Below are 57,671 nucleotides of genomic sequence, written 5' to 3'. Positions count from 1 at the left end.
GTGCTGCACATAAATCTTATGGGCTTGATCGCGTGAGAACGCCACGTCGATACGGCTGAGATCGCCATTTTTCAAATACTGTTGCCACTCTGTTTGATACAAGAAATCCTGCTCAAAGTGAGGATTACCGAAGAATAACCAGCTATCACCTTGGATCCCTTGTGCTACGCGCTCCTGCATAAAGGCACGGAAGGGCGCAACACCGGTACCAGGACCCACCATGATCACCGGTGTTTCTGGATTTTCGGGTAAACGGAAATGCTTGTTCGACTCAACATAAACCTTAACTTGCGTGCCTTCCTGCGCAGACGCTAAGAAGTGTGACGCGCCGCCAAAACGTGCTGAGCCGTGGCGCTCATCTTCCACTAAGGCCACAGTTAAGTGGACTTCTGTTTCAACTTCGCTTTGACTTGAGGCGATAGAGTAAAGTCTTGGCGTTAATGGCCGCAGTAGCTCAAGCAGTTTTGCTGCATTTAAGGTTACTGAGTTATTTGATAATGGATACTGAGTGACTAAATCGGCAAATTGATGCTTAAGGATAAAGTGGCGCACTTGTTCTTTATCTTCGCTCAATGCCAGCAGTTCAGCGCTGCCGCTCAATTCGGCCCATGCTTTGACTAATCCAGGGTATAACTGAGTCAGTTCTTTCTTATCAACCAAAGCTTGCTTAAGGGACAAGGATTCTGTGCCTAGGGTTACTAACTCATCGGCGACCAATGACAGGCCTGCTAAGACTTCATCGACTAACACTTCGTTATTACTAAACCACACACCAAGGGCATCACCCGCTTGATAGGTTAACCCTGAGTCGCCTAAGTCGATTTCAACATGGCGCACATCTCGGTCTGATCCACGGCCGGTAATTTTCTGGCTCACAAGCACTTCGGCGCTATAGGGGTTTTGCTTAGTAAATTCACTTTCGCCAATCGCTTTAGCAGTGCCGATGGATACCACACTGGCGGACGAGGTTTCAATTAGCGGCTTAACGGTCTCTAATACATCGGCGTGCCACTGGCCCGCGGCAGCTTCATAATCCACATCACATTCAATTAAAGGTAACAGTGATTTAGCACCGAGTGCAGCTAGGCGGGCATCGAAGTCTTTACCAGTTTGGCAGAAAAATTCATAGCTAGAATCCCCCAGCGCAAGCACAGAGTAATGTAGATTGTCTAACTTAGGGGCACGTTTCGATGCTAAAAACTTGTGTAATTCAATCGCATCATCCGGCGCTTCACCTTCACCATGGGTGCTGACCACCAATAAAAGCACAGCTTCTTGCTTTAATTGGCGAACATTGTATTCGCCCATTGAAGCCAGATTAACCGCATAACCTTGCGCTTGCGCCTTATCGGCGAGCGCTTTGGCGACACCACGGCCATTACCCGTTTGGCTGCCATAGAGGATAGTCACAGTTTGAGCCGTTTGCGCCTGCGCGACGGGCGCTAATTGGCCCGCATTAGCTGTAGCAGCAAGATAGCCACTCACCCAGGCCAATTGCACAGCACTTAACTCAGAAGTGAGTTGTTTTAGCTTCTCGACTTGTCCTTGAGACAATGGCGAAGCCAGCGATGAAAGTTCTTTTAACAACATGAGACGGCCCTATGACAGTGTAATGTCCACAAGCTTATCGCGGTTTAAGAAAAGCAAAAAAGAATAAAATAGGATTTTTAATTCCATTTTGGAATATACAAAGTGCAAAATTTAAGCTACAAAAGTGTGCACTGGTTAAAAGTTTTTGATCCGACCAGTGCAGAAACGGCCTGCTTGAGAAATATGCACTTGTGCCAAGCTAAAGTATTGCCACAATGGTCATGAGCCTGTCGAACAATAATTTCTGTTGCCCACAGAATAGTTTGTTTTAAAAACAAAAAGTGTCCATCCTAGATTGAATGCCCTAACTGACTCGAATCACCCGCCGAATAAACGCTGGTGACGACAGATTTTGCAGTTGAGTACGATGAAGGAAGAACAGCAGGCGGAACGATTATATAAACCATCAGGGAGTAGTCATGCAGATTGGAATACCGAGAGAAAGTCTCGCCGGTGAAACTAGGGTCGCCGCGACCCCAGCCACCGTTGAGCAGCTTAAAAAACTCGGCTTTGAAGTTGTTATTGAGGCCAATGCGGGTCAACTGTCAAGTTTCGATGATGCAGCCTTTGAAGCTGCGGGCGCGAAGGTGACAACAAACGTTTGGCAAGCCGATCTGATCTTTAAGGTCAATGCGCCAAGCGACGCCGAAATTGAACAAATCAAAGACGGGGCGACTATCGTCAGCTTTATTTGGCCCGCACAAAACCCTGAGCTGGTTGCGAAGTTATCTAAACGTAAGATCAACGTGATGGCAATGGACATGGTGCCACGCATCTCCCGTGCCCAGTCACTTGATGCCCTCTCCTCTATGGCAAACATTGGTGGATATCGCGCCGTTGTTGAAGCCGCACATCAATTTGGCCGTTTCTTTACTGGCCAAATTACCGCTGCCGGTAAAGTGCCGCCCGCCAAAGTGTTAGTCATTGGTGCTGGTGTAGCTGGCCTTGCCGCCATTGGTACAGCTGGATCGCTTGGCGCCATAGTGCGCGCCTTCGATACCCGCTTAGAAGTGGCCGAGCAAATCGAATCTATGGGCGGCCAATTCCTTAAACTGGATTTTGGTAACGAGGAAGGTGGTTCATCGGACGGTTATGCTAAAACCATGTCGGATGAATTTATTGCCGCCGAAATGGCGCTGTTTGCCGAACAAGCCAAAGAAGTCGATATCATCATCACCACAGCGCTAATCCCTGGTCGTCCAGCGCCTAAGCTAATCACCAAAGCAATGGTCGATAGCATGAAGAGCGGCTCAGTGATCGTCGATTTAGCCGCTGCGACGGGTGGTAACTGCGAATATACGCAATCGGGTGAGCTGTTTGTTACTCCTAACGGCGTAAAAGTGATTGGTTATACCGACCTTCCCGGTCGTCTACCGGCGCAATCCTCACAGCTTTACGGCACTAACTTAGTCAACCTGATGAAGTTAATGTGTAAAGAAAAAGACGGCACAGCCAGCATCAACTTTGATGATGTAGTCATGCGCAATATGACAGTGATTAAAGAAGGTGAAGTGACCTTCCCGCCGCCACCGATTTCGGTTTCTGCGGCGCCAGCAAAACCAGCGGCGAAAATCGAGCCTAAAAATACCCCCCCAAAGGCGCCATCTAAGCTCAAATACGTGCTCGCCGCCTTAGGCGTTGCAGGATTTGCTGCCGTGGCATCGGTAGCACCACCAGAGTTCCTGTCGCATTTCACAGTATTCTTGCTGTCCTGCGTTGTTGGCTATTACGTGGTATGGAACGTATCTCACTCACTGCATACGCCTTTAATGTCAGTCACTAACGCGATTTCGGGCATTATCGTGGTCGGCGCCCTACTGCAAATCGGTCAGGGTTCAACTTTGGTCACTGTACTGGCGTTTATCGCCGTGCTGATCGCCAGTATTAACATCTTCGGTGGCTTTACCGTCACTCAGCGCATGCTGAAGATGTTCCGTAAGGATTAAGGGGGTTTAACGTGTCTCAAGGACTGGTAACAGCAGCTTACATTATTGCCGCCATTCTCTTCATCTTCAGTCTCGCGGGACTGTCGAAGCAAGAGACGGCAAAACACGGCAATTTATTCGGTATCTTAGGTATGGCAATCGCCCTACTGGCTACCATTTTCAACCCCGATACTAACGGAATTGCGTGGATCTTAATCGCTATGGTGATTGGCGGCGCGATTGGTATCCGTTTAGCACTAAAAGTCGAAATGACTGAAATGCCAGAACTGGTTGCTATATTGCACAGCTTTGTGGGTATGGCCGCAGTATTAGTGGGTTTCAACAGCTTTATCGACTTACATCCACAGGAAGTATCACAAGTCGTGGTGGCTGTCGGTGGTGATATCAATACGACCCTCGCCGCAGTACAGGATGCGCTAAGTGAAGCGGTGAAGACCGCCAGCAAAGAGCATCTCACTGGCGCTATGCTTAACATTCACTTGGTCGAAGTCTTCCTCGGGATCTTCATCGGTGCGGTGACCTTTACGGGTTCTATCGTTGCCTTTTGTAAGTTACGCGGACTGATTTCATCTAAACCTCTGATGCTGCCACATCGCCACAAGCTAAACCTAGTCGCAGTGCTAGTGTCTTTCGCCCTGTTGGTATACTTCGTACAGACAGGCGGCACTATGCCAGCACTGCTGTTGATGACCTTGATTGCCTTCGCCTTTGGCTGGCATTTAGTGGCATCCATTGGCGGCGCGGATATGCCAGTGGTTGTGTCTATGCTGAACTCCTACTCAGGTTGGGCAGCGGCAGCGGCAGGCTTTATGTTGTCGAACGACCTCTTGATTGTGGTCGGCGCGTTAGTGGGTTCATCGGGTGCTATTCTGTCTTACATCATGTGTAAGGCCATGAATCGCTCATTTATTTCAGTTATCGCTGGCGGCTTTGGCACAGATGGTGTGGCCTCAACTGCCGATGAAGAAATGGGTGAATACCGTGAAACCAACGCCGAAGATGTGGCGGATATGCTGAAAAATGCCACTTCAGTCATCATCACTCCGGGTTACGGTATGGCAGTGGCGCAGGCGCAATATCCTGTTGCGGAAATCACTCAAAAACTACGTGATCGCGGCGTGAAAGTGCGTTTTGGTATCCATCCAGTTGCTGGTCGATTACCAGGCCATATGAACGTACTGCTCGCTGAAGCGAAAGTCCCCTACGATATCGTGCTCGAAATGGACGAAATCAACGAAGACTTTAAAGACACAGATGTCGTGCTCGTTATCGGCGCCAACGACACGGTTAACCCCGCGGCAATGGAAGATCCAGGCAGTCCAATCGCAGGTATGCCAGTGCTGGAAGTGTGGAAAGCACAAAACGTGATTGGCTTTAAACGTTCGATGAACACAGGTTATGCCGGCGTGCAAAACCCACTGTTCTTCAAAGAAAATACCCAAATGCTGTTTGGGGATGCTAAGGCCAGTGTTGAAGCCATTTTAAAGGCACTTTGAGTTTGATTTAATATCAACAGAGTAGAAATCGTTTAGGCGATAAACACTATTCTAAAGAAATGAAGGGAGCCAATGGCTCCCTTTCTTTTCACATTTTTTTAAGCCTATTAAGCTAGTCTCTGCGCCAATATGATGCGAGGCTTATCTGCCCACAATGCTGATATGCTTAATGTAAACTAAAACACTAAGTTAAATCTAAAGCTGGTTTAAGGAAATAATAAATGTTGCTTGGGCTGTTTATCCTGTCTGCCGTATTAATCAAAACCTCATTACTCGGGCTTGGCTGGATATCGATTACCATCGGCCTGAGTGGGTACCTATTTTGTCGATGGTGTAATATCAAGTTAGATATCAAACTGATTAATAAATTTAGACGACTTTTTATTACTGGCGCGGCCCTGCATCTTCTCGTCTATATCGGCTTAATCACTAAGCTTTTCCTTATCGATAGCTTTGAAGACTTGCCCACATTCCTGATAAGTCACTTAGTCTTCCACCACGCAATCAGTGCCGTGATTGCTGCCGCATTAACCTTCTTGGCGATTCGCATCTATCTACAACAGCAAAAATTAACTCAAGCCTATCGACAGGAATTAAGCTAACTCAACAAGGTTGTGATGACAAATGCAGACGAATAAAAGCTGGCTAGATTCATCATTAGCCAAGATACGTTAGTCGACGGCAATATCGTTATCTTTAAGCTCTTTTGACAGGGTTTCATAATTCGTTTTGAGTTTTGGCAAAGTATCTTCTTTGATTTTACTCAATACATTTTGCAACTGATCCTTACCGTAAGAAACGCTATAGTGACGGGTTTCAATATTGCTAATGATCTTCTCAGACTCTAAATACAAACGACGAATATCAGACAAAATATCACTCGGTGTTTCTAGCGCATTGGCAGAATAGCGCATGTTATCCCAGACAAATAATCCCATCTGCGGATGCATTTTCACTAAACTATTACTACTCACAGTCTCAACTGTGTCAGCGTAATGGCTCAAGATTTCAACATTGTCACTCACTTCGTCATATAGGGCATGACGCAGATGATAGTTATTCTGCATATTGCTCAGGGCATCAAATTTAATTGCCTGTGACAACCCTTCTTGCGCGGCTAAATACACGCCAACAACAGTCGCAATGATTATAAAAATCTGACTCACCCAAAAACTGGTTTTGATAAGCTCAGTGTTATCAAGCTTAATGGTGCGTTTAGGCATATCTGCCTCATTAGAGATGGGTGTCATGTCCATATGTTTTATCCTGTCAAATCAAGAGTACAAGGCAATATCACTAACTTAAATCATTATTGAGTGGTCATCCTACACTATTGGGGTATGACTTACCTCAGTACAAATCACGATTTTTACCCACAAAAAAGGAGCCATCTGGCTCCATTTTTATATTCATTGGTCAGTCTATTATGCTGCTTTTGCCACATCAAAATTGGATAGCAACATCACAGCTGTACGGCCTAATAGGTGGTTGATCGTGCGATCGCCCGCTAAGCCTAACTCAGCAATCGCTTGCTGACGCGCTGTACTCACCGCTCTAAAGAGGGTGATTTCATTGTTGGCACCACCACAAAGACTAAAGAACAGTCTCAATACTGCGCGGTAATGCTCTTCCTGCATAGCCTGCATCCATGATGTTTCTAATGCCTCTTGGCTAGAAAAATCCAGAGCCGCAACAAATAGATTGCCGATACGGCTATCTAAACGAACGAGAAAATCGCTCTTGCGTGGAAAATGGTGACTAATACCTGTGCGGCTAATACCCGTTGCTTCAGATAACGTGGTATAAGACATAGTCTCAAAGCCGATAGTCAAAATTTGTCTTAACGCTTCATCCATAATCTGATTTATGGTTTGCTCAGTTTGTACTCGCGAGCGCTTAGCCATAGTAATGTCTCCCCTCTTATTTTTAGGGGGAAAGCTTACCAAAGCCGCTCAGGGATTACTGCTGTTCACTGGGCCGTAACCAGCGTATTTCACTTTTGTTCAGCTAGGGTTCAGTTTAAAACAGGCTTCACCACTGATTCAATTAACACATTCATAACATTGAATTTTGTACCAACCAGTTATGTGCTTTTTCTTCGCCCATGAGTAAAACGAACGTCGGTTGGAGATAGTGTCCAAGGTCAGCTTTTCGCCAAAATAGATATTCAGGAAGGGGTTGCAATACACTCGCGCCAAAAGTGCGTTGCATTAAGCTCGAATACTCACCTAATAATCTCGGCTCTAATTGCTCGGCTTTAGGGTAAAAATTCGTTAAAAAGTCCCGATACTCGGCAAATTTAGCCACTTGAGCAACATCGTATCGATGTAACACTTGCATCAACATTGGCGAACTCCAATGCGACAAATATTGCGGGCTTGTTAATGCATCAAGATTGCGTCTGTGGTATTGCTGCCACGCCAAGGCAAAATCATTTTTCTCCCGTGCGATACGCCAAACCAAATAAATGTCAGCTAGCCATTCATGTTGATATGCACTCAAGTGAGTCGGTAACACAGAGCCTTGCAGAGCAAGGTTCTCCAAATGACCAAGCTCATGCCATAGGGTTAATTGCGGCTGTTCAAGCAAAGGTAATTGGTAGGTCACCATATCGACACTGGCTAACTGTACTTGTGGTGTCAGCTGCTCATTCACTAAGACTAGGCCCGCAATCTTATTGTCATCAACGGGCATGACCATGGCACTTCTGCGGCCTAAATCGCGCTTAAATTGATCTAGCGTGGCGGGCAGCTGCGCCAACACTTGCTTAGGCAATAATTCCAAGCAAGTGCCAAGCTCTGGTAAAGGGCAAATCAAAGCCTGCTTATCGGCAATGGGCGTCCAGGTCAGGCTAGATGCGAATACCAGAGCGACTAAGCTCACTGATTCGCCATGATATTTTGTATAATCGCTGTCGTTGAAATGCCATCCTCAAAGCCCAGCACTTGCACTTTGCCACCTGCTGCAATCACTTCAGCGCCACCAGCAATATCCTCAAGCTTATAATCACCACCTTTGACCAGCAGATTTGGCAGCAATCGAGTAATGATGCGCTGCGGCGTATCTTCACTAAAAGGCACCACCCAATCGACAGAAGCTAAGCCAGCGAGCACAGCCATACGACGATCAACCTGATTAACTGGACGGCCTTCACCCTTGAGGCGTTTAACCGAGGCATCATCGTTTACCGCGACGATCAAACGATCGCCCAAAGCTTTCGCCTGTTTAAGATAGCTCACGTGGCCCGCATGTAAAATATCAAAGCAACCATTAGTCATCACCACACGTTCACCGCGCAATTTGGCTTGCTCTAAGGCGTAGGCCAGTTGATCTTCACTCACCACCCCAAAACCCGATTCTCCATGGTGCAAAGCTAAAGCTTCGATAAGCTCAATGCGGCTCACGGTAGAAGTGCCAAGTTTACCGACCACAACGCCTGCGGCGGTGTTCGCAATCGCACAAGCTTGCGGTAAATCGGCGCCCGCGGCTAATGAGGTTGCTAAGGCTGAAATCACAGTATCGCCAGCACCCGTCACATCATAGACTTCACGGGCAACGGTAGGAATGTGCAACTCAGGCGCATTAGCGGTCACTAAGGTCATGCCCTTTTCAGAGCGGGTCACTAAAATGGCATCAAAATGATGTTGCTTGAGTAAGCCACGGGCTTTTTCTAGCAGATCGGCTTCAGAGGTCACAGTGCCAACAACTGCTTCAAACTCGCTCATATTTGGGGTAATGAGTGACGCGCCATGATAACGACCAAAGTCACTGCCCTTAGGATCGACTAATACCATCACACCTTTCGAACGCGCTAATGCAATAAAATCTCGCGGCTGATCGATAGCGCCCTTTGCATAGTCGGACAACACCACGACATCGACAGAATCGAGTAAGGCCTCGGATTGTTTCAATAAACGCACGCTATCGGCCTTGTCGAAGGCTTCTTCGAAATCGAGGCGGATAAGCTGCTGATTACGTGATAACACCCGCAGCTTAGTGATGGTTGGTTTATCAGTAATACTTAACCATTGGGGTTCAACCCCTAAAGTTTGCACACCGAGCGTTAGGGCATGGGCAGTATCATCTTGGCCGACGAGCCCGGCAAGTTGAACTTGCCCCCCTAATGTCGCGATATTGAGCGCCACGTTGGCCGCGCCGCCGGGTCTGTCTTCGACTTGATTAATCTTCACCACAGGTACGGGGGCTTCAGGGGAGATACGTCCCGTAGGGCCAACCCAATAGCGGTCTAACATCACATCGCCGACGACTAACACTCTGGCTTTTTCAAATGCTGGCAGAGAAACCTTCATAGTGCTCTTATCTTTATGCAGAAATTAAACCGTGATTGTACCTAATTTTCAGCAAAAATTGAGTTAGAATGAGCAGTAATTTTCAAAAGTAGTGAGTATTTTTGTGGTCGAGAAAGCCGAGTTTTCATCTTCTTTATATCATCCTAAGCATTGGCCCATGTGGTTTGGCGTATTTTTGATGCGTTTAACTCAGCTTCTACCGCTTCCTTGGCAGATGACGCTGGGGAAGGGATTCGGTCGCTTAGTAATGAAATTCGCAGCTGGCCGCACCCACACAGCGCGCCGTAACTTGACCCTCTGTTTCCCTGAAATGACGGAAGCACAGCGAGAAGATTTACTCACGCGTAACTTTGAAGAAACGGGCAAAGCCATTTTCGACACCATCAATGCATGGTGGTGGTCCGATGAAAAAGTGCAGCAGCACATGAGCATTACAGGCAAAGAACACGTGCAAAACACACTCGATGCTGGCCACGGCGTCATCCTCTTTGCCGTGCATTGTTTACCGCTGGAAATGGGCGCACGTATCTTCGGCCAATTTCAACCCGGCGTGGGAGTGTATCGCCCACACAACAATCCTGTGATGGAATACCTCCAAGTTAAAGGCCGTTTACGCTCGAATAAAGGTCTCGTTTCTAAACGCGACTTGCGCCAAATGATACGCTGCCTACGCAATCCCGATGTGATTTGGTACACGGCCGATCAAGACTTTGGCCGATCAAGCGCGGTATTTATCCCATTTTATGCCATGCCAGATGCGGCAACGATTACCGGTGCCACCACGTTAGCTAAACTCGGCAAAGCTAAAGTCCTGCCTTTTTTTGTGGAACGTACCACAGATGATAAAGGCTATCGAATTGAAGTGATGCCACCGCTGGATAATTTCCCCGGCGAAGATGAATTAGCCGACGCGATTCGCGGTAACAAGATTATCGAATCCATCATAGATAAAAACCGCGCCCAATATATGTGGTTACATCGCCGCTTTAAGACCCGTCCCGACCCAACGGACAAATCTTTATATCAGTAACTCATTCAGTTTTTGAATACAAAAATGCCAGCAAATAAGCTGGCATTTTTTATGGTAACTTCCGATAGTAAGGACCATCTAGCACATAGGATTAGAGCGCATTCTCAGTCGGTAAACGAATACCTACGTTAGTGACTTTACCTTCATACAACCCCGCCACCACCCAATGCAACGACTGCCAGTGGAACTGATCCCCAAGTACAGGATTAGCACCAAGCTGAGATACCACAAGGTCTGCGACTGTCATATCATCAGCGAGATTATCTAAACTCAAACCATAAATAGGCGCGAGATCCGCAAGCTTAACGTCTGTTTCAATAAAGAAATCACCGAAGAATCGTTGTACTTCTTTATTTTCTGGCGCTTGGCTAAAGAGGTTACTCAAGGCTTCTAAACTTTTCTCCTGACCCAGCACACAGAGTATATCGCCCGCTTCGAGGCGAGTGCTACCCGATGGATGAAGCAAAGTGTCATCCCTAAATACCGCCGCAATCCGCGTCCCATCTGGCATAGCCAAGCGCTTTAGCGGCTCACCAATACACCACTTACTTTCACTCAAACGATAGACAAACACTTCCCATTCGCTGCTCGGGTAAATTTCAACTCCCGAGCGCGAAACGGGTAACGGCTTTGGGGGCAGTTCCACCTTAGCTAAACGCGCTGCTGTGGTCAAAGATGCACCTTGAACCAGCAACGACACTAATACAACGAAGAAGGCTAAGTTGAAGTACAACTGAGCACCCGGTAAGCCAGCCATCATAGGGAATACTGCTAAGATGATAGGCACAGCGCCGCGTAACCCCACCCAAGAAATAAACCAGCGGTCGCGACTGCTAAAGCTCTTAAATGGCAATAGACTGATCCATACGGCGACAGGGCGAGCAAATAAAATCATTCCGAATGCCAGAGCAAAACCTGGGATCATGATATCGACTAAATCTGAAGGGGTAAGCAATAACCCTAATACGAGGAACATGCCGATTTGACTGACCCAAGTCATACCATCCAGTACGTTCAAAATCGCATGACGGCCACGGGTTGGCTTATTGCCGAGGAACAGACCCACTAAGTAAATCGACAGAATACCACTACCACCCAGTTTGTTGGACGCAGCATAAATAATCAGACCACCGCTTAAAACTAAAATAGAGTACAGACCATCAGCTAACTTGCTTAAATTGACGAGCTTCCACAGCATCCAGCCGCCGCCTAAACCTAAACAGATCCCCAGACCAAATTGCTTAATAAAGCTAATAAGCATAAAGCTGAAGGACAACTCACTGTCGACATTGGCAAGAATGGCAATCAAGGTTACGGTTAAGAATACCGCCATGGGATCGTTACTGCCGGACTCAATTTCTAAGGTCGCACCAACCCGCTCGTTAAGGCTACGCCCTTTAAGCAGGGAAAATACCGCAGCGGCATCGGTCGAGCCCACAATCGCGCCCACCAGCAAACCTTGCAACCAATGCAAGTCGAACAACCATGCGGCCATCATGCCGGTGATACTGGTCGTAATGGCAACGCCAAAGGTCGCCAACGATAATGCAGGCCATAGCGCCACCCTAAAACTGGCAACGCGGGTGCGCATACCGCCATCGAGTAAAATAATCGCTAAGGCTAAGTTACTGACTAAATAGGAAGTTGAATAATCATCAAACTGGATTCCACCAAGGCCATCTTCGCCAGCCAAAATACCCACAGCGAGGAAAATCAATAAAATAGGGATGCCCAAACGGGAAGACATAGGACTAAGTAAAACACTCACTGCTGTAAGCAAGGCGCCAATCAGAAAAAAACTATTGATGGAATCTGCATCCACAAACGCCTCCTTAATACAGGTTGTTTAGTTAAACGATAGACAAATCACCGAGGTTAAAAATGACTCAACTCACAATTTTATGATTTTATATTAGCACAAAAATATCGAATTATTGGAGCGTTAAATATTAAATTTCAATCATCTACATAAAAAATGTCATAAAACCAACTTTCTATTAACCTTTAGATAAAGGCTAACGTAAAACCTAAAGGATAGCAGAACATCACCACACGACTTAATAAGAATTAAAATAAATGAATATCAAATAGTTAAAAATAGCAAACTGAACGTAAACTCAAATCATTCAAGCAAAACTCAGCTCACAAACCTGTATAAACTAACGGTATCATAGCCAATTTAGTGCCAGATAAAATAATGTCGTGTAAAGGGTGAATATTTGAACATTATCCTTAAGCTAATTGTTTTAACTCCATTTATTTGCCAATGAGATGATTTAAACTCACTTTATCCGATGAGCAATAGCCTTGTCAGAAAAGGACCGCACTCTGTTTTCCCAAAACAAATCAATTCCAGTAACGCCATACATGCTCGCCATTCAAACAGACGCGTTTTAGATTGGTTAATTTTTTCATCAAGCAGGAAGGCATGCACAAGACAATTGAGTACAGCAGGTTTTAACGACAAGACTAAATACTGACAATTGACGCCGCCAAGGAAAACCGTTAAAACAAAAAATTAAGCGATAAATACGCCGTACTGATCATATTTCAGTTGAAATAATGTCCAAAATAAGGAAGGATGCGAGCTTCGCGCGCCAGTGCATTTTGCTCGTCAAATTGCCGCTCTCGTTTTAAGAGAGAAAGCTGCGTTAAACACGCTTTTTTATTAACAGGAATCGTAGTATCCGCTTATGAGTATGCTTCGCACCACAGCTTTATTATTGACTTTGGTTTTCCCTAGTCTGTCCGCTTTAGCAACGGAATATCCTTTACCAGCCGCCCAAAGCAGGCTAATTGGCGAGAACCAGTATTATACGGTTCCAGAGGGTAAACACACTCTCGAAGATATCGCAGCCAAATACCAGCTTGGTCTCAGTAACCTACTCGAAGCTAACCCAGGTGTGGATCCATTTCTGCCAAAACCAGGTAGCCAACTGATCATTCCATTGCAATTGATCCTGCCAAACGCTCCCCGTGAAGGCATAGTGATCAACGTGGCTGAAATGCGGTTGTATTACTATCCAAAAGGCAAAAAGACTGTTGAAGTATTGCCTATTGGTATTGGCCAAATTGGTAAAGACACACCAGAAAACTGGGTGACCACTGTACAACGCAAGCGTGCGAATCCAACTTGGACACCCACACCGCGCATTCGTAAAGAATATGCTGCTAAAGGTGAAATCCTGCCTGCGGTATGGCCAGCGGGTCCAGATAACCCTATGGGACTGTATGCGCTGTATATCGGCAACTTGTATGCGATTCACGGTACTAACGCGAGTTTCGGTATCGGTTTGCGTGTCAGTCAAGGTTGTGTGCGTTTACGCCATGAAGATATCGAGCATCTATTCAAGACTGTACCAGTGGGAACCCGGGTACAATTTGTGAACCAGCCGATTAAAGCAACCGAAGAGCCAGACGGAAAACGCTACTTAGCCGTGCATCAACCATTGTCTCGCACTGTGGCGGAGTTTGAATCAAATGAGCCCGTTGCGATATCACTGCCAAAAGAGATCGCTAAGTTTATCGCTAAAGCTGACACTGATTCTTCTGTGATCAAGAAGCTACTCGATGAGCGTACTGGTGTGCCAATGCGAATTAATCAATAATTCACTGGCGAATACCACCTAAAAAAATACCCGCAATCTGCGGGTATTTTTTTGTCATGTCAGGCTACTCACTAACGTAATAGACTAACATATCAATCACATAAAGGTGCACACAGGGCCAAGAAGTGAGTCATAGCAGCACTGTTTGCTAATACGCGTTGATCGAAGTTTTGCAACGCAGGCGTTTCAGTACAAGCACCGACACGAGCACCACTTCGTACTAAACAAGCTTCAAAAGACGTATCAAAATGATTGAAGATCAAACCATCCTTAACAGGACACCCATCAATCTCACCGTCTACCGCAATCGGGAAATAACCACCTAAAGTATCGCGCAGATCGAGACTAAAACGTCCAGGCACTTGGCTTGGCTCAAAAGAATACACATAGGCTTCACGACTCAAGACATCTTCATGGCAAGTTAAAATACCATCTCGACTCGCAGCAAGCAGTAACTGTGCGTGCTCTAACAATAGCTTACCTTCAACCGATGTATGTTCATTCGCTTTAGGTTTACCGTTCTCAAATACAAAACCACGATTTGGGTTTTCGCCGTATTTATTAAATCTATGACCACGACTGAATCCAGTAGGATTGACGAGAGGCAATAAACTCAAGTTCACCCGTTCAAATAGGTCTGCTGAAGCTTCACTCAAAAAATGCAACAAACCCCATGGGCCTGCAGATTCTTCGCCATGAAATCCTGTGCTGATCAATAAAGAAGGTAAGCCTGACTTAGCGGCTGGTGACTGATACAAGCTAACATCGTATTTACCCACTTCACCCAATGTTTTCTCAACCATGCCCAAACGGGTCATTTCCTGCTCAAGCAGCAGATAGAAATTATCAATATCAGTGCTTTCACAGTTAAAAATATCGCTTTTCCACTGAAAGGATTCGAACGGAGATCTGCTTACCATATCTTGTACTTATGCCAGAAAAAGAACTGTGCCATCATAGCAGTTCTTTTCAAAAACTGAATGCTATTCAACTGATTTCGATGAAATCCGAGCAGTCGTCGACAGTGGTGCAATCTGTATCGATATCTGCGAATGTATCAATTGCCTGTCGTTAATGGTATCCAGCTTGAGTAAGAAATTTGACAAATTAAAAAATAAGCTCGGCAGGACGCACTTATGAAAACTCAAATCACCTTTTTTATCGCCCTTTCGGCCAGTGTTTTCAGTCATACGCTACAGGCCCAATGCCGCACGGAGCAAGATGCGCAAGCCTTATATACGCTCGAAGCGAATATAGAGACCTATACGCTACAAAATGGCCTGACAGTGCGATTACTGCCCATGGTAGATAAACAAACAGTCACAGTCGCCAGCCAATTTAATTTAGGCGCCCGCAACGAAGTCCAAGGTCAGAGCGGTTACGCCCATCTGTTTGAGCACATGTTGTTTAAAGGGAGTGAAAATGCCCCCGGCGATACCTATGCTCAGCAGTTCAGTGCTTTAGGTGCACGTTTTAATGCCAGCACACATTTTGACTACACCAACTACTATGTGACGCTGCCAAACCAAGCATTAGAACTGGGCTTATATCTCGAAGCCGATCGCTTTATCCGCCCTAGCCTTAATGCCACTACGGTTAAAAATCAGCAGGAAACCGTACTGCAGGAAATGGCACAAACCATAGATAATCAGCCCTATATCCGCAGCGCGATGACGTTTTTACTCGAGCAAGTAAAAGGTACTCCTTACGGTCACGGTATTATTGGCAATCGCGAAGATATCTTGCAAGCCACACCAGAAAACCTAACGGCCTTTCACCGTGCTTATTATCGTCCCGATGCGATGCAGCTTTCCCTTGTCGGCAAACTAAGCCCACAAACCCGGCAATGGATTGAGCAAAATTTTGCGGCTTGGTCTAGGCCAACGATTGCTGAACCTGAATTTTCTGAGTTAACAATCCAGCCTAAACAAGTACATGCTGAGTTAGTGGATGAACGCGGACCTTGGCCTGGATTACTGCTCGCTTGGCATACAGTTGGTAAAGATCACCCAGATGCTGCGGCAATTCGGCTGCTAGAAGGCTATTTATTTCAAAACACCGCCAGTGCACTCGCTAAACTCAGTCTGCATAATCCCGAACAAATGCTCAGCTACTCCCTGCCCTTTGAGTTAGAAAATCACGGCATAGCGAATATCGTCTTGGTTCCACGGGCACGGACCTCACTCGATGCCTTAGTGCAAAAAGTATTGGGACTTGTGGCACAAACGCAGCAAGATGCTCTGGATGAAGCAAGTCTTTGCACACTTAAACAAGTGTGGTTAAACAATCAATTACAACAACTGGATGACACGCAGGCCTTAGCCATCAAGCTTTCCGCAACGTCGGCTCAAGATAAAGACCATCCCTTTACCGCACAGTGGCAACGGATCAACGCAGTCACGGCCGACGATATCCAAAGCGTCGCAAAACGGTATTTCAACCAAGATTATGTCCGAGTCGACCTACTGCCACCTTGGTATATTCGCTGGGGTAAAACGCTACTGGAATGGCTGCCTAACGATATGAGTGACAGTTTAGAGGATGCGGTATTATGACGACTCAGACAATGTCAAAGCAGCTACAAGGCTTAATGTTCTGCGCTGTGGCTTTATCACTAAACGCCTGCCAGCAGACGCAAATCGTCTTCACGCCGAGCGAACCGCCGAGTTTAGCCCATTTTGAAACGCCAAACTCTTTAGCCCATTCTTTACCTAACTCTTTAAACAATCCTTTGGGCAGCTCTTTGAACAATCATTTACCCAAAAGCGGCGTCATTATCCCCGTAACGGATGAAATTTTTACCGATGAAGTCCATACCGAATTGGATTTACCCTATCAGTTACATCGCCTTGCCTCAGTTCAAATGAATAACAGTGTGAGCAACAGGGTCAGTTTAGCGGCTGTGAGCCCGCAAGTTCCCTTCAATAATCCTGATATTTTACAGATTGCCTTTCAAGAAAAGGCCCACGCACTTGCCATTAGCCGCGCAGATCCCTGTCTTGAGACTTTCAATATGCGTGTCAGCTTGCACAGCATTAATTTAAGCCTCACTTGCCCCGACGATGTTAACCATATCTACGGCTTACTACTGCAATTTTGGCAACCAGATGCCTTTGTTGATGCGACAACCGCCCCCGTCGATGTCGACAATATTCGCCGTCAACTCAAGCTCAATAAACACTTAAACGCCTTTAGTGGCGCCGAGATAGATAAAGTGTGGCGCGATAAACTGCTCGGCCCTGAACATCCCTACAATAGAGTGATCAATAATAATGCATTGTTCGATTCGCTCAGCCTAAGGCAACTGCAACAAATCCAACAGCAGGCGGTAACACGAGCACAGTGGCATCTTTTTCTACCCAACTCTTTGGCAAATAACGCTAAATTTGACCTTCAAGCTAGCCTTAAACTGTGGCCATTATTGCCTAATTCAGTGCCGAAAGCGGATAAACCAGAGACAGTAAAGCCTCAGCAAATCAAGAGGATTTACCTTATTGATGCGCCGGGCAGCGTGCAAACCCAAGTCCGCCTAGGCTATGCCATAGATCATGTCCTAAGTGATGCATCAACTCAGCAGCAACTGAACCCACAGGAAGTCGCCTTAAGCTGTCGCAGTTTATCCGCACTCATGGGCCGCAGTTTTTCGGGCAGACTCTACTATGATTTACGGGAAAAACGCGGCCTCACCTATGGCATCTACGGCCAGTGTGCCAATGCACCGCTGTCCAGCAGCATCAAATTTTACGGCAGTACAGCCATAGAACATACGGGCGCGTTTGTGGTGGGCATACTCGATCACCTCGCGCTAGTTAAGACGCAAGGTGCTAGCCAAGGTGAAATCGATGCACTTAAAACCTATTTGATCGGTGAAGATTTGCTCAGCCAAGACAACAGCATTCAACGTGAAAACCAATATATCCACCAAGTCGCGACAGGATTAACTCGAATTGATGTGCAAAAGCTGAAGGCAGAGTTGCAAGCTCTAACGCCCGAAAGGCTGCAGCAGTTAGCCAACGGGGCGTTTAGCGGTGAGCCATTGATTATCTTGCGGGGCGATGTTGCTCGAATTCTTCCTGACTTAAAAACTAAGCTACCAGAGTGGCAGTTTGAAAGGGTCAAGGTTGGCCGAACTGACAACTAAAGCCAAATTATCCTTCTAAAAGATTCAAATGCGCGATCGACAGATTAAAGCTTATTGGTCGCATTGTCGCTGGCAGGCGGTGCGCCATTATCACCCTGCGTCATCTGTTCATGGCCTTGTTCCATTTGTTGTAAATCTTCCATCGCCGAATCCTGCTGCATGGCCTGCGGATCAGGATCCGCTGCCGGTAATACCGCCATATTGTCGGCATTCGCGCTATTTGGCGTAGCAGGTTGATCAGGAGACATACCATTTACTGCCTTAAGCCCCTCGATTGCCGGAGACACCTCAGTTTTCAACGTGCTGTCACTAAGATTCGGTAACCACTCACGCAATTGCTCGGGTCCAAAACTAAAACCTAACGCTATGACGACAGTTGCCACAGCAACATACAGCCAAGGGCGAATCGCCAGATGATCACCTCTTAGTAAAGTGCTTTCACTGGCATATAAATGCGCATCCGAGCGTTGAGCTATTGGCGCGAGTGCTTGTAGCATCTCCGGCAAGGCATCAAGTTCAGGACCTTTAATACGCTGACCAATAAACTGCCCGCCTTCGTAAATCTCCATCTGATGACTGGCGACTTCACCGTCAACCACACCAGAACTGGTAATAATCAACTTATTACAACAGACTCTTCCGCGAAATACGCCGCACACCCGCAGCTCATGACAACTGACTTCACCAGAGATTTCGCCGCCAAGTTCGATCTTAATTTGTCCTGCTGATCTAATCTTGCCCTGCAATTTACCCGCAATGAATGCCGCGCTCTCTAACTGAATGTCGCCCTCAATCAAGGTTTGCGCACTGATAACCGTAATGCCATTGCCCTTACTCGCCATAGGATTCATTCCATATCATTATTTTTGTGACAAAGATGTTATGGTAAAAGTCCTCGAGAATAAAGCACTGGTTTCGCTTAGTATTTAACCTAAGCCTCAGAGCGGGACTTAAGTCACGTCAGCGACTATGTTACCCTGCGCATCTTGCCATATGGCTCACGAGTACCTGAATATGAGTAACAGGATGCCTCAAAAAGGTGAGTGCTGATATCGCACTAAAACAAAGCTAAAAGCAAACACCGAAAACAAACCGCCAACGAGACCCCGACATGGCACATTCAAACTCCGCTAGCTCGCAATCGATAGCCCCAATCGTGACACCACTTGAAGCGTATCGCGCCAAGGTGAGCATAGATCTCATTGACGATCTCGCGCAGCAACAGGCTGTGTTGGCGCTCGATGTGCTATTTAAGCAGTTGATGCTACAGCCACATTCAGCACAGTTTCCCCTTATCAACAAACAAGCAATCGAAGGTCTGTATCTGTGGGGCGATGTGGGTCGGGGCAAAACGTTTCTGATGGATTTGTTTTTCGATTGTTTGCCGAGTGAAGGCAAGTTAAGACTGCATTTTCACCGATTTATGGCACGGATTCACCAAGCATTACGCGAACATTCGGGTAAACGAGATCCGTTAACTCTCATAGCTAAAAATCTCGCAAAAGAGTGCAAGGTGCTGTGTTTCGATGAGTTTTTTGTCTCGGACATTGGCGATGCCATGATACTCGCAGGGCTCTTTGAATGCCTATTCAAACAAGGTGTGGTGCTGGTCGCCACCTCAAATATTCCTATTGAGCGCTTATATGAGAACGGCCTAGCTAGACACAGATTTTTACCTTGCATCCAACTGCTGCAAACACACACTCAAATGCTGCATCTCAATGGCAACCAAGACCATAGAATGCACGCCATCAATGCTTCATTAAACAACGAGATTGGCATTGATAGCGCTGAAGTTAACGCCTCGATTTCCCGCAATATCGGCATTACCGGAACACTCGATTTTGAGCGGATTTTTGACAAGCTAGTGAATGGGTTAACGCCAAATACACTCAGTATGAGCACTATTGGCATTAGTGATAGCAGAATGAGTAATGCTAGCCTCACCATCTGCAACCGTGAAATTCCAGTGATCCGCGCCGCTATAGCGCCAACAGGCAACTCAGTCGCTTGGTTCGACTTTTATGCCCTATGTGACGGCCCGAGATCCCAGCTCGATTATATCGAAATAGCCAGTCGATTTAAGATCTTAATGGTAAGCGGCGTTCCCAAATTAGGCGGCGAAATAAAAGGCTGGATCCGTGCCCGCGGCACAGAAGACGGTACAGGTGATAACCAAGCCGCAGCCACGGGCGAGCGCAAACTCTCCTATGCGGCCAAAGACGACCCAGCACGGCGCTTTATTAGCTTGATTGATGAGTTATACGATCAAAATGTCAGCTTATATCTCAGCTGCGACGTGCCACTGAGTGAACTCTATCAAGGTGGCGCACTCAGTTTTGAATTCCGCCGCACCTACAGTCGATTAATAGCAATGAGTCGAAGTGAATGACCGTAAAACATTAGCGATTTATCGCTCTGTTGAGTTAGACCAAAAGCCTAATATTGATAAGCGAGAAGTTAGTCATCACGATAAAAATTCGAGGAACAATTAGTGACAAGATAATTCATGCATTCAGAATATAACAAGTCAAATACGCTATTTGCAGATACAAGCCTAGAAAGATGAATAAGTACCTAAATTGAAAATCTGCAATCATAGACAAACTAGTACAGAAAAAACATTATAATAGTTAAAAATCAAATACATAAAATAGGAAATCCATCTACCATAATCGATTCAATCCACACAACCAAATGACTCATTACGTTCAATTTGCTTCTAGCTGTTGCTAACCTTGAGTTTTAAGGTACGGTGTAACTTAGTTTCAATTATTCTAATTTACAGCCTATAGGTTTAAATCGATCAAATTTATAACCTGCAACATAAAAGCTCAAAAATATAATCTATAGTTTATGCAATCAACTAAAGACTCATGATTCTGACTAAGAGCCATGACACTTAGTTCGAAATATTCGCTAGAAAATATTAAGAACAGCCTTAAACGGAACTCTTTTAAATACAGGGACGATTAACTTATGTGGTTACGACAATTTAAGATTGGCTCACGATTAATTGCTGCGTTTGGATTACTTGCTCTTGTGTTGCTACTTCAAGGAATCATGTCATTACAGACAATGTCATCCATGCGATCCACTGCAGAAGAAATTGAAGATAATACCCTACCTACGCTAGTCAGTCTGTCGAGCATCAACCTCAATGTGATGCGCGCTAGGGTGTTTACATTTCGCCTATTATTAGCAAATTCGACTGCTGAACTTAACAAAGGACTCGATACATTAAGGCAAATCCGCCAGAGTATTAAAACGGATCAAAAAAACTATGAGCCTTTAATTAGCCTGCCAGGTGAGCAGGAGCTCTATCAAGAATTTAGTGGCAGCCTTGATCTGTATTTAAAACATCAAGATGAGATGATCAGCAAGCTACAGGCGAATGATGCAGCCGAAGCTAAACGGATCATGGATGATGTCATGATAGTGCAAGCCGAAAAAATGACAAAGACGCTCATTAGCATTGGCAGCTTGAATACTGAATATGCAAAGGAACAAGGTCAAATAACTGCACAAGCCTACGACGAGAGTAAATGGCTAAACAGCATTATGATAGTGGGCTCCTTAATCGCTGCATTTGTAGTGGCAATATTTTTAACTCGCAGTATCGTGCAGCCAATGAAGGAAGCTGTAGGCATTTCAGTGGCTGTCGCAAGGGGGGATTTAACGCAGAAAATCAGCACAGAGGGTAAAGATGAAACCAGTCAACTGATGCAATCATTAGCTGAAATGCAGCAAAACCTGCGCGACACTTTATCCCATATAGCAAACTCCTCTAGCCAGCTCGCCTCCGCCGCCGAAGAACTCAATTCCGTCACTGAAGATGCTTCCCGCGGCATACAGCAACAAAATGATGAAATACAGCAAGCGGCAACTGCGATTACCGAAATGAGTTCGGCAGTAGATGAAGTTGCCAATACGGCGGTGCTCGCTTCAGAAGCCTCTGAAGAAACCGCCCGCAGTACCGAATTAGGTAAAAAACAGGTAGATCAGACAGTCGCAGCCATTATCGACATGAATCAGGATGTAACGCAAAGTTCACAGGTTGTTCAAACCTTAGCGATTCAAGCGAGGGATATAGGTAAAGTTCTCGATGTGATCCGCGCCATTGCTGAGCAAACAAATTTACTGGCCTTAAACGCAGCCATTGAAGCGGCGCGAGCGGGCGATACAGGCCGTGGTTTTGCGGTTGTTGCTGATGAAGGTCGCGCCCTAGCCCATCGCACTCAGTCCTCGACCCGTGAAATTGAAGACATGATTAACAAAATCCAGCACGGCACCGAAACGGCAGTGCAATCGATGCAGCACAGCGGCCAAAAGGCTGAACAGGCACTCTCAGTCGCAAGATTGGCAGGGGATGCATTAAACACGATTAATCGCCAAATCAGTACGATGAATAACAGCAACATGGTCATCGCAAGCGCCGCCGAAGAGCAAGCGAAAGTCGCACGCGAGGTCGATAAAAACATTGTGAATATTAGTGATCTTGCCAGCCAAAGTGCTGCGGGGGCACAGCAAACCAGTGCCTCGGCACATGAACTCTCAAGACTCGCCGTTGAACTGAACAATCTACTGACGCGATTTAAAGTCTAGAGTATCACTTTATAATAGAATCAGAGGGTAATGGCACAAGATGTGTTAAACCGTTACCCTCAATGCATAACGCTATGATCTAGTTTAATAAAGCATTCCATAATACAAGCAAGACTCAAGAGTGCTAGGATCGAGTTTGCGGTGCATGATTAAAGTGCATAGCCAGTTCACTGATATCAGTGGCAACCCATTCTGGCTCGATACACTCGACCAAATGCGCCGCCATAAAGTCCACCAGTTGCATGGCGGCATAGGGCAAACGGCGATCTTTACGGCCAACTAGATACCAGTTACTTTCGAGCGGAAAACCCGTAACAGTTAGAATTGCAGGTTTTTCGCGCCCTTCTTGCAAGGTATGCGCCGAAATCACCGACAAACCTAAGCCCGACGCGACGCTCAAGCGTATCGCCTCATTACTCTCGATTTGCATAGTGTCACCGAGCGTGATGCCTTGTCCGCTGCACCAAGACTCGAACATTAAGCGGGTGGCTGATCCCGGTTCGCGCACGATAAAACGCTCATTTTTAAGCTCGTTAAAATTCACTTGTTCACGACCCACTGCCCAATGCTCCTTTGGTGCAATCAGTTGCAGCGGATTTTTAATGATGCGTGCAGATAACACGTTATCGCCACTTGGAGGATGACTAAACAGGTATAAATCATCTTCTTGGCGTTCAAATCGGCCTAATACATGGGCACGGTTACCAATGTTTAAGGTCACTTTAACCTGTGGAAACTGCCGATAAAATGCCCCTAAAATCCGTGGTAACACGTATTTGGCGGTAGTGACAATACCGATATTAATGTGACCGACACTGCCACCTTTAGCCTGCTGCATAAAAGCATCGAAATCCTCAAAACGACTCAAGGTATCGCAGGCTGCGCGGTACAACTCATTACCAATCAAGGTCGGTAACATGCGGCCATCACGACTCTCGAGTAATGGCTCGCCCAACACATCGGCCAATTTTTTAAGCTGTAATGACACTGTGGGTTGAGTTAAATGCAATGCCCTCGCCGCAGCGGAAATATTACCTAACCGCACCACTTGCACATACACCTGCAGTAACCGAAAACTCAAATGCCGCAATTTAAGCTGAGTCGATGACGAACGCTTATCCATAGACAATTATCTATACCTAGGTGGTAAACAATTTATTTTTCAATATAACTAATTAGGTCCAAAATCACCAGCCATCAGGATCACTCGACAAGCAAGCGCGTTTTGCACCGCTTAAAAGTCAAACTTAATGAAATACTTATGCCCGATATTGTCATTGCATTTTTCGCCTTAGGCCTGTTAGCTGGCCTAGTGAAATCAGATCTTAAAGTCCCACCCGCGATCTACGAAACCCTATCCATACTGTTAATGCTTACCTTAGGTTTAAAAGGCGGAATGGCGCTCCACGGTCACACTCAAAACTTAGTGTTCACTGAGCTGTTAGCGGTTGTTGCCTTAGGTTTGATTATCCCCTTGGCCTTATACCCTGTACTAACCCGGCTGGTTCGCATTGGCCATACCGATGCCATTAGTATTGCCGCCCATTACGGCTCCGTCAGTGCGGGAACCTTTGCGGTGGTGATGGCTATGGTTGAAAAATCTGGGTTGATCTTAAGGCCAGAAACGACCCTATATCTCGTGCTGCTGGAACTACCTGCTATTGTCGTAATGCTCTGGTTACACAGATACTTAAGTGCCAAAAAAGCAATTGAAACATCACCCAAAAATGAAAATCAATCAAGCGTGTTGCACGAAGCCTTAACCAGCCGCGGCGTTGTCTTACTCCTTGGCGGTGTAGTGATAGGTTGGCTTTATGGCCCAACGGGACTTGCGCCGCTTACACCTGTGCTACTAGGCGGGTTCAAAACTTTACTGGCATTATTTTTACTGGAAATGGGCTTAGTAACGGCCAAAGTGTGTTTGCCGCTACCACTTAAACAATGGCGGTTATTAATGTTTGCCGCCGTAGCGCCCTTTGTATTGGCTTGGTGTGGTATTGGTGTAGGTGTTTGGCTGGACTTACCTTCAGGCAGCATTTTAGTGTTAGCGGCATTAAGTGCCAGCGCATCTTATATCGCAGCGCCAGCGGCCATTCGTGCCGCAATCCCCGAAGCCAATATAGGGCTGGCTATGCTAGCCTCACTCGGCATTACGTTTCCGGTTAACGTGTTAATTGGCTTACCCTTATATCAACATTGGGTAACGCTCATTACAGCTTAGTACTTCTTCGCCGAATAAAGTCCAATGAAAAGGGAAGCATTATTGTCTCCCTTTTCATTGGCATAAGCGTAAACAATTTAAGATGCATCACTGTGATGTGTGGCTTTATCCTGATACATGGCTTTATCGGCGGAATCTAACAGATCCTCTAAGCTCATATCTGAATCCGGTGTCCAATGGGCGATACCTATGCTGGTCGCCAATCTATGTTGCTTAGGATGCTGTTGATTATATTGATCAAGTAACTGCTTAAAACGCTCGATGACCCGATTGACTGTATCTCTATGCACAAAACTTAGCAGCACCACAAACTCATCGCCGCCAAGCCTTGCGATCACATCCGACTCCCTAAAAGCGGTCATTAAGATATGGGCAAAATCATATAACACCTGATCGCCCTTTAGGTGACCAAAGCTGTCATTCACTTCCTTAAAAAAGTCGAGATCGAAGAAAACTAAGGCCGCCTCAGATTCGGTACGTCGACAACTCGCCATTGACTGATGGGCCAGTAACTCAAATCCACGCCGATTCGAAATCGTAGTCAAGGGATCTAAGGTGTTTTGCGCAATAGAGAGTAATTCAGCCTCTACCATTTGCCCTAAATCCGTTAAGGTTTCAATGTCTTCAGCCGTAAAATCCCGCGGTTCAGTACCGATTAAACACAAAGTACCCACCCGATATTGCCTGTGAATGGTGAGGGGATAGCCAGCGTAAAAGCGAATATGCGGCTGCTCAGTCACCAGAGGATTGTCACTAAAACGTGGATCTTTGAGGGTGTCGTTCACGATGAAAATGCCGTCATGATTGATCGCATGTCCACAAAATGAAATTTCCCGAGGTGTTTCAGTCACCTCCAATCCTTGACGTGATTTAAACCATTGCCGATCGGCATCCACTAAGGTCACAACACAGATGGGCAAGGAGAAAATTCTGCGCGTAAGCCGAGTAATACGATCGAAACGTTCCTCGGCATCGGTATCGAGCACATTAAGTGCGCGTAACGTGGCCAAGCGTTGCAGCTCGTTTTCAGGAATTGTAGGTAATTGCATGGCACTCTCAGCTAACTTCTCTCATTAAACTCTAGCTTAAATGGTGTATTCTTGCGGTGTTAAGGCTGAAATTCGTATCAGCCTTAATCCCCTTAAAGACTGCACTATTCGAGCACAGCACGATAAATGTTTAACACCCGCTCAGCATGGTCTTCTACCTCTGACACTGGTAACTGCCCCGCCTTTTGTTGCAGAGTCAGTCGATGATTTTCATCCCGTAGTAAGCAATATGTCTGAGTTAAATGCTGGGCACTCATCATTGGTAAAAGTTCAAGCTCAGCTAAGACACCAAAAATCCGCACATTGTCAGACCAAATCGTTAGCTCTGGATACTCGTGAGCATTAGCCAGCACTAAGTACTGGGCAATAAACTCAATATCGGCAATCCCGCCTAGACTCTGCTTTAAATCAAACATGCCATCACTGACTTTAAGCAAGTGATCACGCATCTTCTGACGCATCTCACGCACCGCTTTTTGCAGCTCAGCTTTATCACGGGGCTTTTCCAATACTGAAGCGCGAATATGACTGAATTTAACCGCTAAGCTATTGTCACCAAAAACAAAACGCGAGCGAACTAAAGCTTGGTGTTCCCAAGTCCACGCCTCATTAGCTTGGTATTCGCCAAAACGCTCAATCTCACTGACCATCAAACCCGAGGCGCCAGAAGGACGCAGGCGCATATCCACTTCATACAACTCCCCCGAAGTGGTGCGAGTCGAGAATAAATGCAGAATGCGCTGGGCAAGTTTGAGGTAAAAATGACCAACTTCAATCGGGCGATCACCATTGGTCAGGCCGTTCTCTGTTTTATTTTCACACAAGAAAACTAAATCGAGATCGGAGCCGTAACCCAATTCAATCCCGCCGAGCTTGCCATAACCGACAACGGCAAAGCCTGTGTCACTACCCTCAAGGTGAGCGGGCACCCCATGGCGCACTGAAACCTGTTGCCACGCCTGCATCACCACTTGTTCGATAATAGCTTCGGCTAAAAAAGTTAAGTGATCGCTCACTTGCATCACGGGTAAAACACCCGTGACATCGGCGGCGGCGATTTTAAGTTGTTGTGACAGCTTAAATTGTCGCAGCGCTTCCATCTGCTGCTCCATATCATCCTCGGGCACGCGCATCATGTACTGACGCAGCTCGCTCGGATAATCGTCGATGGAGGTCGTGTCATAGAGCTGCGACGGATCGATAAGCTCATCGAGCAACATGGGAAATTTAGCCAACTGCGCGGCAATCCAAGGACTGGCGCAACACAAGCTCACTAACTGCTGCCGCGCACCAGGGTTTTCACACAAAAGCTCAAGGTAAGTGGTGCGAGTTAAAATCTGCTCCAGCACCTTAGACACGGGCTCAAAAGCTGACGATGGACTCTGTTGATGAATCAATTCTTCCAATAATCTTGGCATTAATTTATCTAAGGTTTCTCGCCCGCGTGGACCAATCGAACGCTTAGTCACTGTTTCGCGCCAACTGCTGAGCATAGGGCACAGCTTGTCATCATCAATTTGCTGTTCGGCCAACAACGCGATCCCATCATCAAGGTCTTGCATGTTCCACAGCTGCGTCGTCCAATGTTCAGCTTTTTCTTCGCCTTCTTCGCCGCCTACTGTGGCTTTAAAATGACGATGGATTTTGCTCATTGCCGCTTCAATATGAGTGCGTAAATCAACCTCATTAGCCATATCGAGTACATGGCACAATCGCGCCCAATCCAGCGGATTATTCGGTAAGGTTTGGGTTTGTTTATCGTCAATGGCTTGCAGCAGATTCTCAACCCGGCGCAGCAATAAATAGCTGTGTTTAAGCTCATCCACCGCCAAATATTCAAACTGCCCTAAGCTGTAAAGCGTATCGATAGCACCGAATAAACTCTGCTGACGCAACGCAGGCTCACGGCCGCCACGGATCAATTGAAAACTTTGCACCACGAACTCGACCTCACGAATACCGCCTGCACCGAGTTTAATATTGTCGGTCAAATGACGGCGCCGCACTTCTTGCGCTATGAGTTGCTTCATTTTTCGCAGGGATTCAATTGCCGAAAAGTCGATATAACGGCGATACACAAAGGGTCTGAGCAGGCTGTGTAATTCATCGGAGAAATGGTTCCAAGGCCCGAGCGCACGCGCCTTGACCATGGCATAACGCTCCCAGTCTCGTCCTTGTTCTTGGTAATAATCCTCAAGACCACTAAAACTCACCACCAAGGGGCCACTTTCACCGTAGGGGCGCAAACGCATATCCACACGGAACACGAAACCATCGACTGTGACTTGATCGAGCAAGTTCACTAGCCTTTGCCCCATGCGGATAAAGAATTGTTGATTGTCTAAACTGCGACGACCGCCGACGGTTTCGCCATGCTCAGGAAACGTGAAAATCAAATCGATATCGGAGGAGAAATTAAGCTCGCGGCCGCCTAACTTGCCCATGCCTAAAATCAGTAGCGGTTGCGGATTCCCTTCTTTGTCCATCGGCGTGCCATATTGAGCGCACATATCTTTATAGAGCCAATCGCGGGCGCAGATCACTAACGCTTCGGCGAGCGCCGACAGATCAAGCAAGGATTCCTCTAAACTGGCATAGTCTAAAAAGTCACGCCAAGCTAAACGCACCATTTGATAGTTACGAAACCGTCGCAGGGTGGTTTTAGCCATCTCCTCAGTGGTCGTGCTAGCAAGTTCTTCATGTAAATCAACATCAAAGTTTTTACGATCAATCAGGCTTAAATCGCCCGCAAACAGCATAGCGATCCACTCGGGATGTCGGCATAGTTGAGCCGCCACATAATCACTGAGTCCCAAAACCGTTTTGAGTTCTTGCTGCTGAGCAGGCGTTAATTGCGCAAGTCCTTCGGACCATGCTTCCTCTAATCGCAGCCAATTGCGTTCAGCGGTTTGATTAATAAGAATAGACAATGACTTATTACTGTCTTTTTGCATGGTCATAATAATCCCTAACAAATTTAGCTATCGACATATTATGTCGTAAATGATATAGATTGACGCCACATCATGTTATGTTCGACGAGACTTGCAGCGACCTGATGTAACACACAAATAAAGGTTTACACTTTTATCTGTGGCATTTAAGGGTACTATAACCTGCGCGGCAGGCATATTGGGCAAGCGGATTATTATTGCCTGCAAGTATTTGAGTTTTATTTCATTACCTTTTGGAGAAAACATGGCAGGAATGCTAACCCGTGTTCTCACATCGATACTTTTTTTAGCCGTTTCGCTATCGCTGACGGGTTGTGGCGATGACAGACCGGATAAAATCGCGAAGTATCAACAACTCACACAGCAACGTCTCGCTACGCTCACGACGATGATCGATGACGGCCAGTTGCGTAACGCTAATCTCTTAAAACAATACACGACACTGCTAAAGCAACAGAAACCCGATTTAGCCCCCTTACTCGATGAATTAGCAAAGGATTCTGGTACCCAAGGTCCCATGTATACCTCGCTAAAACGTCGTTTAGATGAATCGAAAGTGGCGAGTAACTTTGCTGATCTCGATCAACAGCTGGCCGAAGCAGAAAATCTTTATCAAGCCGCAGATCCCAGTCTGTTTAACGATATGTTGTCTGATCCCGTCAACGTGGTCGCCGATATGTCCGACGGCAAACTGGCTCGCGTAAATGCGATTAGCCGTGAGGCCGCAACATTAGCCAATGGCGGTGAAGATTTCGGCCCTGGTAGTCAACTGGTCGGCAATCCCTCTTACGGTAACTGGCAAACCGACTCGAGCGGCACTTCGTTTTGGGCTTGGTATGGCATGTATTCGATGTTTTCGAATGTCTTCAATCGCCCAGTTTCCTACGATCGTTGGTCGGGTAACCGAGGTTATAGCTATTACAATGACGTAGGTCGTTATCGCTATACCTCACCCAAACAAGCAGATGCGCAAAATAAGACCTTCGAACAAACGAAAAAACGTTTCGACTCACAAGGCAAGCGCTTTGACAGCCCTTATGCTAAACCGCGAACTGGTGGCACGGCGTTATCCCGTGAAAGTACCAGCGCACCTAAGGCCAGCACGACAAGTGCGAGCAAGAGTTCGAACAGTAAGTTTCGATCTAACTATGCTAAAGACAGCAGTTTCCGCAATTCCAGCAATCGCACGACCCGCAGTGTGCGCCGGGGCAAGTAACTAAGGATTTCCAATGACATTATTTCAGGATTTCGGTATCACACCAGAGCTAGCCATCATTCTGGCTATCGATCTCACCATAGCCGTGATTTTGCTAACGCTAATGCGTTATTTGCAAGGTTGGAGTGTAAAGGTCAATAGCAGTAAGGAGCTGGCAGAGCGGGATAACTTTGCCTTTGGCATAAGTACCGCTGGCGCAGTTGCCGCCCTAGGCATAGTGCTTACAGGCGCTATCACAGGCGCTGCGGCACACTCTTATCTTACCGAAGCGATTGGCATGAGCTGCTATGGTTTATTCGGTTTAGTACTGATTAAACTCGGCCGTTTTCTCCACGATAAAATAGCGCTAAATGAGTTTGATAAGAACGAGCAAATCATCAAAGGTAATGTGTCCGTCGCTATCGTCGATGCTAGCGTTGCTATTGCTACCGCCATTATCATTCGCTCCGTCTTACTGTGGGCAGAAGATTTAACGGTCGATACCTTCATTGCCATCTTCAGCGCCTTTGCGATTTCGCAGTTGATGTTAGTGCTACTCACGCGCTGGCGTGAAAACCGTTTCGCAAGCCGCAACCAAGACTCGTCTATGCAGCAAGCCTTAGCCCAAGGTCATACAGCGTTAGCGCTACGCCATGCGGGTTACATGATTGCTATGGCACTGAGCTTTAATGCCGCCAGTCACTTTATTATTTATAATCCAACGGCTTATGTGACTAACGTGATCGGTTGGTTAGTGTTCTCAGTCATTATGCTGATCGCACTCTCCTTACTGCTGTTCGTCGTGAAGAAACTGGTATTAGCCCGTATCGATTTAGCCGATGAAGTGGAAAGACAACACAATATCGGTATCGCCGCAGTAGAAATGGCGATCAGTATCGCTATCGCACTTATTCTTACGGCACTGATGGCTTAATCGAATGCAAGAAATTAGCTTAACTCCCTCGGCGGCTAAACCTAGCCGCCTAGGTTGGTTCGACGATGTTCTCTTATTGGGCATTATGGCCGTATTAGCAGGTTGCGGCCTGATCTACGAATATCTTTTATCCCACTATGCGGGCCGCATTTTAGGCGCATTAGAAGCCGCCATTTACACCATGATAGGCTTAATGATTGTCTCCATGGGACTAGGTGCCTTCGCCGCGCGTAAGATCCGTGATGCCTTTACCGGTTTTGTGATCTTAGAACTCACAGTTGCACTCTGTGGCTCACTCGCCATTTTAATCACAGCAGCGGTGATTGGTTTTGGTCAACAACTACCATTGATCATTGCTAACACCTTAGGTTTACCGCCAGATCAACAGCCCGAAGGTGGCATGATAGGCTCGCTGCAAAAACTCAGCGAATACTTACCCTATGTGTGGGGTGTGTTATTGGGCCTGATGATTGGTATGGAAATCCCGCTGATTGCTAGGGTTCGCCAATCCCTTTCCGACGAGCATTTACTGCATAACGCGGGCACCATTTACGGAGCTGATTACATAGGCGCAGGCATAGGTGCCGCCATTTGGGTTGGCTTTATGCTCGCCATCGATATCCAACTCGCCGCCGCCTTAACCGCCAGTTTCAATCTATTGGCAGGTTTTGTGTTTATTTGGCGATTCTGGCCTAAAATCCGCCGCCCTAAACTGCTTTTGAGTGGGCATTTTATCGTGACTGGTGTCTTACTCGTATTAGCAATCCACGGCCCACGCTGGGAGCAAGAATTCAATAATTTGCTCTATAAAGACAAAGTGGTTTACGCCAAGGCGACACGTTTCCAACAGCTGACCTTCACCGAGCGGTTGCGCGGTAACGGTCTGCCCCCCGTTTATGCTTTATACATCAATGGTCGCTTACAATTTTCTAGCATAGACGAGCACATCTACCATACGTTTCTCGTTCATCCTACGCTCGCGGCCAGTGCCCGTCACAACAAGGTGCTGATCATTGGCGGCGGTGATGGACTCGGTCTCAAACAAGTACTGCGCTGGGAGCCTGAACAAGTCACGCTGCTCGATCTCGATGTGGGCCTAGTGCAATTATTTAAATCGCCCGATACAGATATGCCCGATAGTCTCAGTCGCGCTATGTTGGCGCTCAATGGCAATGCACTGAACGATCCCCGTGTCACAGTGATCAACGACGATGCATTTAATGGTGTCGATAAACTGATTGCCACAGGCGTGAAATACGATGCGATTATCGTAGACTTGCCCGATCCGAGCCATCCCGATCTTAATAAGCTCTATTCGGACTATTTCTACCGTAAATTAAAGGAACTTATGAGCAGTGATGGCGCTCTGACTGTACAGTCAACATCGCCTTACCATGCCCCTAAGGCCTTTATTTCGGTAGCAAAAACCTTGGCATTGGCGGGATTTGACGTCAAGCAGTACCATCATAATGTGCCCAGTTTTGGCGAATGGGGCTGGAGTATTGCAACCTTAGGCGGGCTCGATGCACAACACAGATTAGCGAAGTTAACTGAGTTGCCCATCAAAGATGACTGGCTCACTTTAGGTTTAGTGGATGGCGCCTTTGAGTTTCCAGCCAATTTTTATCAAGATGCCGCCAACATAAAACCCAATGAATTGGGTTCATTGCAGCTGTATCACTACCATTTGCAAGATTGGTCCGAGAATCAAGGACTGGATCTTTTTTAATAGGATGAGATAGTACTTGACATATTATGTCTCGGTGCTATCTTTGAACACAGACATAATATGTCAATAAGGACAAATATGAATATCCATACCATTGCCAATCACCTCAACAGTCTTGGCAACAACAGCCAAACTGGCTTTCAATTTGATTGTTATCCAATCGATGGTGAAGTCGAAGTGTTGCAAGTGAATGTGGTCGGCCGTGAAGAAATCCCGGTATTTGTATCGGTAACGGACAACCAAGTGCTTTGCATCAGCTACCTGTGGGGCGAGAACGAAGTAAATCAAGAACGTCGCAGTGAAATGTTTGAAACCATGCTAGAGCTCAACATTCCAATGCCATTGTCAGCTTTTGCAAAAATTGATGACAAATACGTGGTTTACGGTGCGCTATCACTACAATCTAGCATGCTCGAAATCGAGCAAGAATTAGCAGTTTTATCTGATAACTGTTTAGAAGTTATTGATGAATTGGTCGACTATCTGAAATAAGGAGCCACAAAATGGGCATTCTGAATAAAATTTTAACAGCGTTTCGCGGTGGTGCCACCGAAGTTGGCCAAAGCATCGTTGACGCAAACTCAACCCGCATTTTCGAACAGGAAATCCGTGATGCAGAAAAGCATTTAACCAATGCTAAACGTGAACTGACCGATGTCATGGCAAAAGAAATGCAAGCCAGCCGTGAAATCGACCGTCTGAAACGTTCGATTGCAGAACACGAAGGTTATGCGACTCAAGCATTAGACAAAGGCAATGAAGCATTAGCGATTGAAATTGCTGAAAAGATTGCTCAGTTAGACCAAGAGTTGTCTGAACAACAAAGCGCCAACGACAGCTTTAGCGCCCATGCTGCACGCTTGAAAGACTTAGTGAAGAAAACCGAACGCCAACTGTCTGATTATCAACGTCAGTTGAGCATGGTTAAAACCACTGAAAGCGTACAAAAAGCGACGGCAACCATTACTGACTCGTTCGCGTCTAGCAACTCTAAGCTGCTGAACGCTAAAGATTCACTAGAACGTATCAAGGCACGTCAGCAACAATTTGACGACCGTTTAAAAGCGGCTGAAACCTTAGCCGATGAAAACAGTGATAAGTCGTTGCAAGCCAAACTAGCCGAAGCGGGTATTGGTGAGCAAAAGTCAAACGCAAATGCAGTGCTAGATCGAATCAAAGCACGTAAAAGCTAAGCAATGATTGACCGAATGCCGAGTCTCAGTGGGATCATCACCCCCTACTGACCTCGGCATTTTTTTGTTTCATCCTCATTAAATAAAAATGACCACTATTGCCCGTGAATATCCGCAGCCAATCAATATGAGGCCGCACGCGAGCATAGTCAGCAGGAGTCACTATGGGATTTTTCAATAGTATTTTTGGTAAGAAAGCCCCGCCACAGCGCGAGCTCAATCACCCGTCCCAGCTCAATGTCGGCGACATGATCTCAATCGATGATAGTTTTGCCCTGCCACCACAACTCCGTGGTCAACAATTAAGAGTCGAAGCCGTACATACTTACGAGTCTGAACGTAAACAACACTCCGAGTGGTTACTCAAGGGACATGGTAGCGATACTCTCTTTTTGAGCATTGAAGAAGACGACGAAACCTATCTCGCCTTTTCGATTAAGGTTTCCCGCGCCCAAGTGGAGCAATTATTCGATCTCGAGCAATTCAGCGCCCTGTTCGAGGAACCGGGTCATGCCGAGTTAACTACGCAAGTATTATCGGCCGACTTAGCTGAACAACTTGAACAATGGCTTGGAAAACAATACCACCAAGTGACTTTTGCCGCTTTTGGCTATTTCCATCGTCAGGATTATCGTGGCCAAAAGCCGCCACAGGATGCCAATGGCGCCACAGGTGAGCCCTTTGAGTACTATTTATTACTTGATGACAATGAAAGCTGCGCCGTCGAAGTGGAAGTCTACGAAGGGGGTGATACCGATGTTGTCTTGACCCTATATCGCCCGCTAACGGATATTCGGGAATACTGGCCGGCGAAATAACACGAAAATAAGATAAAGTGCGTGCTCGCACTTTATCAATAATCCCAATACAATCTCACAGATAAGTGCTAGAAACGGTTGATAGCAATAGGTAATACGCCATGAGTAAAACCAAACACCCTCTGCCCGAGCAATGGTTAAAGAACCAACAAGCCGCTAAGGCGACACAGGTTGCCTTCGATCTCGATGAAAAATTTCAATACTCTATTCGTAAAGCCGCGTTAGATGCAGGCGTTAGCCCTTCTGATCAAATTCGCACTATTTTAGGTCTTAGCGTATCGAAACGGCCAACGCGTCCGCGCCTTACCGTGTCACTCAATGCAGATGACTATGTGCAACTGGCAGAGAAATATGGTTTAAGTGCCGATTCACAGCTAGAAATTAAACGCCGTGTACTCGACGATTTAGTCCACTTTGTTGATGAAACCTAAAGCAACGCAGATCTCAAGCGCCAACCCTTCTTACCATTGGCTGGCGCGATTAATCGATATATAACCCTTTTATTAACTCAGTCAATTTACTCACAGCCTAAAGTCTTTTACTTTAGTAGTGATATTCGCCGCACTTAACAGGGATCATGTTTGGCATGACAGATAAAACCCCATGGTCGCTTCGCACCCTTGGCACTCCTTCTCCATTCGAAATGGCGATGATGCTATTGTCCTTGCTGTCGGTGATCATAGTACTTGTCATGACCTTCGGCCGCCTAGATAGCGAAACCTACCGCTTGCTCTTCTTTGTCGATACCAGTATTTGCATGATTTTTATGATCAACTTCTTTGTTGGGTTGATCCGTGCTCGCGATAAACGCTTTTTCATTAAACACCATTGGATTGATTTTATTGCCAGTATTCCGGCGATTGAAGCCCTACGTATGGCACGGCTTTTTCAAATCCTACGGGTAATACGCCTGATCCGCATGAGTCGCTCACTGCTGCTCCCACTGGTAAAACAACGTAAACAAGCCACCTTAGCCAGTTTACTGGTTGCTATGGTGACGATTCTAACATTAGCTTCCGTCATTATGCTCATCGTCGAAAGCGGCACCGAAGGCGCCAATATCCAGACCGCTGAGCAAGCGATTTGGTGGGCATTAGTCACTATCTCTACCGTCGGCTACGGCGATTATTATCCTGTAAGCACAGCAGGCCACATCATAGGTGGCGTGGTCATTGTCAGCGGTGTGAGTTTTTTTGGGGTGATTTCAGGTTATATGGCATCGGTATTTGTCGCGCCAGATGAATCTGAACGCCAAGAACGCCAAGATGCGCATAAAGCCGAAATCAAATCAGAGCTTGAATTAGCCTTAGCGAGAATGGAAGAGAACCAACAAAAAATAGAACAAAATCAAGCGCAAATGCTGGCTCAAATTGCGGAACTTAAGCAGGCTATCAAAACAAAAAATAGCTGACTTTGTTGCGAAAACGGACTAATGAAAAGGCTCAATCTAATATAGATTGAGCCTTTTCCGTTTATCAGCGATAAAAAGTAATATTACCAGTAGACCTGCTGTTGCATCGCGTTACGGCGTGTCGATTCCATAGCAAACAACAAACTCTGCTGCTTGTCTTCCAGCCACTCAGCTAAATTGATATCTAACTCCCGACTCGCATCCTGTAAGGCGCGATAACAAGCCAAAGTTTTAATCCCAAGCGCGAGATCTTGCCAAGGTGCACGAAATGCGTCCCGTGATTTCGCCTCATATAAACTGCCGTAGGCATGACCCACAAGAATGCTCGCATCCAACACTGTGGCCACTTGTAGATAATTTGCCGCTGTCATGACGCTATTGAGTGGCATGACCTCAATTATCGCCATCCAAGAAGCTTGCTGAGCACGATCGGCATGCTGGTGTAAGCTAGGCTGATGGGTGATATCCACTTCACCAGCACTGATCTTTAGCAACAGTTCAACAATAGCCAGCTGTAATTGACCATATTCGGTCTGTTGCCATAGGGAGAGTAAGCGTTCCGTCAGATTAATCTCTGTCAGTTGCGCCAGAAGTCGCGCCTTAACTTGGGCATGTTGGCCAAGTTTAGCAAATAAGCCTCTTTGGCTACCAAGCAAGGCGGTCAACGCCTGTGCCTGCTCAATAAAATCGAGCTGCTTTTCAATCAGCATAAATTGGCTAGACAGTGTCACATTCAATAATTCGAACTGATTTAAGGTCATGCGCAGCAAACGAATACAGGCGCGCATCCGCCACCATAGTGCCACACAGGCTTCAGGGTCGCTTTCCTCTGCAATCATGCTCTCTAATAATTGCCAGCGCTCAAGGGCGGTTTCAAGCAGGATTTGGCAGTTTGCACTTAAATCCTGTGAAGAATCGTGTGACTCGGCCAGTGGCAGAAATTCCAATGCTTTTAAATCGAGCGGCTTAGCCTTGCCCGCCAATCGATAGCCCCGCTGCGCTTTACTGGCCTTACCTAAACGCACGGGCACAACACTCGCCACCTGCATCGCCAGCTTAAGTAGCGCCTCAGTATCGCCACTGAGGAGTTCAAACTCGAGCTCACACAGGGCTTCTTGCTGACCATTGGCGGTGATTTCACCTATGTCTAACGCCACTTCGACCACGCTGTTATCAATCTGAACATGCCAAGCGCGACGATAAAAATCGGTGTGAAATATACAAGTCAACTGAGCTTGAGTAGCTGCTAAATCGGCATCAGCGGGCCAAATGCTGATAGGAAATAGACTTAAGTCTGGGCTATCGGATTGGATAGTCACATTGTATTCGGGCCGCGAATGAATGCCGCCCACGACTTGTCCTGCGGTTTTTATGGTCTGCTCTCGGTGCGCATCGTAACCGCGCACCCGCAATCCCATGTCCCACTGACGTAATTGCAAGTCAGGGGTGTCGAAGTAACCATTCGCCAAACGACGTTGACCTTGAGGTACGGCATTATCGAGACTATCTAACTTATTTATCAGGGATTCTTGATATATCGGCAGGAAAAACAGTTTTAATTCAATCTCAGCATTCATTGCGTAACCGCTCACTTTGTCATCAAATATTCATCGATGCGTCATCTTTAGTTCATAATGTCACAAATGTGTCATAAAAATCCCGTAGGATTTGGTTTTGCAGTTGGTATATAACCCGTTAGAATAAACCTGTCGTTTTTTCTGAAAAAACACAGTTTCAATACGCGGACGCATAGGTTAACATGCGCCCGCTTTTTCCAATAATGGAACAATCTAAATAGGTAAACGGCAATGCCAGTAAACTCTATTTTGGGCGTGTTTGCAAAATCGCCAATTAAGCCTCTTCAAGAGCACATGGACAAAGTACACGATTGCGCATCGTTACTCGTCCCCTTTTTCGAAGCCACGATCACAGGTAACTGGGACAGTGCAGTTCAATTACGTAAGCAAATTAGTTTAGCCGAGAAGCAAGCAGATTCACTGAAGCGTGAAATCCGACTTACTCTGCCAAGCGGTTTATTTATGCCAGTAGAACGAACAGATTTATTGGAACTTTTAACTCAACAAGACAAGATAGCCAACAAAGCCAAAGATATTTCCGGTCGTGTTATCGGCCGTCAGCTGTTAATCCCTCAGGTCATGCAAGTCCCATTTATTGCTTATCTACAACGCTGTATCGATGCGGTAGCACTAGCAAAACAAGTCATTAATGAACTCGAAGATCTGTTAGAAACAGGTTTCCGTGGCCGTGAAGTCGACTTAGTGGCAAAAATGATCAATGAACTCGATATCATCGAAGAAGATACTGACGATCTACAAATTCAGTTACGCCGTCAGTTATTCGCTATGGAATCTGAATTGAATCCTGTCGATGTGATGTTCCTCTACAAAACGATTGAATGGGTCGGTGGTCTTGCAGATCTTGCCGAACGCGTCGGTTCGCGTCTTGAGCTTATGCTGGCTCGCGTTTAACAAATTAAGGTTATCAAGGTATCAATATGGTTGATGCAGGTATTGAGGTGGCTAACGTCTTAGTCACCAATGGCCCGTGGCTTATTGCCATTGCGGCTGCATTTGGTTTTCTCATGGCATGGGGTATTGGGGCGAATGACGTTGCCAATGCGATGGGAACCTCTGTAGGTTCAAACGCAATTACAATTAAACAAGCGATTATTATCGCAATGATCTTTGAGTTTTCCGGTGCATTTTTAGCTGGGGGCGAAGTTACCAATACCATTCGTAGCGGTATTATTGATTCTAGCTATTTCACTGCGACTCCTGAATTGCTGGTTTACGGCATGATAGGATCATTGTTGGCAGCAGGTATTTGGCTTGTCGTCGCATCGGCCCTTGGCTGGCCGGTATCAACGACTCACTCCATCGTCGGTGCGATTATTGGTTTCGCCGCCGTGGGTGTTGGTGCAGATTCAGTCTCATGGGATAAAGTGGGCGGGATTGTAGGCTCTTGGGTCGTAACCCCTGCTATTTCGGGCTTTATGGCATTCATCCTCTTCCAAAGCACTCAAAAACTCATTTTCAACACTGACGATCCATTGAGTAATGCTAAGCGTTTCGTACCTTTCTATATGGCATTTGCTGGTTTCATCATGTCATTAATGACGATTATGAAAGGCTTATCCCATGTTGGTCTGCATTTCTCAGTTACCGAGTCTTACCTACTCGCAGGTGCTATTGCTGCTGTAGTTGGTATCTTAGGTAAAATCGCCATTTCACGCTTGCAAATGAGTGATAAAGCAGATCGTCAAACCCAGTTCAAAAACGTTGAAAAAGTGTTTGCGATCCTGATGGTTTTGACTGCTTGTTGTATGGCTTTTGCCCATGGTTCAAACGATGTAGCAAATGCGATTGGCCCATTAGCGGCGGTTGTTTCTGTCGTCAATAGCGGTGGTGAGATTGCAGCGAAATCACCTCTAGTCTGGTGGATTTTACCTTTGGGTGCCGTAGGTATTGTGATGGGTCTGGCGATTTTTGGTCAGCGCGTTATGCAAACTATCGGAAAAAACATCACTCACTTAACGCCAAGTCGTGGTTTTGCGGCAGAATTAGCCGCGGCAACAACTGTAGTTATTGCTTCTAGCACTGGTTTACCTATTTCTACCACACAAACCTTAGTGGGTGCGGTATTAGGTGTAGGTATGGCCCGTGGTATCGCAGCGATTAACATTGGTGTGGTACGTAATATCGTCGTATCTTGGGTTGTGACCTTACCAGCAGGTGCTGGCCTATCAATCATCTTCTTCTATATGATTAAAGGTATTTTTAATTAAGAAGTCTCGCTAAATGTGTTGCTGACATTAAGCAGTATTAGCGCCTAGGACTAGAAGGTCGTAGGAAAGATTGAATTAAATTGGAATGGTCATAGCATGGATGCCGTAAAGTTGAGGGAAGTCTATGACTTCCCTCTTGCATTACAGGCCTCAAATCCCTAGCATGTGCAGACTATTTCGTTGATGAGAATACAAAAGTGTTTAGACTCCTGACTCTGGTAGGAATGATCTTGCTGTCTTCCAACCTGCTGGCCGAAGGCCAATCCCGCTACATCTCGGATAACGTGTTTCTGTATCTTTTAGGTGGCCCTGGTACTGAGTTTCGAATTGTTGGATCAATTGAAGCGGGTCAACCTGTGACACTGCTCAACGAAACTCAAGGTGATTACTCCAAAATAATCGACCATAAAGGCCGTGAAGGTTGGGTACAAACCAACTTGATCAGTTCGACTCAAAGTTTCCGTGAGCAAGTCCCTGCGTTAACAACTGAACTCGCACAGGCCAAAGCTAAGTTAGCAGAAGTATCAAGTTCAACGGATAATCATGCCGACGAACTGCTCGAATTAAAGGCTAAACTAAGCGAGTTAGAAACCAACCTAGCTAAAACGACTCAAGAACGTGATCAACTGAAAAATGCGGTAGATCGCACCGCTCAAGACGAGCGTTTTGAACTTTGGCGCCAAGGTGGATTAATCGCAGGCATGGGCTTAATCCTAGGCATTATTTTAGTGTATTTACCTAGACCACAACGTCGCAATAAAAAACGTTGGATGTGAGTCTGACACACAACAAGTCTTAATTTACCTTCCAAAAGCCAGTGTTTTCAAACACTGGCTTTTTTGTCAATCAAGCGTTACATCGACTTATTAACAAGCTAATCAAACAAGCTTCACAATCTTTCACGCTATAGTGTTGTCCGTCACATTTTGGTTGTATAATCTGCGCGCGCAAACCTTCATATTGTATACAAAATATCAAATGCGTTTGGCGCCTCCCAATTTGTTTCAACAATAGCGCCCCAATAACGGCCAAGATGGAAGCGATAACTATGTTCAAAGCGAGTGAAGTGCTGGCAGGCCGCTACGATTCTGCCAATCTCGACGAACTGTTCAAAGCAGTCAGCGACAACTACATTGTTGATGAAGAACAATACTTGTCAGAGCTGATCAAACTAGTTCCCTCAAGTGATGAAGCCATAGAGCGCGTCACTCGTCGTGCCCACGAACTGGTCAATAAGGTTCGTCAATTCGATAAAAAAGGCTTGATGGTCGGCATAGATGCCTTCCTGCAACAGTACAGCTTAGAAACACAGGAAGGCATTATCCTGATGTGTTTAGCCGAAGCTTTACTGCGAATTCCCGATGCGGCCACTGCCGATGCGCTAATTGAAGATAAGCTTTCAGGCGCTAAGTGGGATGAGCACATGAGCAAGAGTGACTCAGTGCTGGTTAACGCATCGACCTGGGGCTTAATGCTCACAGGTAAAATCGTTAAACTTGATAAAAAACTCGATGGTACCCCAAGCAACTTGCTGAGCCGCTTAGTGAATCGCCTCGGTGAACCCGTAATCCGTCAAGCCATGATGGCAGCGATGAAGATCATGGGTAAGCAGTTCGTACTGGGCCGCAACATGAAAGAAGCCCTAAAAAACAGCGAAGACAAACGTAAGTTAGGTTATACCCATTCATACGACATGCTGGGCGAAGCGGCGTTAACTCGCAAAGATGCCGAGAAATACTATACCGATTACGCCAATGCGATAACTGAGCTCGGTGCTCAAAGCTATAACGAAAATGAATCACCGCGCCCAACAATCTCCATCAAGCTATCGGCATTGCACCCACGTTACGAAGTGGCCAATGAAGACCGCGTCTTGACTGAACTGTACGACACAGTGATTCGCCTGATTAAGCTGGCACGTGGCTTAAATATCGGTATCTCTATCGATGCTGAAGAAGTCGATCGCCTCGAGTTATCACTAAAACTGTTCCAAAAACTGTTTAATTCTGAAGCAACTAAAGGCTGGGGATTACTCGGCATAGTAGTACAAGCCTACTCTAAGCGTGCCCTGCCCGTACTGGTTTGGTTAACGCGTCTAGCGAAAGATCAAGGGGATGAAATCCCAGTTCGCTTAGTTAAAGGCGCCTATTGGGATAGCGAACTTAAGTGGGCGCAACAAGCTGGCGAAGCCGCTTATCCACTCTACACTCGCAAAGCCGGTACTGACGTTTCTTACCTCGCCTGCGCCCGTTACTTGTTATCGGATGCGACTCGCGGTGCTATCTACCCACAATTTGCTAGCCACAATGCGCAAACCGTTGCGGCAATTTCCGATATGGCGGGCGATCGTAACCATGAGTTCCAACGCTTACACGGCATGGGACAAGAGCTGTACGACACGATTCTGGCTGAAGCCGGTGCTAAAGCGGTACGTATTTATGCCCCTATCGGTGCCCATAAAGATCTACTGCCCTATTTAGTCCGTCGTCTGCTAGAAAACGGCGCGAATACTTCGTTCGTCCACAAACTGGTGGATCCTAAAACCCCCATAGAGTCATTAGTGGTACATCCGCTAACAACGCTGACGGGCTATAAAACCCTGGCTAACAACAGAATCGTTTTACCTGCCGATATTTTCGGTAGCGATCGCAAAAATTCCAAGGGACTCAATATGAACATCATTTCCGAATCTGAGCCATTTTTCGCGGCACTAGAACAGTTTAAAAATACCCAATGGCAAGCGGGCCCTCTGGTTAACGGTAAAACCTTAACTGGCGAACATAAAACGGTTGTTAGCCCATACGACACTACCCAAACCGTAGGTCAAGTCGCCTTCGCCGACAAAGCTGCAATCGAAGCAGCCGTCGCGTCTGCTGAAGCAGCATTTGCCTCTTGGGCACGCACACCAGTGGAAACCCGTACATCTGCACTGCAAAAATTGGCCGATTTATTAGAAGAAAACCGCGAAGAATTGATCGCTCTTTGTACCCGTGAAGCGGGCAAGAGCATTCAAGACGGTATCGACGAAGTCCGTGAAGCCGTTGATTTCTGTCGTTACTACGCAGTACAAGCCAAGAAGATGATGGCAAAACCTGAACTACTTCCAGGCCCAACGGGTGAACTGAACGAACTGTTCCTCCAAGGCCGCGGCGTATTCGTGTGTATCAGCCCATGGAACTTCCCATTGGCCATCTTCCTCGGTCAAGTCTCTGCGGCATTAGCGGCGGGTAATACCGTCATCGCAAAACCCGCGGAGCAAACCTCAATTATTGGTTACCGTGCGGTTCAACTCGCTCATCAAGCAGGTATTCCTGTCGAAGTGCTGCAATTCCTACCGGGTACTGGTGCGACTGTGGGTAGCGCAATTACGGCCGATGAACGTATCGGTGGCGTGTGCTTTACCGGTTCAACTGGCACAGCAAAACTGATTAACCGCACACTCGCCAACCGCGAAGGCGCGATTATTCCATTAATCGCCGAAACTGGCGGCCAAAATGCCATGGTAGTGGACTCTACCTCTCAACCCGAGCAAGTGGTTAACGATGTGGTTTCATCGTCATTCACCAGCGCGGGCCAACGCTGCTCCGCACTGCGCGTGCTCTTCCTCCAAGAAGACATCGCCGATCGCGTGATCGAAGTCCTGCAAGGCGCCATGGATGAGTTAGTGATTGGCAACCCAAGTTCAATCAAAACCGACGTAGGCCCCGTGATTGACGCCACCGCCAAAGCCAACTTAGATGCGCATATCGATCATATCAAGCAAGTCGGTAAGCTTATCAAGCAAATGCCGCTGCCTGCTGGCACTGAGAACGGTCACTTCGTGTCGCCAACTGCAGTGGAAATCGACTCAATCAAAGTGCTCGAAAAAGAACACTTTGGCCCAATCCTGCACGTGATCCGCTACAAGGCAGCCGAACTGAGCCAAGTGATCAACGAGATCAACAGCACAGGCTTTGGCTTAACCTTAGGTATCCACAGCCGTAACGAAGGCCATGCCCTTGAAGTTGCCGACAAAGTGAACGTAGGTAACGTCTACATTAACCGTAACCAAATCGGCGCTGTGGTCGGTGTACAGCCTTTCGGTGGTCAAGGCCTGTCAGGCACAGGTCCTAAAGCCGGTGGCCCACACTACTTAACCCGTTTTGTGACTGAAAAGACCCGCACCAATAACATCACCGCTATCGGTGGTAATGCGACGTTACTGTCACTGGGTGATAGCGAAGAATAAGCTTGCTCACATCTTCAGCTTTAAGCTAAGACCATTGTATAAAGTTAAGGCCAGACACTGTCTGGCCTTTTTATTACATTAATCAAAATCAAAGTCGTGGGGCTTCACCCCACACCCGACCAAGGAGGACTGCTCGTCCTATCCTCCTTGCCTATTGGTTTCACATCAGCCAAGACGCCCCAGCGGAGTTGAAAGCCCCTTGTGCTCATTGCCAAATTTGCTATCGCTTCCGAAGTCCTCGCTTTACATCCATGTAAAGCACTCCAGTTTGGCAATCACAGCCTCTCGCTCATTAGCGTGAAAATCACCGATTTTCATTCGCACCTGCACCTGCGAAAGCTAGCTCGGCATCCATGCCGAGACTCACGCAATTTGTCTATTCGCCCTGCGGCAACTCCGAGGGGAGGTGTATTCTGTTGCTTCGGAGTTAGCTGTTAATAACAAGAGAGTGGTGCCTATCTAATTTTACACTGCTAACCACTGAGTATCCTGTTAGCCTGAACATGCCTCAATTCAGCATTTTCGTTACAAAATTTAACAATGGATGTCTTAATAAATTATAGTTTTTTGGAGCTTTTTGTCTGAATCATTTTTCGATTTATTGTTAGTTATTTCCTTATGCCAAATCTCGATTTCGTTCTTTGATTTAAGTATTTCTTTATCTGATAACAAACTTTGAACGTGAGGCAGGTATTTATCGACAGCTGAATTTCCTAGTTCTTTCGATACAATTAGAAGGCTATAGGCTTGCAATATGTCTTTCTTGACGCCCAACCCCCTATAAAAATGATTGGCTAGCGTTTGAGCTGCTAAGGCATTGCCGTTTAATAATGCACGTTTACAATACTCAAAAGATTTTTCGTAATCGATTTCCGTACCCCAGCCATTTTGATAATAATCACAAACTTTGCGTTGCTCTGTATCGTCTCCTTGTGCAGAAGCTGCCAAATGCCATTTAAGAGCTTTTTCATAGTTTATTTCAACGCCTTCACCCGTTTCATACGCAGAAGCTAAAAATATTTGTGAAGGACGATCTCCTAAACTAGCTCCGGAGGAAAAAGCTTCAAATGCTTGTATGAAATCATTTTTCCCCGTTATTACGCCATCTTTATGCATAATACCAAGATGAAAATATGCATTACCCACATCATGTTTTGCTGCAAAGGAAAAGTACTCAAATGCCGTTTGGTAGTTTTGCTCTACTCCCTTCCCATATAAATAAAAGACCCCTAGAGCTGATGCACACTTGGGCTGGGTTTCTGCACAGGTTTTTAAGTCGTTCATGTTAATTTTATTTGAGAGAACTTCAACATTAGGAGGAGTAAAAGATATATTTTTAGTCGAAGCATCTGTTGAGCTTTTGGCTTCAACAAGACCAGTAACTGTGGTTAAGGAGATCATAAAAATAAAAGACTTAAGCATATTGGTTCCTTCCGTTTGGCCTAGCTGATCTTGTTACAGTGGTTGTTATAATAAACCATTTGGCAGATACGACATTAGCATACATATCTTTATCATTTAAGGTAAAGAACCAGATACGGTTTATGAAGATGTAAGGAAATTAATTAAGACACTCATGAAAAATTCAATGTGCCACCCATTTTTAAATGTCCTGTTATTGATAACTCACTTTCGGGTTTATGAATGGTTAGGGTAATTGAGCATTGCCATAAATTGACCATTCACGGCATGGTAATGCTAGTCTTTTGGAACAGCAGATTACACTGATTTTCGAAAGGCAAACCATGGTAAGAGGCGAGACGACCGTCCGCCCCATGGACGGGGCGGTCGAGCATCCACGGACGGACTAGCTGCGTGTCGTCGAGTCAGTACCATGATTGGCCTCACTCCTATTTTTGGCCTGACGCCAATCATAACTTCCTCTCAGGGATACAACGTTTAACAAACCGCCATTCACTATTATAGTTACGTTTTTAAGTTGTTGTGTGAACAACACCTTTAGCATGAACTTTTAAGCCCATTCCTCCCAAATGAGTCAGCTCTAAAGCAGGACTTCAAAACTACCAATGTGAGCGGCTTCAAATTGTGAATAGGATGGATTTCAAAGTGATACTAGGGGATTGCGCCTAAGAGATAAAAACCTTCATAATCAGCCTTCAATCAATCGATTGATTTTCACTTTATCAAGGTCACTTTCTCAAGGTAGCTATGACATTTTCGTTGTTAGATATTTCTGCATTGGTGTGGTTTATCGTTTCTTGGGCTGGCTACACCGCCTTTGCCCGTAGCAAGGCGAGAGATACAGACTGTATTGCCCGTGGTCTGCATAAGCATAGAATTTACTGGATGCTAGAGGTAATGACCCGCGGCGTGCGTGTGGGGGATGCGGCGCTACTGGCCAACCTTGAGCGAAATATTGCCTTTTTTGCCTCGACTACGCTGTTTGTGCTCGCGGGTGTACTGACCTTATTTGCGCAAGTTGAACGACTAGAAAGTGTTATTGCGACGATTCCCTTCGCTACGCCACCGAATCATGCGCTGGTGCAAGTCAAGTTAGCTCTACTAGTTGGCATTTTTGTGATGGCCTTCTTCCAGTTTACTTGGTCGATGCGCCAATACGGTTTTGTGAACGTGATGATAGGCGCGGGTCCTCTGGACACCGATGGCTCAAATGACAATCTCAAAGCCTATGCAAGACAAATGGCAACAGTGCAAGATCAAGCGGCACACTCCTATAACTATGGTTTACGCGCCTATTACTTTTCAATGGCGGTATTGTGCTGGTTTGTACACCCGATACTCTTTATCTCGGCCAGCTTATTTGTGGTCGCAACCTTATATCGCCGCGAATTCAAGTCCCGTGCCGTTCTGGCGATCACAGCGGCAAAAGGCCATCTGCAAATAGAGAGCCAAGTGCGGGAAACCGCCCGCAACCACAAAATAGAATCATAGCCTTGGCGGTTTAGGCTGCCGCGTCATCTTGATTGGAATTATTGTTCTATACTCTTTGGGTTATGTTTCTATTGAATTACTGGGAGAGTGCCATGAGCGATAACTTATTAACCTTAGATGAAGTGTGCAAAATGCTAGATAAAACACCAGCGACCATTAAACGCTTCGCTCGGGAGAATTTACTCTCAAGTGTTCAAGATGGTGACGAATTAAAATTCCCTGAAGCGGAAGTTAAACGCTACCTCGCCTTTTCACAACGCTTAGGCTAAAACGCATCAAGTAACTCACGGCAAATAAAACTGAGTAATCAGTATGTAAGCCGTTTGAATTTGAATTTGTAAAGGTGGCTTGAATTGAAATGTGATACTCGAATTAAAGTACGCTGCTTAAGTTTAAGTCGTCGATAGCGAGTTAAAACAAACGGTGAATGCGATATGGACAGTGACGCTCAAAGGGATTTGAACTTAGCCATAGCGGTTTGTTGCGAAGGATTGGTTAGGCAAAATCTAGCGGTGTAAACCATAAAACTTAAGCGATGAAACTTTAAGCTATTAAGCCTCAAGCTGTTAATCCAAAAGATTGAACCATTACTTATTATTTAAAGCCTGCTGCAACTGCCGATAGGATAACCACTCCCGCTGCACTTCACTTAGGCCTAAGTCAGCGGCGAGTTGTTGTAATTGCACTTCATATTTAGGCAATAGGGTTTCATCATTGGTCATAATCGCGAGTTCAGCAAAATCCCCTAAACCTTCGATATGATCGATTGTTAGATGAAATTCATCCAGAAAATAGATACTGCGGCGCTTTTTAATTTCCAGTACACACTCATAGCCTAAGGTATGCAGCATACTTTTTGCTTTTGTTGCTTCAGTGATATTCACGGCTTCACAGCGGTCTTTTTCTGGCCCTTTCACTATCCACAGCATTATCCCCGATGGCTGCATCTCACGGATACACAAGCTCTTGTGCTCACCTTTAAGTGACTGTGATGGCAGATCAAAGTAACAGTCATGCTCAAGGTTATCTTCGAGCATGACCTCGGGATTTCTCATTTGTAAGGCAGCGAAAAAAGCGTGGCGATCCAATAAGCGATATTTAAGCTCGACCTCAAACTTACCATTAAAATGGGCATTAATTTGTGGGGCTAATGCTTCCGGCATCGCAGGGTTCATAGATTCATATCCGCTTTTAATGGGTAAAATATATCGCTATTTATAATATTGAGCGCCAACGTCTTAATTCCAAAAGATTAAATCCAAAACCTTAAGCGAGTCTTTGGTACAAGGCCTGATACTCTGCACAGTCTTCAATTAAGCTCTGGTGAGTGCCAGACGCAATAATCTTCCCCTGACCGAGTAAATGAATTTGATCCATCTTCGCCATAGCCGTTAAACGATGGCTAATCATCAGCAAGGTTTTATCCTGAGCAAATTCAAACAGTAAACTTAAAATTTCCCGCTCGGTGCGTTTATCTAGCCCTTCTGTTGGCTCATCGAGCAATAACAGCGGCGCATCACGCAGCAGCGCCCTAGCAACACCAATTCGGCGCTGCTCGCCACCCGAAAGCTGACGTCCACCTTCACCTATCCACCTATCCAGCGGTTTATCACCCGTGAGTAAAGCGCCAAGTCCGACCCGCTGTAACACATCAATCAAGCGCTTATCGTGGGCAGTGCGTTTCTCGCCTTCGATAACTGGTAAGGCTATTACTAAATTTTCCCGTAAAGTGCCCGCAAACAAATAGATGCGTTGGCTAATCACAGTCATCGCATCCCTAAGCCCGCGCTCGCTGTACTCTGCAAGTGCATGACCGTCGAGCTTGATGTGCCCTTGCTGCGCTTGCCACTCGCGGGTAATCAGCGCCAGTAAACTCGACTTACCGCAACCCGTTGGCCCAAGTAGCGCGACTTTTTGCCCCGCTTTTATCTCAAGGGACAAGCCTTGCAGCACGTGTTGATCGTCTCGATAACCAAAGTGGATATCTTCAATCTGCAATGCGCCAGATTTTGCCTTAAGGCCAGTATCGGTAACAAATTGAATATCGGCCTCTTGTTCGGTGATTTCGTTAATCCGTGTCGCCGCCAATACACAGCCAGACAAATGCTGAAACGCGCCCGCGATCGGCATCATCATTTCAACGCAGGCCATAGTGGCAAACACCATAAGCGCAAACATAGGGCCCGGCGGCACAGCATCACCCACGCCTTGAGCGGCCAAATACAGCATCATGATCAAGGCTGAGCCAGTGGAGAGGATCAACATGGCTTGGCTGAGCGCTGTGATATTGGCCATCGCACTTTGGCTTTTAAACAGATTTGCCTCAGCCTCGTTTAGTTTTTGCCTGAATCTGTCGTTGGCGCCAAATAGGCTGAGCTCGGCTTGGCCTTGCAGCATATCAAGCAACAGCACCCGATAATGACGCTTAGTTTCGAGCATAGTACGGCTCGGCATGTGTCCAAGGCGATAAAATAGCAGTGGCATCACCAGCCAAACGGCGACTAAAAATAGGCAGAGACTCAGGGCCAACTTGGCATCGAACCAAGCGAGAAACAGATACAAGAGCCCAGTAATCAGCAGTGATGCCGCCATAGGCGTGAGCAGTCGCAGATATAGATGATCTAGGGTATCGATATCGGCCACTAAGCGATTGAGCATGTCGCCACGGCGTAGCCCCTGCAGATTTTTAGCACTTAGCGGTAAGAGTTTTTGCCACGCCCAAACGCGAAGCTCAGTCAGCAACTTAAAGGTCGCCTCATGGGTCGCTAAACGCTCGCCATAACGACTGGCAGTACGGGCAATGGATAAGAAACGCACGCCGCCCGCAGGAGTAAAAAAGTTAAAGGACTGGGCCGTAACTATCGTCAAACCCGCGACCGCGGTAGCAGAAAGAAACCAGCCCGACAGTGACAGTAAACCTATGCCAGCCATTAAGGTAATAATGGTCAGCAGCAAGCCCACGGACATCATCAGCCATTGGCGTGAGAATAATCGAATAAAGGGGATTAGCACTTTCATTGGGCCTCTCCTTTAGTGGGCTCGGCGGCACTGTCGAGTAAAGCGCCACAATCAAGCTGCGCATCACTGCCGCTGACCGATAACGATACAAGTTCAATATCCGCCACGGACTCAACATTTTCACGCAGTAAAGTTTGGAATAAGCCGTTTGTGTTAGACAAAGTGGTAAAGTCGCCCCGCTGTACTATCAAGCCTTTATCGAGCACAAGAATAGTATCCATTTGATCTAACTGATCTAATCTATGGGTCACCATAATGCACATCTTACCCGCCATGGCCCGATTTAACGCAGAACTCACCGCCTGCTCACTCTGGCTATCTAAACTGGCCGTAGGCTCATCAAGGACAAACAAACTCGCCTGCTGCCCAAGCGCCCTTGCTAAGGCAATACGTTGGGCTTGGCCGACGGATAAACCGGAAGATTGCTCACCGACTGGCGCATCTAAACCCAGTGGCTGCGCCTTAACGAAGTCGCTGATATTGGCCTCAGCCAGTAAGTGCCACAGCCTATCGTCAGGCAAAGTTGGGTCGGCTAAAGCTACGTTATCCCGCACAGTACCGTGGAATAACTGCGGTTCTTGGCCCAGCCAAGCTAAATGCTGGCGCCAATGGGCTAAATCTAATGCGGATAACTCATGGCCATTGATCAGCAAATGTCCCTTGTAAGGTAAAAATCCCAATAAGGCATTGAGTAAACTGGTTTTCCCCGCGCCGCTTGGGCCAACTAAGGCTAAACGTTGATTGTCTTTTAATTCAAAACTCAGCGGGCCGAGTAAACGCGTGCCATCAACACTAAACACTTCAAGATTGTCGGCACTCAGGGTTTCTATGCTATCGATGCGCACTTGGCCGACAAACTCAGGTTCGGGATGTTCGAGCAAGGTAATTAAGGCTTCCGCGGCGCCGACGGCCTGCGCCTTAGCATGGTAATGAGTGCCCATGTCCCGCAGCGGTTGATAAAACTCAGGGGCTAAAATCAGAATAAACAGCCCAGTAAACAGGCTAAAAGGAATACCGACTATTTGAGGATCTGTACTCGAGCTGATATTGGCATGGGCGCCATAGTAGCCAAAATCCAAGTGACCTAAGTAACTGAAACCAAAATAAACCGCCAACACGGCAATCGAAACCGCCGCAAAAAACTCTAGTACCGCCGAGCTTAAAAAAGCCATCCGCAGTACCGACATAGTGCGACTACGGAACTCTTCCGAAGCAGTGGCGATCACCTTTAGCTCAGCATCACCACGGAGGAAGAGTTTCAAGGTGCTTAAGCCTTTTAATCTATCCATAAAGTGGCCGCTTAATCTTGCAAGCGCACTGAAATTCTTGCGATTGGCATCGGCAGCGCCCATGCCAACTAAAATCATAAACATAGGGATTAACGGCGCAGTGAGTAACAGGATTAAGCCTGCCGCCCAGTTAATCGGGAATACCGCCGCTAAAATGAGGATGGGAATAAAGCCAGCAAGGCTGATTTGCGGAAGGTATCTGGCATAAAAGTCTTGTAAATCTTCGACTTGCTCTAGCACTATGCTAGCCCAACTGCCTGCGGGTTTACCTTTAATAAACGCCGGACCTAGCTTAGTCAACTTGTCCATTACTGCCGCGCGGATATGACCACGTAGACGCTTACCCGCCTCAAAACTGGCGCGTTCACGTCCATAAGCCAGCAAGGCACGCAGTAACATCAAGGCAATTAACGCAATAAAATGAGGTGTATAGGTATCAATACTCACGCTGGAACTGACCATCTGGACATTGTCAGTGAGCGGCATGACTTGCTGCCCCATGATCACGCCATCGAGAATCGTCGCGATAATATAAGCCTGCGCCACCATAGCGACGGCGCTTATCATCCCAAGCCATAACGACAATTTAAGGAACAAGCCACAGGCTTTTTTCTGGGCTTTAAGCCAAACAAGCAGGGATTTTTCTAACGACTTATCCATGGTGCTCCAACAAGAAAACAATTAAGCGACTCGTAGCGAGGATCGGCTATCGATAACGACTCAGTTTACGGGGCTTGCAACGGCTAAAAAGTTCCGATAGGGGCGCAGTATCGCAGGCATCTAAAACAGATGAAACCCTATCACAGACTTTTGCTAGCGGACTCACAAAAACGAGCTAAAGATAAATAAATCTAGGAGTTAACGGAACTTTACCTAGTACTAGCCTGATTTTAAAAACTTAGGTAGCATGAAGCTCTTTGTATTAAATGTCCTCTATTTATGCCAAATAAAAATGCTGGTTTCACCCTGATTGAACTCGTTGTGGTTATTATTATTCTTGGCGTATTAGCCGTAGTAGCTGCACCTAAATTCATTAATTTACAATCAGATGCCTATAAGAGTCAGCTCTCAGGTGCACTGGCTTCGATGAAATCCGCCGTCACCCTATTCAAATCAAAGTCGGAAATTGCTAACAGCGGCACCACGAATAGAGTCGTTTACGACGAAATCCGTGGCGAAAACTATCAGCCTTGGGCTGCCAGCACCATCGGTATAACGCCAAGTACGGCTTACACGACTCCGCCAGAAATTTTTAAAGCGGCAGGGCTAAATGTGAATGAGTGGTCCTATCGAATTTACACCACCAACGGCACCTATGAAGTTATCGCCACACCAAAACAAAAACTGAACCTTGCCACGCCCACAGAAGCGCAAGTCGAAGCGACAAATTGCTATATCGACTATAAATGGGAGACAACGGGCGTTCCCACTTATAAAAAAGTCGACACTGGTTGCTAGGCGACCTTAACGATAAAATATCTATATAAAAACAGTGAGTTAACCTGAGGTTATCTCGCTGTTTTATTTACACACTAAACTCACTTTGTTGTTAATGCTTACGTTTACAATTAAGCATTTTTACAGAGTTAGCACTTATTGCACTCCACCGTATTTCACTAGCACATGCCAGAGCAACTTAAGTTCATGGGCGACTTGCGCACGATTACCGCGGTCACGCCAATGCTGGGGAGAATGGTATAAATCCCGCGCCGCCACGCCTATGGCATAGGCATCGACTCTGTCTTCTATGGCAATCCGATTAGCCAGCGATGGCATAGTTGGCCCACGGAAATCACTGGGGATCTGTGCCGTATGCAGGCTAAAGCCACCATGATATTGCAGCTCAATATCATATTTATCGCAAATTTTACTTAAGCTTGCGCCAATATCAGTCCCCTTAAAACTGGGGTCCGCCACCAGCATGGCGATATCTTCATCGAGGGAAACATCGCCATGGATCTGCGCCTCTATATAATGGTCAAGATTATTCGATAGCGGCCGCTCGAAACGTGACAGCAAGGAAGCATTGAGCTGATGCCCCAAATAATGGATCACATTCAGCGGCTTAAAGTCGGATTTGCCTAAGGCATAGTGACGCTCAAAACTCTCAGTCAGCAGCGCCGCTAAAATATCATCGAAACATGACAGCGTGCCCTTCTCTTTCGGATTACGATACGAGTCAAGATAACTAAAGGTTGAACGCGCCATCGCACTCGTATGAGTCAAAAAATAACAGCTTCCAAAACGTGGGGCGGGACCGTCCTGCCACATCCCCAGATCGAGTGCACCGTATTTAGGCCGAGATTTAGTGCCCTTGTATGCATCCCCAAAAAGCTGATTTTCCCAATGATCCCGTGGGCCACCTAACTCAGGTGACAACTGACCATTAGAAATATGGGTCTCAAACTGGCTGCGGTATTGACCATCGCGCAGTAAACCTTCGGCCACAGTCATACCACGGCTATCGATTCTATCGGGATGAAAATGCAGCGCAATTCGGCCACAGTTGAGCAATTGTTTAAGCGCGAGTTGCATCTCATGCATGGGGATATTTGACATCTGCTGCACATTTTTAATCACAGCGACGGCTTGTTCACTGCGTCCTCGTGCAAGGCGTTCAATATGCTGTATCGCTGTCATAATCCACCTATAAATGAGAGGCGTTTAACCGTTCCTACAATGCCTCATCCTAAAATAAACGTGAGATAAATCGCAAGCATGCAGAGAACGGCTCTTAAGCCACTCCATCTAAATGACTAAGTTAAACATGAATGACTCGGTTAAACATGAATGACTCAGTTAAACGTGACCGTGAAAACACTCAATAATTCTTTCGCTCGGTTCATTGTTAAAAATTCAGCGAATAACATCAATCACGAACTGAACAGATAGCGAAACCAATTGCGTCATTAATTAATTCTACTCCAATCGACTTTAGTTTATACCACTCTCATTATTGTAGCGTGATCTACCGCTAACTCATTCTAACTCTAGATAAAAAATGCCTATGACTTCAATTGATATTATAAAATAGGCCTAATAGTCATCTTGTACCTTGAAATCAATTAACTTCCATAACCTCAAACTCTGCCATCTAAACTTGCGCCTAAAAGATAAGCGAGGCCGAGTGAAAGCCGCCGACAAGCGATTTATGTGCCAATATGAATGAAACCCAGCCCAAAAACCTTTATTAGATGGCACTTAAAGCCCTGATCCTGTAAGCTGCACGCCCGCCAGCAGACCTGGCTATTGACCATAAATGCAGCACAGTGTTGCCACAAGAGACCAATCTATGAGTTTTACCTCCCTGGGCTTATCGGCCCCGATACTTAAAGCCGTTGCCGAACAAGGCTACGACACACCTTCGCCAATCCAAGCTCAAGCAATTCCCGCTGTGCTTCAAGGCAAAGATGTGATGGCGGCCGCCCAAACAGGAACAGGTAAAACAGCAGGTTTCACCCTACCTATGCTCGAACTCCTGAGTAAAGGTAACCGTGCCCAAGCAGGCCAAGTGCGCGCATTAGTGTTAACTCCGACACGCGAATTGGCAGCTCAGGTTGCAGAAAGTGTTGAAACCTATGGTAAGAATTTACCACTGCGCTCAGCGGTGATATTTGGTGGCGTGCCTATCAATCCACAAATTGCTAAATTGCGCCACGGTGTCGATGTATTAGTCGCGACGCCTGGTCGATTGATGGATCTATATAATCAAAAAGCGGTGAAATTCAGCCAGCTTGAGATCTTAGTGTTAGATGAAGCCGACCGCATGCTCGACATGGGCTTTATCCGCGACATCCGTAAGATCCTAGCCATTTTACCTAAGCAACGTCAAAACCTGATGTTTTCGGCCACCTTCTCCGATGAAATTCGTGAGCTGGCCAAAGGCCTAGTCAATGATCCAGTCGAAATTTCGGTCACGCCACGTAACGCGGCAGCGACCACAGTAAAACAATGGGTTTGCCCAGTTGATAAGAGCCAAAAATCGGCACTCTTGATCCAACTCATCAAGCAAAACGATTGGCAACAAGTGTTGGTATTCTCGCGCACTAAACATGGCGCTAACCGTCTGGCGAAAAGCCTTGAAGAGGCAGGTATCAAAGCCGCCGCTATCCACGGTAACAAGAGCCAAACCGCCCGTACTAAAGCCTTGGCCGACTTTAAAAATGGTCAAGCTCGCGTACTGGTTGCAACCGATATCGCTGCCCGTGGTTTGGACATTGACCAATTGCCACAAGTGGTTAACTTCGACTTACCGAACGTGCCAGAAGATTATGTGCATCGTATCGGCCGTACTGGCCGCGCTGGCGCATCGGGTCAAGCCGTGTCACTGGTAAGTAACGAAGAAATCAAACTGCTAAACGATATCGAGCGTTTAATCAATCGCGTATTAGACCGTGAAATGGTTGAAGGCTTTAACCATGAATTGCCAGAATCACGTTTAGGTGGCGGCGGAAAAAGTAGCGGTAAATCAGTACCAAGCCGTAGAAATACTCGCAGCTCAAACCAACCGAGCTCACGCGATGGTGCCCCAAGAAGCGCCGAGCATAAAGATGGTCAACGCAGCGGTGACGTCGCGCGCGGTCACAAGCCAAACGACAAGAATCCAAGACACAGCGGTGAAGCCAGTAGTGCCCCCCGCAGTGATGCCAAACCTCGTCCCCCACGTTCAAACGATGGCCGAGCCAATAGCGCAGGCGCTAGTCGTCCAACTGAAAGCCGTTCAGGCGCTAGCGAGAATCGTAGCCAAGCGGGTGAGAATCCTTACGCCAATGGCCCAAAGAAAAACACCCGTCGCCCAAATAACGGTGCGAGTCGTCCAAGACATTCACAGGATTAATGCAAAAGCTAAGCGAACTTGCTTAGCGATTTAGCCGTATTAAGCCCTAAACAGAAACGCCCAACTCCGCATGGAATTGGACGTTTTTGTTTGTCTTAGTTTGTCTTTATCGATGCTTAGCTCGTTATCTACGCTTTGAACAATAATCGGCTTGAACAATCACGGCCTTAAACAACCTAAGCTAATTCGCCTTTGTATCTGGCAACTGCTGCAGGACTTCATCCGTAAAATAGGGTTCATCTTCAACCCAAAAAATGTAGTCTAAGCCTAGGTAGTTTTGCGCAAAATCCAACAGCTCAGGCACAGTATTCTTTTTACCCGTTTTAGGATTAATCTGCCGCAAATTACCGTCTTGCACCGCCATACCTTTCACCAGTGTCGCTGGGTACTCTTTAATAAAGGCATAACTTTGTGCCATATGACTTTTACGGTAAGGCATCAGATCTGGGCCACCCACACCCATGTTGAGCGATTTGGCTTGCGCAAATAAGCCTCGCATATAGCCTTTGTCATTCCATGGCAGCCATTCGTCTGGCAAAAAGTTCAAATACACCATAGCGGTTGAATGCTGAAATGACTCAGCTAATACCTGAATATTCTCGCCAATCGCATCGATATAGGCTTTAGGATTAAAATCACTGGGGAAGGTGGTCGTTCCATCGGCGTTTTCAGTCCCCACATCAATTGAGCTTTCACTAAAGTTAATGCCCGCAATTTTCCCATCAAACTCTTGGCCAAGCTGACGCACCAATTGTTGATAACGTGCACGCACTGAGGGCTCCCACATTTTGGCTGACCAGCCATACTCATCATCCGTCACCGGTTTATTGGGATCACGCTCTGGTGCACTCAACATGCTTTGCTTCAACACGCCGCCTTGATAAATAGGATCATCGAGCAAATAACGCGGTACATTGACTCTGGGCGTAAAGGATTTCTCTTGCAGCTGGATCCACAATTTTTTGCCTATCGAATCGAGATACGCAATATCGGCCCTAATCGTGCTTAAATCATATTCGCCCTGCTTAGGCTCTAAACTGCGCCAAGTATAAACAATCTGGGCGCCACCAAAGCGGGGATCGTGCAGCGCCTTGTCGGCACGAATGTTTTCTCCGTTAGCCTCACGATGGTTAATGTAGATGAAGTGCTGTAACGGTTGCGGCTCTGACTTAGACTCCGGTTGCGGCTCTGGCAGAATTGATGCAGCGCTCGCTGCGCTCAAAAAGATGCTTAGTAAAATAGTCCATCGAAACATAAATACTCCAAACCGATGCACGCCTTATCACCTGACAAAGCCGTTTATCTGCTCATTTATTTTTTACTCAGAATCACTTCTAACACAGGCAAGCTG

General features: G+C 46.5%; 44 protein-coding genes (1 of these 44 only partly in view). 26 read left to right on the top strand and 18 right to left on the bottom strand.

From position 1 onward, the window contains the following. Positions 1–1,590 carry the 5' portion of an assimilatory sulfite reductase (NADPH) flavoprotein subunit gene (locus L5M71_RS06195; protein ID WP_263207218.1) on the bottom strand. 210 nt of this gene lie to the left of the window's left edge, so 1,590 of the gene's 1,800 nt are visible here — the first part of the coding sequence; it begins with the start codon at positions 1,588–1,590; the stop codon falls past the left edge of the window. Between the two features lie 419 nt (positions 1,591–2,009). On the opposite strand from L5M71_RS06195, the gene L5M71_RS06190 reads away from it, so the two are divergent. From L5M71_RS06190 to L5M71_RS06180, 3 genes are all read left to right on the top strand, one after another. Beyond that, positions 2,010–3,536, top strand: a complete 1,527-nt coding sequence (locus L5M71_RS06190; RefSeq protein ID WP_263207216.1) for a Re/Si-specific NAD(P)(+) transhydrogenase subunit alpha — start codon at positions 2,010–2,012, stop codon at positions 3,534–3,536. 11 nt (positions 3,537–3,547) lie between these two features. Continuing rightward, complete coding sequence (gene pntB / locus L5M71_RS06185) at positions 3,548–5,032, top strand: Re/Si-specific NAD(P)(+) transhydrogenase subunit beta (protein WP_105251576.1); 1,485 nt, start codon at positions 3,548–3,550, stop codon at positions 5,030–5,032. 221 nt (positions 5,033–5,253) lie between these two features. Next, a complete protein-coding gene (locus tag L5M71_RS06180; protein WP_131524276.1) occupies positions 5,254–5,634 on the top strand; it encodes a hypothetical protein in 381 nt (126 codons plus the stop codon). 69 nt (positions 5,635–5,703) lie between these two features. Here the strand turns inward: L5M71_RS06180 and L5M71_RS06175 are convergent, their stop codons facing one another. From L5M71_RS06175 to hldE, 4 genes are all read right to left on the bottom strand, one after another. Continuing rightward, positions 5,704–6,288, bottom strand: coding sequence for a hypothetical protein (locus L5M71_RS06175; RefSeq protein WP_131524277.1), 585 nt, complete (start codon positions 6,286–6,288; stop codon positions 5,704–5,706). A 168-nt stretch (positions 6,289–6,456) separates the two neighbouring features. Next, positions 6,457–6,936, bottom strand: a complete 480-nt coding sequence (locus tag L5M71_RS06170) for a TetR family transcriptional regulator (protein ID WP_006082899.1) — start codon at positions 6,934–6,936, stop codon at positions 6,457–6,459. Positions 6,937–7,087: 151 nt separating this feature from the next. Beyond that, entirely contained in the window at positions 7,088–7,915 is an 828-nt protein-coding gene (locus tag L5M71_RS06165; protein ID WP_263207213.1) for a hypothetical protein, read from the bottom strand. Beyond that, the gene (gene hldE / locus L5M71_RS06160; protein ID WP_263207211.1) at positions 7,912–9,342 is read right to left on the bottom strand and encodes a bifunctional D-glycero-beta-D-manno-heptose-7-phosphate kinase/D-glycero-beta-D-manno-heptose 1-phosphate adenylyltransferase HldE; all 1,431 of its coding nucleotides are present in this window, start codon (positions 9,340–9,342) and stop codon (positions 7,912–7,914) included. Before hldE ends, L5M71_RS06165 begins: the two co-directional genes overlap by 4 nt. Positions 9,343–9,445: 103 nt before the next feature. Here hldE and L5M71_RS06155 point away from each other — a divergent pair, with 103 nt between their 5' ends. Then, positions 9,446–10,372 carry an LpxL/LpxP family Kdo(2)-lipid IV(A) lauroyl/palmitoleoyl acyltransferase gene (locus L5M71_RS06155; RefSeq protein WP_263207209.1) on the top strand — a complete coding sequence of 309 codons (927 nt, stop codon included), beginning with the start codon at positions 9,446–9,448 and terminating at the stop codon, positions 10,370–10,372. Between the two features lie 91 nt (positions 10,373–10,463). Here the strand turns inward: L5M71_RS06155 and L5M71_RS06150 are convergent, their stop codons facing one another. After that, positions 10,464–12,194 (bottom strand): potassium/proton antiporter, encoded by a 1,731-nt coding sequence (locus tag L5M71_RS06150; protein ID WP_105251569.1) that lies wholly within the window; start codon positions 12,192–12,194, stop codon positions 10,464–10,466. Positions 12,195–13,065: 871 nt separating this feature from the next. Here L5M71_RS06150 and L5M71_RS06145 point away from each other — a divergent pair. After that, positions 13,066–13,980: a L,D-transpeptidase family protein gene (locus tag L5M71_RS06145; RefSeq protein WP_105251568.1), complete on the top strand. Its 915-nt coding sequence runs from the start codon at positions 13,066–13,068 to the stop codon at positions 13,978–13,980. A 92-nt stretch (positions 13,981–14,072) separates the two neighbouring features. On the opposite strand, the gene L5M71_RS06140 is transcribed toward L5M71_RS06145, so the two are convergent. Next, positions 14,073–14,900: a M14 family metallocarboxypeptidase gene (locus tag L5M71_RS06140; protein ID WP_105251567.1), complete on the bottom strand. Its 828-nt coding sequence runs from the start codon at positions 14,898–14,900 to the stop codon at positions 14,073–14,075. Positions 14,901–15,116: 216 nt separating this feature from the next. On the opposite strand from L5M71_RS06140, the gene L5M71_RS06135 reads away from it, so the two are divergent. Both L5M71_RS06135 and L5M71_RS06130 read left to right on the top strand, forming a co-directional pair. Continuing rightward, positions 15,117–16,535 (top strand): M16 family metallopeptidase, encoded by a 1,419-nt coding sequence (locus L5M71_RS06135; RefSeq protein ID WP_263207207.1) that lies wholly within the window; start codon positions 15,117–15,119, stop codon positions 16,533–16,535. Continuing rightward, a complete protein-coding gene (locus L5M71_RS06130; protein ID WP_263207205.1) occupies positions 16,532–18,121 on the top strand; it encodes a M16 family metallopeptidase in 1,590 nt (529 codons plus the stop codon). Before L5M71_RS06135 ends, L5M71_RS06130 begins: the two co-directional genes overlap by 4 nt. Positions 18,122–18,165: 44 nt before the next feature. Here L5M71_RS06130 and L5M71_RS06125 read toward each other — a convergent pair whose 3' ends face one another. Continuing rightward, positions 18,166–18,963, bottom strand: a complete 798-nt coding sequence (locus L5M71_RS06125; RefSeq protein WP_263207203.1) for a polymer-forming cytoskeletal protein — start codon at positions 18,961–18,963, stop codon at positions 18,166–18,168. 269 nt (positions 18,964–19,232) lie between these two features. On the opposite strand from L5M71_RS06125, the gene zapE reads away from it, so the two are divergent. Both zapE and L5M71_RS06115 read left to right on the top strand, forming a co-directional pair. After that, positions 19,233–20,513 carry a cell division protein ZapE gene (gene zapE, locus L5M71_RS06120; protein ID WP_263207201.1) on the top strand — a complete coding sequence of 427 codons (1,281 nt, stop codon included), beginning with the start codon at positions 19,233–19,235 and terminating at the stop codon, positions 20,511–20,513. Between the two features lie 587 nt (positions 20,514–21,100). Next, positions 21,101–22,726, top strand: a complete 1,626-nt coding sequence (locus L5M71_RS06115; RefSeq protein WP_263207198.1) for a methyl-accepting chemotaxis protein — start codon at positions 21,101–21,103, stop codon at positions 22,724–22,726. Positions 22,727–22,850: 124 nt separating this feature from the next. Here L5M71_RS06115 and L5M71_RS06110 read toward each other — a convergent pair whose 3' ends face one another. Next, the gene (locus L5M71_RS06110; protein ID WP_173242949.1) at positions 22,851–23,849 is read right to left on the bottom strand and encodes a LysR family transcriptional regulator; all 999 of its coding nucleotides are present in this window, start codon (positions 23,847–23,849) and stop codon (positions 22,851–22,853) included. 138 nt (positions 23,850–23,987) lie between these two features. Between L5M71_RS06110 and L5M71_RS06105 the strand changes: the two genes are divergently transcribed. Beyond that, complete coding sequence (locus tag L5M71_RS06105) at positions 23,988–24,947, top strand: sodium-dependent bicarbonate transport family permease (protein ID WP_105251560.1); 960 nt, start codon at positions 23,988–23,990, stop codon at positions 24,945–24,947. A gap of 77 nt (positions 24,948–25,024) precedes the next feature. Here the strand turns inward: L5M71_RS06105 and L5M71_RS06100 are convergent, their stop codons facing one another. Then, positions 25,025–25,996 carry a sensor domain-containing diguanylate cyclase gene (locus tag L5M71_RS06100; protein ID WP_263207195.1) on the bottom strand — a complete coding sequence of 324 codons (972 nt, stop codon included), beginning with the start codon at positions 25,994–25,996 and terminating at the stop codon, positions 25,025–25,027. Positions 25,997–26,100: 104 nt separating this feature from the next. Continuing rightward, on the bottom strand, positions 26,101–28,956 hold the full coding sequence (gene glnE, locus L5M71_RS06095; protein ID WP_263207193.1) for a bifunctional [glutamate--ammonia ligase]-adenylyl-L-tyrosine phosphorylase/[glutamate--ammonia-ligase] adenylyltransferase: 2,856 nt from the start codon (positions 28,954–28,956) through the stop codon (positions 26,101–26,103). A gap of 238 nt (positions 28,957–29,194) precedes the next feature. Between glnE and L5M71_RS06090 the strand changes: the two genes are divergently transcribed. The 8 genes from L5M71_RS06090 (at position 29,195) to L5M71_RS06055 (ending at position 36,230) form a co-directional block, all read left to right on the top strand. After that, positions 29,195–30,166, top strand: coding sequence for a hypothetical protein (locus L5M71_RS06090; protein ID WP_105251557.1), 972 nt, complete (start codon positions 29,195–29,197; stop codon positions 30,164–30,166). 13 nt (positions 30,167–30,179) lie between these two features. Continuing rightward, positions 30,180–31,079, top strand: coding sequence for a DUF350 domain-containing protein (locus L5M71_RS06085; protein ID WP_113939026.1), 900 nt, complete (start codon positions 30,180–30,182; stop codon positions 31,077–31,079). Between the two features lie 4 nt (positions 31,080–31,083). Beyond that, on the top strand, positions 31,084–32,808 hold the full coding sequence (locus tag L5M71_RS06080; RefSeq protein WP_263207191.1) for a polyamine aminopropyltransferase: 1,725 nt from the start codon (positions 31,084–31,086) through the stop codon (positions 32,806–32,808). 78 nt (positions 32,809–32,886) lie between these two features. After that, positions 32,887–33,300, top strand: a complete 414-nt coding sequence (locus L5M71_RS06075; protein ID WP_105251554.1) for a YjfI family protein — start codon at positions 32,887–32,889, stop codon at positions 33,298–33,300. An 11-nt stretch (positions 33,301–33,311) separates the two neighbouring features. Next, positions 33,312–34,001: a PspA/IM30 family protein gene (locus tag L5M71_RS06070; protein ID WP_028761835.1), complete on the top strand. Its 690-nt coding sequence runs from the start codon at positions 33,312–33,314 to the stop codon at positions 33,999–34,001. 164 nt (positions 34,002–34,165) lie between these two features. Continuing rightward, on the top strand, positions 34,166–34,819 hold the full coding sequence (locus tag L5M71_RS06065; protein WP_219253960.1) for a DUF4178 domain-containing protein: 654 nt from the start codon (positions 34,166–34,168) through the stop codon (positions 34,817–34,819). Between the two features lie 101 nt (positions 34,820–34,920). Continuing rightward, complete coding sequence (locus tag L5M71_RS06060) at positions 34,921–35,250, top strand: hypothetical protein (RefSeq protein WP_028761837.1); 330 nt, start codon at positions 34,921–34,923, stop codon at positions 35,248–35,250. Positions 35,251–35,405: 155 nt separating this feature from the next. After that, positions 35,406–36,230: an ion transporter gene (locus L5M71_RS06055; RefSeq protein WP_219251958.1), complete on the top strand. Its 825-nt coding sequence runs from the start codon at positions 35,406–35,408 to the stop codon at positions 36,228–36,230. A gap of 83 nt (positions 36,231–36,313) precedes the next feature. On the opposite strand, the gene L5M71_RS06050 is transcribed toward L5M71_RS06055, so the two are convergent. Continuing rightward, positions 36,314–37,807 carry an inorganic triphosphatase gene (locus L5M71_RS06050; protein ID WP_263207189.1) on the bottom strand — a complete coding sequence of 498 codons (1,494 nt, stop codon included), beginning with the start codon at positions 37,805–37,807 and terminating at the stop codon, positions 36,314–36,316. Positions 37,808–38,038: 231 nt separating this feature from the next. Here L5M71_RS06050 and L5M71_RS06045 point away from each other — a divergent pair, with 231 nt between their 5' ends. From L5M71_RS06045 to putA, 4 genes are all read left to right on the top strand, one after another. Then, positions 38,039–38,719, top strand: coding sequence for a TIGR00153 family protein (locus L5M71_RS06045; protein ID WP_105251552.1), 681 nt, complete (start codon positions 38,039–38,041; stop codon positions 38,717–38,719). A 26-nt stretch (positions 38,720–38,745) separates the two neighbouring features. Then, on the top strand, positions 38,746–40,035 hold the full coding sequence (locus tag L5M71_RS06040; RefSeq protein WP_212600432.1) for an inorganic phosphate transporter: 1,290 nt from the start codon (positions 38,746–38,748) through the stop codon (positions 40,033–40,035). 224 nt (positions 40,036–40,259) lie between these two features. Continuing rightward, positions 40,260–40,811, top strand: coding sequence for a TIGR04211 family SH3 domain-containing protein (locus L5M71_RS06035; RefSeq protein ID WP_113939030.1), 552 nt, complete (start codon positions 40,260–40,262; stop codon positions 40,809–40,811). Positions 40,812–41,068: 257 nt separating this feature from the next. After that, a complete protein-coding gene (gene putA / locus L5M71_RS06030) occupies positions 41,069–44,263 on the top strand; it encodes a bifunctional proline dehydrogenase/L-glutamate gamma-semialdehyde dehydrogenase PutA (RefSeq protein WP_263207187.1) in 3,195 nt (1,064 codons plus the stop codon). Positions 44,264–44,812: 549 nt separating this feature from the next. On the opposite strand, the gene L5M71_RS06025 is transcribed toward putA, so the two are convergent. Beyond that, positions 44,813–45,685 (bottom strand): tetratricopeptide repeat protein, encoded by an 873-nt coding sequence (locus L5M71_RS06025; protein WP_263207185.1) that lies wholly within the window; start codon positions 45,683–45,685, stop codon positions 44,813–44,815. Between the two features lie 747 nt (positions 45,686–46,432). Here L5M71_RS06025 and L5M71_RS06020 point away from each other — a divergent pair. Together L5M71_RS06020 and L5M71_RS06015 are read left to right on the top strand one after the other, a co-directional pair. Next, positions 46,433–47,176, top strand: a complete 744-nt coding sequence (locus L5M71_RS06020; protein ID WP_131524297.1) for a DUF599 domain-containing protein — start codon at positions 46,433–46,435, stop codon at positions 47,174–47,176. Between the two features lie 92 nt (positions 47,177–47,268). After that, on the top strand, positions 47,269–47,445 hold the full coding sequence (locus L5M71_RS06015; protein WP_006082937.1) for a helix-turn-helix domain-containing protein: 177 nt from the start codon (positions 47,269–47,271) through the stop codon (positions 47,443–47,445). A 318-nt stretch (positions 47,446–47,763) separates the two neighbouring features. Here the strand turns inward: L5M71_RS06015 and cyaB are convergent, their stop codons facing one another. From cyaB to cydD, 3 genes are all read right to left on the bottom strand, one after another. Then, positions 47,764–48,351: a class IV adenylate cyclase gene (gene cyaB, locus L5M71_RS06010; protein WP_263207182.1), complete on the bottom strand. Its 588-nt coding sequence runs from the start codon at positions 48,349–48,351 to the stop codon at positions 47,764–47,766. Between the two features lie 91 nt (positions 48,352–48,442). Further along, positions 48,443–50,194, bottom strand: coding sequence for a heme ABC transporter ATP-binding protein/permease CydC (gene cydC / locus L5M71_RS06005; protein WP_263207180.1), 1,752 nt, complete (start codon positions 50,192–50,194; stop codon positions 48,443–48,445). Then, entirely contained in the window at positions 50,191–52,143 is a 1,953-nt protein-coding gene (gene cydD, locus L5M71_RS06000; protein WP_263207177.1) for a heme ABC transporter permease/ATP-binding protein CydD, read from the bottom strand. Before cydD ends, cydC begins: the two co-directional genes overlap by 4 nt. 279 nt (positions 52,144–52,422) lie before the next feature. Between cydD and L5M71_RS05995 the strand changes: the two genes are divergently transcribed. After that, the gene (locus L5M71_RS05995; protein ID WP_131524301.1) at positions 52,423–52,941 is read left to right on the top strand and encodes a type II secretion system protein; all 519 of its coding nucleotides are present in this window, start codon (positions 52,423–52,425) and stop codon (positions 52,939–52,941) included. Positions 52,942–53,076: 135 nt separating this feature from the next. Here the strand turns inward: L5M71_RS05995 and L5M71_RS05990 are convergent, their stop codons facing one another. Then, on the bottom strand, positions 53,077–54,123 hold the full coding sequence (locus L5M71_RS05990) for a DUF3626 domain-containing protein (RefSeq protein ID WP_263207174.1): 1,047 nt from the start codon (positions 54,121–54,123) through the stop codon (positions 53,077–53,079). 652 nt (positions 54,124–54,775) lie between these two features. Here L5M71_RS05990 and L5M71_RS05985 point away from each other — a divergent pair. Then, positions 54,776–56,320, top strand: a complete 1,545-nt coding sequence (locus L5M71_RS05985; RefSeq protein ID WP_263207172.1) for a DEAD/DEAH box helicase — start codon at positions 54,776–54,778, stop codon at positions 56,318–56,320. Positions 56,321–56,501: 181 nt separating this feature from the next. Here L5M71_RS05985 and L5M71_RS05980 read toward each other — a convergent pair whose 3' ends face one another. Further along, positions 56,502–57,575, bottom strand: coding sequence for a hypothetical protein (locus tag L5M71_RS05980; RefSeq protein ID WP_263207170.1), 1,074 nt, complete (start codon positions 57,573–57,575; stop codon positions 56,502–56,504). Between the last annotated feature and the right edge of the window lie 96 nt (positions 57,576–57,671).

This window comes from Shewanella sp. SW1, from assembly GCF_025653545.1.
Classification (GTDB): domain Bacteria; phylum Pseudomonadota; class Gammaproteobacteria; order Enterobacterales; family Shewanellaceae; genus Shewanella; species Shewanella oncorhynchi.
The sequence above is the reverse complement of the archived record's forward strand: the minus strand, read 5'-3'. Positions and strand labels throughout refer to the sequence as shown.

Excerpts from the sequence above, each read along its gene's own strand:
- L5M71_RS06190 (WP_263207216.1), top strand. The coding sequence starts at position 2,010 with ATGCAGATTGGAATACCGAGAGAAAGTCTCGCCGGTGAAACTAGGGTC.
- L5M71_RS06180 (WP_131524276.1), top strand. The coding sequence starts at position 5,254 with ATGTTGCTTGGGCTGTTTATCCTGTCTGCCGTATTAATCAAAACCTCA.
- L5M71_RS06175 (WP_131524277.1), bottom strand. The coding sequence starts at position 6,288 with ATGGACATGACACCCATCTCTAATGAGGCAGATATGCCTAAACGCACC.
- L5M71_RS06170 (WP_006082899.1), bottom strand. The coding sequence starts at position 6,936 with ATGGCTAAGCGCTCGCGAGTACAAACTGAGCAAACCATAAATCAGATT.
- hldE (WP_263207211.1), bottom strand. The coding sequence starts at position 9,342 with ATGAAGGTTTCTCTGCCAGCATTTGAAAAAGCCAGAGTGTTAGTCGTC.
- L5M71_RS06145 (WP_105251568.1), top strand. The coding sequence starts at position 13,066 with ATGAGTATGCTTCGCACCACAGCTTTATTATTGACTTTGGTTTTCCCT.
- L5M71_RS06140 (WP_105251567.1), bottom strand. The coding sequence starts at position 14,900 with ATGGTAAGCAGATCTCCGTTCGAATCCTTTCAGTGGAAAAGCGATATT.
- L5M71_RS06135 (WP_263207207.1), top strand. The coding sequence starts at position 15,117 with ATGAAAACTCAAATCACCTTTTTTATCGCCCTTTCGGCCAGTGTTTTC.
- L5M71_RS06130 (WP_263207205.1), top strand. The coding sequence starts at position 16,532 with ATGACGACTCAGACAATGTCAAAGCAGCTACAAGGCTTAATGTTCTGC.
- L5M71_RS06125 (WP_263207203.1), bottom strand. The coding sequence starts at position 18,963 with ATGGCGAGTAAGGGCAATGGCATTACGGTTATCAGTGCGCAAACCTTG.
- zapE (WP_263207201.1), top strand. The coding sequence starts at position 19,233 with ATGGCACATTCAAACTCCGCTAGCTCGCAATCGATAGCCCCAATCGTG.
- L5M71_RS06115 (WP_263207198.1), top strand. The coding sequence starts at position 21,101 with ATGTGGTTACGACAATTTAAGATTGGCTCACGATTAATTGCTGCGTTT.
- L5M71_RS06110 (WP_173242949.1), bottom strand. The coding sequence starts at position 23,849 with ATGGATAAGCGTTCGTCATCGACTCAGCTTAAATTGCGGCATTTGAGT.
- L5M71_RS06105 (WP_105251560.1), top strand. The coding sequence starts at position 23,988 with ATGCCCGATATTGTCATTGCATTTTTCGCCTTAGGCCTGTTAGCTGGC.
- L5M71_RS06100 (WP_263207195.1), bottom strand. The coding sequence starts at position 25,996 with ATGCAATTACCTACAATTCCTGAAAACGAGCTGCAACGCTTGGCCACG.
- glnE (WP_263207193.1), bottom strand. The coding sequence starts at position 28,956 with ATGACCATGCAAAAAGACAGTAATAAGTCATTGTCTATTCTTATTAAT.
- L5M71_RS06090 (WP_105251557.1), top strand. The coding sequence starts at position 29,195 with ATGGCAGGAATGCTAACCCGTGTTCTCACATCGATACTTTTTTTAGCC.
- L5M71_RS06085 (WP_113939026.1), top strand. The coding sequence starts at position 30,180 with ATGACATTATTTCAGGATTTCGGTATCACACCAGAGCTAGCCATCATT.
- L5M71_RS06080 (WP_263207191.1), top strand. The coding sequence starts at position 31,084 with ATGCAAGAAATTAGCTTAACTCCCTCGGCGGCTAAACCTAGCCGCCTA.
- L5M71_RS06075 (WP_105251554.1), top strand. The coding sequence starts at position 32,887 with ATGAATATCCATACCATTGCCAATCACCTCAACAGTCTTGGCAACAAC.
- L5M71_RS06070 (WP_028761835.1), top strand. The coding sequence starts at position 33,312 with ATGGGCATTCTGAATAAAATTTTAACAGCGTTTCGCGGTGGTGCCACC.
- L5M71_RS06065 (WP_219253960.1), top strand. The coding sequence starts at position 34,166 with ATGGGATTTTTCAATAGTATTTTTGGTAAGAAAGCCCCGCCACAGCGC.
- L5M71_RS06060 (WP_028761837.1), top strand. The coding sequence starts at position 34,921 with ATGAGTAAAACCAAACACCCTCTGCCCGAGCAATGGTTAAAGAACCAA.
- L5M71_RS06055 (WP_219251958.1), top strand. The coding sequence starts at position 35,406 with ATGACAGATAAAACCCCATGGTCGCTTCGCACCCTTGGCACTCCTTCT.
- L5M71_RS06050 (WP_263207189.1), bottom strand. The coding sequence starts at position 37,807 with ATGAATGCTGAGATTGAATTAAAACTGTTTTTCCTGCCGATATATCAA.
- L5M71_RS06045 (WP_105251552.1), top strand. The coding sequence starts at position 38,039 with ATGCCAGTAAACTCTATTTTGGGCGTGTTTGCAAAATCGCCAATTAAG.
- L5M71_RS06040 (WP_212600432.1), top strand. The coding sequence starts at position 38,746 with ATGGTTGATGCAGGTATTGAGGTGGCTAACGTCTTAGTCACCAATGGC.
- L5M71_RS06035 (WP_113939030.1), top strand. The coding sequence starts at position 40,260 with ATGATCTTGCTGTCTTCCAACCTGCTGGCCGAAGGCCAATCCCGCTAC.
- putA (WP_263207187.1), top strand. The coding sequence starts at position 41,069 with ATGGAAGCGATAACTATGTTCAAAGCGAGTGAAGTGCTGGCAGGCCGC.
- L5M71_RS06025 (WP_263207185.1), bottom strand. The coding sequence starts at position 45,685 with ATGCTTAAGTCTTTTATTTTTATGATCTCCTTAACCACAGTTACTGGT.
- L5M71_RS06020 (WP_131524297.1), top strand. The coding sequence starts at position 46,433 with ATGACATTTTCGTTGTTAGATATTTCTGCATTGGTGTGGTTTATCGTT.
- L5M71_RS06015 (WP_006082937.1), top strand. The coding sequence starts at position 47,269 with ATGAGCGATAACTTATTAACCTTAGATGAAGTGTGCAAAATGCTAGAT.
- cyaB (WP_263207182.1), bottom strand. The coding sequence starts at position 48,351 with ATGAACCCTGCGATGCCGGAAGCATTAGCCCCACAAATTAATGCCCAT.
- cydC (WP_263207180.1), bottom strand. The coding sequence starts at position 50,194 with ATGAAAGTGCTAATCCCCTTTATTCGATTATTCTCACGCCAATGGCTG.
- cydD (WP_263207177.1), bottom strand. The coding sequence starts at position 52,143 with ATGGATAAGTCGTTAGAAAAATCCCTGCTTGTTTGGCTTAAAGCCCAG.
- L5M71_RS05995 (WP_131524301.1), top strand. The coding sequence starts at position 52,423 with ATGCCAAATAAAAATGCTGGTTTCACCCTGATTGAACTCGTTGTGGTT.
- L5M71_RS05990 (WP_263207174.1), bottom strand. The coding sequence starts at position 54,123 with ATGACAGCGATACAGCATATTGAACGCCTTGCACGAGGACGCAGTGAA.
- L5M71_RS05985 (WP_263207172.1), top strand. The coding sequence starts at position 54,776 with ATGAGTTTTACCTCCCTGGGCTTATCGGCCCCGATACTTAAAGCCGTT.
- L5M71_RS05980 (WP_263207170.1), bottom strand. The coding sequence starts at position 57,575 with ATGTTTCGATGGACTATTTTACTAAGCATCTTTTTGAGCGCAGCGAGC.